Source organism: Pantoea sp. MHSD4, from assembly GCF_021043305.1.
Lineage (GTDB): Bacteria > Pseudomonadota > Gammaproteobacteria > Enterobacterales > Enterobacteriaceae > Pantoea > Pantoea eucalypti.
On sequence record NZ_JAJNDH010000004.1, the window covers coordinates 458,407 to 504,868 of the forward strand.

Below are 46,462 nucleotides of genomic sequence, written 5' to 3' on the forward strand. Positions count from 1 at the left end.
GAACATACCGCGATCGGGAATGGTGCCGCCGCTGGTTACGGCCAGATGCTGCGCGCCAGGTCGTGCCGTGAGCATTCCACTCAGGCGATCCCATACCAGTTGCGGGCGCAGCTGAGCAAAGGCATCTGAAGGAAATTTCCCCGCCAGCATATCGAGAGTGGCATCAAAGAGACGTCGTGACAGCGTGCGGAACGGATCAGCACGGCAGACCTGCGCATACCATTCGTCGGCCTGCAGGGGATCCATAGCGACGGCGGCCAGCGTCTGCTGCGCCAGGATATCGAGCGGGTTACGCGGCGGCGCCAGCGCATCAAGCTGACCCGCCCGCATCGACTCTATTATGACGGCGGAATCCAGCAGATCGCGTCGGGTGCGCGGAAACAGAATGCCGGTTGATACGCCGCCCACCTGATGTCCGGCGCGACCCACACGCTGCAGTGCACTGGCCACTGACAAAGGTGAGCCCACCTGGACTACCAGATCCACCGGCCCCATATCAATGCCAAGTTCCAGGCTAGACGTCGCCACCACGCAGCGCAGTCTGCCCTGTTTCAGCGCGGCTTCAATCTCGCCTCGCTGTTCTTTGGAGACAGAACCATGGTGCGAGCGGGCAATTAGATCGTCGTCAACTGTGCGCTCTGCATCCTGAACCTCAGCAGTTGCCTGCTGCGCCAGATAGCGCGCATTGAGCCGTGCAGTCAGTTTCTCTGCCAGCCCTCGCGAATTCACGAATACCAGCGTAGCGCGATGGGCCATGACCTGCTGCAGAATGCGCGCTTCAATGTGCGGCCAGATCGATCCGCTGGCAGAGGTGACGTCATCTGTCAGGTTATCAGCGCTGGCAATGTCAGTCATATCCTCAACCGGCACCTCAATCGTCAGATGCAGCGTGCGATTGGCCGCTGGGTTTACCACCTGCACTGGCTGACAGCCGCCCAGGAAGGCCGCGACCCGTTCCACCGGCCGCACGGTGGCGGACAGGCCAACGCGCTGGGCGGGCTTCGGCAACAGCGCATCCAGCCGTTCAAGGCTCAGTGCCAGCTGAGAACCGCGCTTTGATCCCGCGACTGCATGCACCTCATCGACTATTACCGTGGTCACGCCCTTCAGTGTCGTGCGCGCTTTTGACGTCAGCATCAGAAACAGCGATTCAGGTGTGGTGATCAGGATATCAGGCGGGCGACGCAATAATCTGGCGCGCTCAGCGCTGGGCGTATCGCCCGACCGCATGCCAATATTCAGTGTGATCTCGGGCTCATTCAGTGCCTGCCGCTCGGCGTAAACGCCTGCCAGCGGCAGATTCAGATTGCGCTGCACGTCGGCGGCCAGCGCTTTAACCGGAGAGATATAGAGTATGCGGGTAGTGGTTTCACGCGTGGGTGCTGGCTGGCTGGTTCTGACCTGAAACAGCGTGTCGATGGCGGTGAGGAAAGCCGCCAGTGTTTTTCCTGAGCCGGTAGGCGCGATGACCAGTGCATGTTCACCACGGGCAATCGCCTGCCAGGCCGCCTGCTGTACCGTTGTCGGCGCAGCAAACGCCCCTGAAAACCAGCGTCGGGTGGCGGGAGAAAACCTGGCTAAAACGGTATCTGATTGGGATTTCGACATCATACTCACGGTATTACGCAACCACTGCGCCTGAAATTTATCCGTTGAGTGTAAGTGAAAATCACGGTTTCAGGACGACAAGGCAGACATCTTACCGCCGCGGGCGTCAGGAACTGGCCGCGCCGGCCGGATCGCGACCTCTGACAGCCAGCAGCGACACCAGCGCCAGCACAATAATCGTCATGCCATAGCACCATGCGGTCTGATTCAAGCCGATATGGGGTGCAGCAATGCCTGCGGCAATAGCAGGCAGGGCAAAGGCAAGATAGCTTTTTATTAAAAAGGCGGCGAACAGCCCGGCACGCTCATGGCTTTCGGCTAACGGCATAATGATCTTCAGCACACTGGCGAAAATCGATCCAAAACCCTGACCCGCAATGGCGGTGCCCGCATAAAGCCAGACCACGCTATGCAGAGAAAGGCCCGTCAGGGTTACGCTGACACCCGCCATCAGCATCACTGTACCAATGACTAAAGCTCGTGCGGCGGGTAAAAGACGAAAAATGAACACCGCAGCCGACGCGCTCAGCATCAATGTCGCCACAATCGAGCCACCAATAAACGGCGATGTCAGGCCTGTTGCGTTCGCGACCATCGTGGGCATCAGTGACAGATAAAATCCGCCCAGCATCCAGGTCGCAATGTTAACCGGCGTCACTTTTAGCAACGGCCCCAGCGCGCGTCGCGGAATGCTGACCTGAGGGCGCAGTGCGGCCAGGACGCCAGGCTGGGGTGCAATCGTTTCAGGTATCAGCGGTAACAGTGCAATTGCGGCCAGCATCAGTAATAGCAGCAGCGCATAGAGCGTCACGGTAGGATAGGGCGCAAAAGTGACCAGGATTCCCCCTGCCAGCGTGCCCAGCGTCATTCCCAGAAAGGCGGTAATTGAGTTCAGAAGTGGACCGCGGGTTTTACTGGCGTCAATCAGGCTGGCTCCAAAGGTCGGCAAGGCGATACCGGTAGCAAAGCCCTGCACCAGCCGGGCAGCAATTAAGGTTGTGGCAGAGCTGGCAGTCATGAAGATCACTAGCGCAACCGCATTGATCCCCAGCGCCATCAGCATTAGCGGACGGCGGCCGGTAAAGTCTGACACTTTACCCACCGTCAGTAGCGCTGCCAGCAACGCGAAAGCATAAGCGCCAAATATCAGCGTCAGCATGGTCGGCGTGAGGTCAAACAGGCTGCGATAAAGCGGGTAAAGTGGCGTTGGCGCACTGCTGGTGGCTGAAATCAATGCCGCACCGGTAAAACTAAAAAGCGTGGTCCGGGTTGCGGCCTGAGGTGTCAATGCAGGATTCATGGAAATCACCTTAATGCAAAATATTAGCTTTTGCTAAGGTATACGACTACCCGCGTCTTAATGCAATATCTTTGCTTTAACGATTCCTGCGATCGTTACCAGGGTGTGCGTGTGTGCTTTTGAGGAAGAGGACGTGTTGAGAGCGCACATTGTATTGCCAGCAGCAATATAGAGTCGAAAAATCCAGTTTCATGACGCTCATCAATGAGTCATTTTTTGTTTTGCGAGTTGTTTTACAACAACATTTAGTCGAGTCTTTCTGCGAATAATAATCAGGGAGTCAGAGTAATGAAAATAGCTGAGATCGACCATATTCATCTTTACGTTGAAAATATTGAGCAGGCAGAGACGTGGTATAACAAGATCCTGGGCTTTTCCCGCGACAATGCACTTTATTTCTGGTTCGAACAGGGTGGACCGCTGGTTATAAGGAATAACCGGGCATCACTCTCTCTTTTTCTCAGAAGCACTCAGCTACCCGGTCACACCGTGGCCTTTGGCGTGGCAGCATCCTCATTTAGCGAACTCATCCCTGTTCTCAGAGACAATAAGATCCCATTCACCGTCAGTGACCACGCTGTGTCGATGTCCGTCTATTTTAGCGATCCCAGTGATAATAAAATTGAAATCACCTCATACGACTACGTTGATGCAAAGCAGATCCTTGAGGACCTGGTATGACGCCATCGCTGCCTGGCTTACTGACAGGATCTACTGATCCTGAACAGCATTCAATAAAGTGTGTTCTTCAGGCGTTCAGGCAGTGCTTTGTCGTAGGCATCGCCATCAATTTCTGCAATCTGTTTAAGAATTGAGCCGGTGCTGGGCAGTGACTGGCGGGATATTTGCGTTTCGGCATCCCACAATCCGGAGCGAATAATCGCCCGGCTACACTGAAAGAAAACACTCTCCACGCTAATGCGTAACACCGTTTTGGGGCGCTGGTTGTTGACGGCGAAGCGCTCAAGTAGCGCCGGATCGGTGCTGATCATCGCCGTGCCGTTAATACGTAATGTCTCACCAATACCAGGAATCAGAAAAAGCAACGCGACCCGATTGTCATACAGAATATTACGCAGGCTGTCGATGCGGTTGTTGCCGCGCCTGTCGGGTAACAGCAGGGTTTTTTCATCGTCGATTTCAATAAATCCTGCCGGATCGCCGCGGGGAGAAACATCCAGACCCTCCTGCCCGGACGTTGCCAGCGCGACAAAAGGCGAGGCAGCAATAAAAGGCCGATAGGCGGGGTGAATATGATCGGTCACCTTAGCAATTGAGGGCCTGGCAACCGACCCATAAAGATGCTCAAGTTCAGTCAGTTCAGTGATGATGTTGTGCTGCTCAGCCATTTTCATCGTCCTTTCATTGATAAATTTCCAGAATACTCACGACGATACGACACAGATCTTAAGCATGAAGCTAACGTCTGAAACGCGTCACAGAGTCCGGTTATCGCCGAGGAATAATAAACCGATACGTGCCGTAGTGTCAGCGACGAAATAATTTAATACCGGTCGTGTCTACATGTTTTCCCTTCTCTGCCGATACCAGGAATACATTACAACCTTATTACAACCGTTCATGAGACTCGCCAGTGAAAATTTCAACTCGACTGTATACCGGCTTTGGCCTGCTCATTTTGCTGTTTATTCTTTGCAGCGGAATCGCGTTACATGCCCTCAGCAGTGCCCGTAATGGCATGAATGATGTGGTCAATGTAAAGATGAAACGCTATCAGATGGTACTCGACATGCGCGGCAGCTTGCGTGACATGGGCATTGCGGTGCGCAACATGGCGCTACTGAACGATACCAAAGCAATGGAGCCGGAATGGAAACGGTTACTGGCCCAAAAGGCAATTTATATCACTAACCGTGAGAAGCTGGCCCGCATGATGGATGATGCGACTCCCGCTGCGCGCCAGGCTTTCGATAAAAGTCTCTCTGCCGAAAAAGCGACACTCGACTCACTTGAGCAAGCTGGCCGGTTGGGGCTGGAGAATAAGTCACAGGAAGCTACTGCCTATCTTCTGACGGTGACACGCCCCGCACAGCGTACTCTGCTTGATGCACTTAATACCCTTTCAACGATCCAGAGTGAGGAGGGGCAGAAAGCGGTGGTAATGAGCAGCGACTCCTCGGCGCGTACCGGCTTCACGCTGATGATTCTGGCGGGCATTTCCATCCTGCTGGCTCTGGCGACCTGTCTGTTCACTGTCCGCACGCTCATGCGTCAACTGGGCGGTGAACCCGCTCAGGCTCAGGTGCTTGCTGCCGCTATCGCCTCTGGCGATCTTACGACGACGGTGGCATTGCGTCGCGGTGATACCCAAAGCCTGCTGGCTTCACTGGATAGTATGCAGACCAATCTGCGTGAACTGGTCTCCCGCATCAAAGAATCTGCAGGCTCTGTTGCGCTGGCGGCGGATGAGATTTCCCGTGGCAACAGCGAGTTGTCTTCGCGCACTGAAGAGCAGGCGGCGGCATTGCAGGAAACGGCTGCCAGCATGGAGCAGCTTACCGCCACGGTGAAGAGTAATACGCTGGGTGCACAGCAGACAGCAGGCTCGGCCCGTGAAACCGCATCACTGGCACGCAGCGGTGAAAATGATGTTCATCAGATGTCCGAGACCATGAATGGTATCTCACTCAGTGCTGCAAAAATTCGCGATATCACCAGCGTAATCGAAGGTATCGCTTTCCAGACTAACATCCTGGCACTGAACGCGGCCGTTGAAGCCGCAAGGGCGGGAGAAGATGGACGTGGATTTGCGGTTGTGGCGGGTGAAGTCCGTTCCCTTGCGCAGCGAAGCGCGACCGCAGCACGGGATATCAAATCACTGATTGAGCAGACTGTTGGTCAGGTAGAGCAGGGCGTCTCGGTGGCAGCCGGAACCGGCCAGAGCATTCTGAAGATTGTCGGCATGGTAAGTGAACTGGCTGAAGCGATGGATAATATTTCCCTCTCCTCATCTGAGCAAATGCAGGGCATTTCTCAGGTCAGCATCGCCGTGAGTCAGATGGATGGCGTGACGCAAAATAACGCCGCGCTGGTGGAAGAGTCTTCGTCAGCGTCTCAATCGCTCTCTGAACAGGCCCATGCGCTGCGTGGCATGGTCGATTCGTTTCGTGTTCACAGTCCAGCTTAATTGTCAGGCGTAACAAATAAACGGACGCGAGCAACAGGCGCGTCCTTTTTTTATCGCAGATTAACGGCCTCGATCCAGCGTGCTCGCCTCAGTCGGGCCACAACTCAACGTTTTTATCGGGCACAGAAGCGTCGTAAAAGTTGGTGTCAGAAAGGGCTGCTGCTATAAAAGGGTATCTGATCAGTACCCAAAAGGAGCGCAGGATGGTCTGGGAATCAGAGCGATTGCTTTACAGATTTACCCTTCGTGAGGATCTTGACGACCTCTTCAGAATCTATGGTGACCCTGAAACGCATAAGTTTAATCCACGAGGTCCCTGGCCTGACAGGGAATATGCTGTGCAGGCTATGGAGCGCATACAGGAGAGTTATCGGGACCAGGGTTTTGGCGACTGGACGATATTCGAAAAAGCGCATCCGGAAAAAATCATTGGTTTTGGTGGGGTATTCCGAAGCCAGTTCGATGGCCGTCAGACCAATAATCTCGGATACCGGTTTGAGCCCGCGGCCTGGGGAAAAGGGTATGCCACAGAGCTTTCCCGCAGAGCTATTCGTTATGGCTTCGAGGAAGCCGGACTCAGCATTATCACCGGTGTAACGCGCGAAAACCACCTGGCTTCACAGCGGGTGTTGGAGAAAGCGGGCTTAACCTTTTTGAAAAGAGTCGAGGATGCAGAGGGCTTGCCTGCCAGCCTGATGTATACCCTCAGCCGATCCGACTGGATTGCGGCGGGCAACACTGTCGCCAAACCTGTCTGATTCTTCTTTATATCACCGGGCGTGGTCAAATCTGCGCCATCTTTTCATATCTGGCGTCTTTAAAGCACCGCTAATCCCGCGATTGACTCTCCGCAGCATGAATTATTTTATTCACCTTATTCCGGGGAGGATTTATGGATATTCGAACAATTTTTATTTCAGCGGTAATGGCAGTCGGTCTTTTATGGATAGGAGCATCGGATAATTCATCGTCCCATCTCAATACAGAACCGGTCAGTTCAGTCCTGAGTAAAATTCAGCCCTGATAAGACCTCGCCTGATAGCACACTTTAACGCCTGTTCAGCCTGAGATGCGGTACACTGCCAAATTCCGTTAACGCAATTTTGTTGCTTTAACTGTGACGTTATCACTGACAAAAGCGGGAGAAAGATGGCACGGGAAATGATTCGTCAGGGTGGGCGCAGCGCACGTATTCAGGCAGAGGTGCATAACACCGTCAATCGATTACTGGAAACCGTTGACCGTTCGGCTATTACCGTTCCGATGATCGCCGAACAGGCAGGCGTAACGCCCTCTACAATTTATCGACGCTGGGGTGATCTGGCCCAGTTGCTGGCAGATGTCGCAGTAGCGCGGATGCGGCCAATCGCCGAACCGGAAGATACAGGATCGATGATCAGCGACCTTACTTTGTTCCTCCAGCAATACGCTGAAGAGATGTCGTCTAAAGTCGGTCGTGAACTGCTAGCCGATGTGATCGGCAGTCATGCTGAAGAAGCCAGCCAGAAGTGCTGTGGATTCACCTATCAGCATCTGGAAACTTTGAACATCCGCGCACGTGAACGTGGCGAACCCGGCTTTGATGTTGATCGCATGGTTGATGTGGCCGTGGCTCCCGTTATGTTCCACATTCTGTTCGGTGATCGCGATATTTCATCAGCCTACTGTTCTTCGCTGATTCAGCAGGCATTTAGTCAGGCCTCTGGCGCTGAACAAAGGGCAGGGCAGCTTCCGTGATGAGATGCTCCAGCAGCATACGCGCCGGATCGTTGCCCTGATCTGAGCGGGCCAGCGCGATTCCCAGATAGCCGGGTTGTGGCAACCGGTCTGACTCCGTCACCAGCTTTTCTGGCATACCTGCGCGGGTGCGCAGGGTTATACCCAGCCCGGCCTGAACTGCCGCCCAGATCCCGCTAAGACTGTGACTGGTGAACACGATCCGCCAAGGAATGCCTGCCTTATCCAGTGCCTGGGTGGCGCGCGTTCGCATCACACAGGGCGCATCAAATGCCACCAGCGGCAGCGCTTCGCCGCGCCACAGAAACCCTGCCAGATCAAATGCCGGATGCTGAATCCAGGCTAACGGACATTGACCAATCAACTGTGTGCCAGTCTGCTGCTCCGCCTGCCAGAGCAGCGCCAAATCCAGCTCATGACGCGCCAGCGCCGTGTGTAGCGGCTGATTTCTGTCGACGCGAGCGGTCAGCCTCACTTCCGGATGCTGGCGATTAAATGCGCCGAGAATGGCAGGCATCAACGCCTCGCCAAAATCCTCCTGCATGCCAATACGTATTTCACCCTGTAACGCCTCGCCCTTCACCGCCCGCAATGCCTCATCGTTCAGTGACAGCAGCCGTCTGGCGTAACTCATAAGCTGTTCACCACTTCGTGTCAGTTGGAGATGCCGCCCTTTTTTCAGCACCAGTGCCGTGCCGCATTGCTGCTCCAGTTTCTTGAGTTGCGCACTGACAGCCGACGTTGATCGACAGAGATGCTGTGCTGCCAGCGCGAAGCTGCCAGCATCGATTCCAGCAACGAAACTGCGCAGCGCATCCATATCCAGTGACTCTGGTAGTTTATTCATTATCGTCCTGTAAATGCGGATGGTGAATGCTGATTAATTTGATTTTCAGGATTGAGACTATGAATAACACTCTCTCTGACCACTGAGGAGTGTGCAATGAAAATTCACTGGATCGGGAAACACTGGCGCAACGCGCGCCAAAACTGGCCGAACTGACACAGCAGCTGCTGTTTGGTGATATCTGGCAACGTCATCTGTTGTCACCACGTGAGCGCAGCCTGCTGACGCTGGCAACGTTAACCGCGATGGGGCGCGTTCAGCAGCTGCCGTGGCATATCGATTTTGCCCGTCAGAACGGGCTGACACAGGATGAGCTGGTGGAGAGCTTTACACATCTGGCGTTTTACGCTGGCTGGCCCGCCGCCGTCACCGCGCTGGGCTATCTGGAGGATAACTGCTGATGCCATTCACCCGAATCACGTTGCGTCAGGGCTACAGCGATGCGGCACTGAATACGATTTCAACATTACTCCAGAAAGCACTGGTGACGGAGTTTGACGTGCCTGAGCATGATTGCTTTCAGGTGATTGAGATGTTGCCAGCCTGTCAGCGGGTATTTGATATTCACTATCTCAGTGGCGGGCGCAGCGACAATTTCGTGCTGTTTCAGGTGACAGCAGGCCGACCGCGATCCCGGAATCAGAAGCAACGGTTTTATCATGCCCTTTGTGCGGCGCTGCAGGTGGAAATGGCGATCGATCCCGATGATGTCATGATCATTATTCAGTTCAACAGCACCGAAGAGTGGAGCTTCAGCGGTGGCCGGATGCTGGCACAGGAGGCGTTATGATTATCATGCACTACCGTTTTACCCTGCCTGCGGACTACGATATGGGCATCATTGAACAGCGCATCAGGCTAAACGGTGCCCGGCTGGATGGCTTTCCGGGGCTGGTGGCGAAGGCGTATCTCTGGGCCTGCCGTGATGATGGCGGACTGAATGAAAACCGTTATGCACCCATCTATTTCTGGCGGGAGGCGAATGGGATGCAGCGTTTCCTGCAAAGTCCTGGCTTCGCGACGCTGGTCAGAGATTTTGGCTGGCCGATCATCGAAAGCTGGCTGGCACTGGAAGGGCAGAACCACCTTCCGAATCTGGCCGACGCCCGGTTTATGACGCTGAATCGCTGGACGATCCCCCGGCATTCGGACCTGACTACAGTGCCACTGAGGGCAGGATTAAGTGCCTGGGATGTGACCCGCTGGCAGGGATTAAGCATTGACGCCTCACAGCAGCGTTCCGCAGACCAACAGGAGGTCTACCGCATCGGTTATCTGGCGCGGGGTTCCGCTGCTGCTGATCTACAGCTATAGCAGCTGAGAGATCGCGGTTTGCGACTTATAAAGCAAAAATGGCTTCAATCTCGATACGCAGATCTGTGGAGAAAAGGCCGCTGACCTGAACCAGCGAGCTGGCTGGCAGATACTCGCCATAATGGCGATAAAGCACTTCCCTCAGCGCGGTGATCTCAGTGAAAGAAGTGATAAATATTGTGACCTTGAGCAATGCGGCAAGCGAGGTATGCTCTGCGGCGGTAATATGCCTGAGCTGATCAAAAATAGCTTCTGCCTGTTCAGCCATATCGCCCTGCTGAGCGGGTGTGCCAGCCGCAGTCAGCCCTGAAACATAAAGCGTGTTGCCATGCTTAACGGCATGCACATAAGGTGCTTTTACTTCGCCCAGTTCTGCGTAATTTTTGCGTTCTGGCAGACTCATCTTTTTCCTCAATGATTCGATCATCACATAATTACACCCGCCGAAAATCAGCGTGTCAGCAGTTGCTGGCAGGCTGCATTATCCTGGGCGGCGCGCTGTTGATCATCCGTCGTCAGTTGGTGCCAGCGGCCAATCACACGGTCGCCCAGCGCTGACTTGTAAGTTATTTTTTGCAGCGCATAGTCAGAATTGCCGCCTTCTATCACGTTGCGCATCTGCGTATCAAGCGGCTGCGCACTGCGATGATCAATCGCGCAGAATACCGCGACGTAATACGCTTTATCCTCCTCACTGTCGTGCGGGATCAACCACCAGCCAGCCAGAGCCAGGATCAGCAGCAGCGGGAGAATATATTTTACTTTAGCCATTAGAGTCACCGGTTGTATGCAGTTCAGTCAGCCGGGTATGGCCAGACGCAGGGCGCGTATCCTGCCACAGATTCTGGCCAACGTTAACCCTGCATCACCGGTGTTGGGGCAATGTTCAGATGGCTGGCGCGTCGATCAGCGTTGCACTGATCTGTGCCCCTGGCATCATCTGCTCTAATCCCGAGATCAGATCGTCACTGGCCTGTTGCAGCGCAATGAGCGGCATAGCCGGAAGACTTTCCAGGATAAACCACATCTGGCGTGCACTGGCATCCAGTCTGGTCCGCACACCCTGACGCCAGTTCCAGCGGCGGCAGGTTACGCCCTGATCGTCTCGCCAGATCACTTCGCCGGGTTCTGGTGACTCATCAACCACCTCGCCCTCTTTGACGGTATCGAACCGTTCACTGCCGTCAGCAATCACCAGACGTGGCGCACCAATATAAGCCGCAATATTTTCGCCTCCAACTGGCAGGGCGTAGCGAATGCTGATGGCATTGTAGAGATCGACAACCGGATCGATAGCAGGCAATGCGCCATCCCGCAGCACGCGCTTGCGCAATGCTTCAGCAGAACAGGGTGTGCGTTTCGCTTTAGCACCAAAGGCTTTGAAAACCTCGGCCCAGGCTGCCAGATGCGCATCTGCCCAGGCCACATCATCCTGCAACACCTGCTGGCAGGCACTCTTCAATGCTTCGCTGGCGACCTCAGGTCGTGTTATCGGCGTAGCGTCTACCACAATGCTCATGGCACGAAAGCCGGGGGCGAGCGCGAGAACCGCAGGATCGATTGACGGATGAACAGATAACATCGGATACTCTCTCATTGACTAATTTATTCCATAGTAATGACCGATGACCAAAAAAGTCAATATAACGACCGATGCGGGCGCTGATGTTGCCAGTGTTAATCAGGCTGTCTCAGAGAGCATCAAAAGATGGCGTAAAAGCCAGAAACTCTCACTGGATGCGTTATCCCATCGTGCAGGGATCAGTAAAGGGATGCTGGTTGAAATTGAAAAAGGCGCCGCCAATCCCAGCATTGCCATCCTCTGCAAAGTGGCTGCCGCACTGGGTGTCTCGGTGGCGGATATCGTCAATGTCTCGCATGCACCTGACGCCTGGCTGATTGAGAACAGCGAAATGCCCGTGCTGTGGCAGGGTGAGCAGGGCGGAACTGCGCAGCTGCTGGCGGGGACACGCGGACCTGATATGATCGAGCTATGGCGCTGGAAAATGTTTGCGGGCGAGGTTTTCAGCTCCACGGGTCACTCGTCGGGCACGCTTGAACTGCTGCACGTTGAACAGGGCAAACTGGCATTAACCGTGGGTGAGCAGACAATGGTCGTGCAGCAGGGGTGTGCGGCGGTGGCGCGGACAGATATGCCGCATTCTTATGCCAGTGCCGATCAGCAGCCGGTTATTTTCACCATGACGGTGGCCGAACTGCAGCGCTAAAAACGCTCGTCTGTAGTGATAGCTTCGCCGGGAAACGCCAGCAGCAGCGTTTTCAGCAGCCTCTCCAGTTCGGCACGCTCTGATGCGTCCAGCGGCGCCAGCACCGCCGCCTGCGTGGCGGTGTGGACACGAAGTGCATCCTCAATCTGCTGCTGCCCGTGCGGGGTCAGCCCAACCAGCATGCTGCGCTTATCATCCGGTGCAGCCACACGTTCAATCAGATGCTGCTGTTCCAGCCGGTTCAGCCGATTTGTCATCGCGCCGGAGGTTACCAGCAGCGCCTGATAAAGTTGCGTGGGCGACAGGCGATAAGGCGAGCCCGCCCGCCGCAGCGTTGCCAGTACATCAAACTCCCCCTCCTGAAAACTAAACGGCTCCAGTGCCTGACTGCGCGCTTTCGCCAGATGTTTCATCAGACGCAACACTCTGCCGAAGATGCGCATGGAAGAAGCATCAAGATCAGGCATCGCGTTGTCCCATTGGCTGACAACGAAATCAATATGGTCATGCATAAATCACCTGTAAATGCTGGGGTTATGTTGTCGGGTTGTGCTGCACCTCTTAACAAGGCGGGATATTTATCTTAACGTTAAGATAAATGGTGGCAGCCCAATGCTGTCATCGTCAATCCTCTGTCAGAGTGTCAACGATGAAAAATAATCTCTTCCCCATTCTGTTTGCTGTGATCGTCTTTCTTATCGGGCTAAACCTGCGTCCGATGCTGGCTATTATCGGCCCGCTGTTTCCGGTGTTGCAACAGCAGGCTGGACTGTCAGCTACCTCGTTCAGTCTTCTGACCACGTTGCCGGTGGCGATGATGGGTCTGGCGGCACTTTCCGGGCCGTGGCTGATCGTCCGTATTGGGCCGGTGATGGGCATCGCCTCGGGTTTGCTTCTTCTGACGGCGGCCTGTCTGTGGCGCGGGGTTAACCTGACCTCTGCTCAGCTGATGCTCACTGCGCTGGCGGGTGGCGCAGGAATTGGTGTCATTCAGGCGCTGATGCCTGCCCTGATTCGGCAACGCTTTACAACGGCCGCGGCGACGCTGATGGCGCTGTTCAGCACAGGCATTATGGCGGGAGCGGCACTGACTGCGGCGAGTGCTGAGCCGCTTTTTACCCTGCTGGGCCTGCAACCCACGCTGGCACTCTCCGGAGGATTAGCGCTGGTGACGCTGCTAATCTGGCTGTCCTCGGTCAGGCGGTCGTCGCCGGTGAGTGTAGCGGTTGATGAAGCGATACTGCCTGTGCGGCGCACACTGCTACTGATGCTCTTTTTTGGCATTGGCACCGGGGCCTACACGCTGGTACTGGCCTGGCTGCCGCCATTCTATATACAGCTGGGCTGGAGTGCGCGTCATAGCGGATATCTGCTCGCCGCGCTGACCTTAACCGAAGTGGTGGCAGGATTTATTGTCTCAGCGACGTTACATCGCTTTTCCGACCGCCGTCCTTTGCTGCTTGGCGTGCTGACATTGTTACTGGCGGGGCTGCTGAGTCTGGTGTTCTACCCGAACACGATGCCGGTACTCTCTGTGTTGCTGCTGGGTACAGGAATCGGCGCACTCTTTCCGCTGTCACTGATTGTCACACTGGATCATGCGCGCAACGCCAGAGAGGCAGGCATTCTGCTGTCACGCGTTCAGGGTGGCGGATACCTGATTGCAGCACTGATGCCGCTGGTGGCCGGCTGGGTGCGCGACAGTGGTGCATCACTGACGCAGGCCTGGGTGATCATGAGTGCTGGCGTGGTGGTGTTAATGCTGATTGCCCGGCGATTCAGGCCGCAGAACAGCTCAGCCTGATTAAATCCGTTGCCGAACAATGGCAATCTGGCATGCTGAGAGTAAAACGTTGAATCAGGAGTGCAGCATGAAAGTTATTGGTTTGTTAGGCGGTATGTCATGGGAGTCAACTGCACTCTATTACCGCATACTCAATCAGCAGGTTAAACAGCGGCTGGGCGGTCTGCACTCGGCGGAGCTGGTACTTTATAGTGTTGATTTCCAGCATATCGAGCAACTTCAGGCTGCGGGCGAGTGGCAGCAGGCGGGCGAGATACTGGCTGATGCAGCACGTAATCTGGAAAGGGCGGGTGCGCAATTCATCGTACTCTGTACCAACACCATGCATAAAGTGGCCGCGCAAATCAGCGCCGCCACAGACATCCCGCTACTGCATATTGCTGACGCCACCGGACGGCGTATTCAGCAGGCTGGCGTGCATAAGGTCGGGTTACTGGCAACGCGATTCACCATGGAACAGGATTTCTATCGCGGGCGACTGCATGAGCAGTTCGGTCTTGAAGTGATCACGCCTGATGAAGCGGATCGCCTGTTTGTGCACGAGGTGATTTACCAGGAGCTTTGCCTGGGTGAAATCAATCCCGCCTCGCGTCGTCGTTACAGGGAGATCATGCAGCAGCTGGTGGCACAAGGGGCCGAGGCCATTATTCTGGGCTGCACCGAAATTACCTTGCTGGTTGACGCTACCGATGCCAGCGTGCCGCTATTTGATACCACGCTCATCCATGCTGAAGAGGCCGTTTTCCAGGCTCTCTCTTAACGCTCATCTTCAACGCAGTCTCAGGGACATCGCATGAAAATAGATAATTTGCCGTTTGGGCTGACGGAATGGGATCAGGTTGAAGAGACGGTTCATCCCGGCGACCAGGGAGAGGCGAGATGGCGAACTGTGACGTTTAACGATATCCGGGTTCGCATGGTCGATTATTCGCCGGGCTATGTGGCCGATCACTGGTGCACCAAGGGCCATATTTTACTCTGTATGGCGGGCGAGCTTCACACAGAACTGTCCGATGGACGCCGTTTCGTACTGACACCGGGCGTCAGTTATCAGGTAGCAGATGATGCTGAACCGCATCGTTCGTTTACCTCCACCGGCGCGAAGCTCTTTATCGTTGACTGAGTTTGCTATCTGCCTCTTTTGTGGTCATCAACTGGTGAATCATCGCGTCGTTGACACTTTTAAAAGTAAACTGAATCTGCTTTATAAAAATCAGCAAAATTAATGGCTTATTTCTTCAGAGTTATCTGGTTCTGACGGGAATAATTTTTATCAGGTTGTATGCTTGAAACCGTATTAGAACGTTTTTTGCATTCACCTGATGTGGGGAAGCCTGTGCTGATAAAAAAGAAGAAAGTTCGTTCGCATACCGAAGACCGCTTACTGGCGCTGGTGCTGGCCACCACTGCCGGTATCCTTAATGCCATGGCGCTGGGCGCCTTTGGATTTTTCCCGTCACATATGACTGGCAACACCTCGCAGATCTCCCAGGAGGTAACGACCAGCGACCTGCACACCATGCTATTTTTAATGGCACTGATTGTGGCCTTTGTGCTGGGCTGTACCGTCGCCCGGCTGGCAGTGGTGGTAGGTATCAGACATAAGTTACGCACCATTTTCTGTTTGATTATTCTGGCGGAAGGGGCAGCACTGACAGCGGCATCGTTCTTTGAGATCGTGTTCTACCGGCCAAGTTTTAACGGGGAAGTGCTGGTGATGCTGGGCTTTTTAATGGGGATTCATAATGCCACCTCGACGCAGCTTTCCAATGGCCGCGTCAGATCGACTCACATTACCGGCACGCTGACTGATGCCGGTATTGCACTGGGTTCCTGGATTTTTGCTCATACGTCACACGCGGTGCATCTCGAAACCGACGACCGTCGATTCTTCCAGAAGGTGCTGCATACCCATCTGACGACGGTGTTCTCCTTCCTGAGCGGTTGTATCGCCGGTCTGCTGCTGTTCAAAGCTTATGGCTTTAATGCAATGGTGGGTCTGGGGATCTTTCTGATGCTGGTGGCCTTAACGGCGATCGCCGTTACTGTCCAGCGTACCCGTCGAAGCCTTTACTGATAATACGGCCCGATGCACTCAGCGCATCGGGCCAATGGCTTAATGCTGGGTTCGGGTTGGCCGCACCACAATTTCATTCACATCTACCTCTTCAGGCTGCTCAATGGCATAGCGCACGGCGCGACCAATGGCGTCCGGCTGCAACGCGATAGCGCGATAGTGTCGCATCGCCTCAGCGGCTTCTGGATCGGTAATCGTTGATGCCAGCTCACTCTCGACCACGCCGGGATGAACACAGGTCACCCGCAGCTGGCTGTTCTCCTGCCGTAAACCATCGGAAATCGCCCGTACCGCAAACTTAGTGGCGCAGTAGACCGCCGCAGTGGGTGACACCGCCAGAGCACCAATTGAAGCAATATTGATGATGTGACCCCGCTGTTGGGTCAACATGGTCGGCAGCACCGCCGCGATGCCATACAGCACCCCTTTGATGTTCACATCGATCATCTGATCCCACTCTTCCACCTTCAGCGCCGCAATCGGTGAGAGAGGCATAATACCGGCGTTATTGATCATCACATCAATGCGGCCCCATTTCTCCAGTGCATAATCAACAAACTGCGTAACGTCTTCACGGCGTGTCACATCAAGCGCTTTGATCGCCACCTCAGCACCATTGAACCTTAGCTCTTCAGCCAGCGCGGCCAGACGGTTTTCACGTCGTGCACCCAGCAACAGAATCGCATTCGTTTTCGCCAGTTCTCGTGCGATGCCGGCACCGATACCGCTTGAAGCGCCGGTAATTAAAATCACTTTCTGAGTCATCGTATTTCTCCAGTAAGGTTGTCACTGGCGATCATACGGTGGCTGGATTATAAAGATAATCCACCAAACACTTCACACTCTGGTAACGTAATCTAACCTATGAATGCCGATAAAAATGCTCTCGAAGTCTTTGTGATTGTGGCGCAGACCCGAAATTTTCGACTCGCAGCAGAAAAGCTTGGCGTCACGCGTCCGGCAATCAGTCAGAGTCTGCGACGGCTGGAAGACAGGCTTAATATCACGCTGATGCAACGCACCACGCGTTCGGTTCAGCTGACCGAAGCTGGCCAACGGCTCTATGCCGAGGTGGCTCCGGCGATCAACCAGCTTAACCGTGCCGTCACTGATCTCACCGAACTGGCCACGGAGCCGCGCGGTCAGCTTCGGCTGGCGATCTCATCAATTGCGGAGCGGATGCTGGGAGGAGAGCTGCTAGCGAGCTTTATCACCGCTTACCCGCAGGTTGAGCTGGATATCACCGTTACTGATGAGGAGTTCGATATTGTCGGGCAGGGCTATGACGCGGGTGTACGACTGGGGGAGGTGATTGCTCAGGATATGATTGCCGTGCCTGTCTCCACCGCACAACGTCAGGTTGCGGTGGCATCACCCACTTATCTCGCGCGTGAAGGCACACCACAACACCCCGAGGAACTGGTCAATCATCGCTGCATAGGCTGGCGAAAAGGCCCAGGATTAGCCCCTTATCGTTGGGAGTTCGCTGAGCAGGGGCGTAATTTTGATGTTGCCGTCAATCCGCAGCTCACCACCAACGACATGGGGGTGATGATTCGCACCGCCTGCGCCGGAGGCGGCATCAGCTTTGGCATGGAAGAGACTTTCCAGCCTTACATCGCGCGTGGCGAACTCATTACTATCCTGGATGAATGGTTGCCCGGTTTTGCCGGGTTCTATCTTTATTTCCCCAGCCGCAAAAATCTGGCCCCCAAGATGAGGGCGCTAATCGATCACGTCAGGCTCTGAACAGGGTGAGCGGCTATGTTTAGTCGCGCTGGTATTGCTGGTCGCTGACCTGCTCCAGCCAGTCAACCGGCGAGCCATTCAGTGACTCGGCGATAGCAATATGCGTCATGGCATTGACCGGCGTTGCGCCATGCCAGTGCTTCACATTTTCCGGGATCCAGACGATATCCCCGGCGTTCATCACCTGAATATCTTCACCTTCACACTGAATCCAGCCTTGTCCATGCGTGATAATCAGGGTCTGCCCCAGTGGATGAGTATGCCATGCAGTGCGGGCGCCCGGCTCAAAGGTCACCGTCGCACCACCCACACGGGCCGGTTCGGTTGCCTGGAAAGGGGCATCAATACGAACGCTGCCGGTAAAATATTCTGCAGGTCCTTTCCGTGAAGGCTGCGATCCGTTGGCAATAATTTTCATAACTGACTCCTGCTATTAAGGGAAAGCTTAAGTGTAACCGCCTGGCCGGTGCCTGATTACCCTGTTCAGCACGTATGTGGCTATAAGCAGACGTTATTAATAGCCAGAGCAGATGTCAGGTCGTCATGTTATATCGGGTGATAATATTGATTTTTGAGTAGGGTGCAGGCGGTTCGGTTTCGGGTATAAAGCCATGAAATGCCAGCAGGGTTCGGAAGGCGTGCAGCGCATCGAGCTGTAAATTATGCTCAATCAGCGCATCAATTTTACCTGCCTGAAGCAGGTCGCAATTTTCCTGATCGAGATCGTGACCGATAAACGCATTTACAGGGCGCTTCTGTTCTTCAAACGCGCGCAGTATGCCGGGATTGCCGCCGCCCACGGTGTAAACGGCATCCGCGTCCGCATGGCTCCGCAAAAACGCCGTTACTGACTGATGCATCCTGTCATCAATACCATACCCGCCAGCCAGCACGCTCACCTGATGCTGAGGCGCAAACTGTTGCATCGCTCGCTGAAAACCCAGAATTCTTTCCTGTTCGCCAATGAAATCGTGACTGCCGGTCACTGCCACAATATGCGATCGAGTAACCCGCAACCATTTTGACATCAGAAAAGCTGCCACCTTGCCAGCATCAAAGTTGTCCATGCCGATGTAACGCAGACGCGCGCTGTCGGGTAAGTCACTCATCATGGTGACTACCGGAATACGCTGCTTCAGCATCAATTCAATAGTGGGATTAAGCTCGCCAGAGCAGGCCGCTTTCAGAATGACACCGTGGCTGTAAAGCGCTTTTTTATTCAGCAGCGCGTTAATCGCTTGTGCCGTAAGATTCGCACCAAAGTGGAAGCGCAGCTGAATTTTAAAGGCAGCAAAGCTGGCGATCTGACTGCTGAGCGCTTCTCGTATCAGTGGCTGAAAGCGATCAGGCGTATGCATGATCACGTCGAAAAAGAGTGTTCTGCCTTTTGCCAGCCCCGCCTTTTGCATCAACTCCAGGTCCGCTATTGCCTGTTGAATTCGGTGCAGCGTTCGGGCATGAACGTTACCGCGCTGATGGAGAGCACGGTCAAGGGTTGCGAGGCTAAGTCCCGACTGGGCAGCAATCTGTTTCAGGGTAAATTTAGCCATGTGCTACTCGGGATGCCGGCGAATGAAAGTAGTTTTATCACACTGCGGGCTGTTTTCGGATGGTGATTTGACAATCGCAGTTCAGGATATTCCAGACCCTCAAGCCTGCGGCGATTCGAGAGAACATTTTTTATAATCAGATTCTGCCGGGCTTCTGTTTTCGGGATAGGGCGCTTTGGTTAAGGTCAGTCACAGTGAAATTAGATTACGGCGATGATAACCCCATTTTAGCAATTTATAAGTTAAGGGTTACAGCGGGCAAATATAAAGCAAGATAATATCCCGTGAGTGTATAAATAGTAACCTCTTTGCCGCTTCGCTTATATTTTTACAAAAACCACTTTTTTGTTTTTTACCTCCTGCTAGTGATAGACTGTATATGCATACACTGTCGGGAGGTCGTGTGAAGTACGACAACGATAATGAAATCCGTGCGCTGGTTGGCGCGGTAGTTAGTGATTTGATCAAGGCGGGAGAGCCAGTTCATTTTCACGATATTACGGACGCTCTGTTCAGACTGAGCGAAGAAACCCGTGACAGCAGGCTTAAATCACTGTGTCAGGAAGCGATAGCCTTTTTCACCCGCAAGATGCATTGAGGTTGATGGCGCCGGTTTTTGGCGCCATCCCTGACGCCTGTCCTGTTCATTCACCGGCATCGATTCACTTCAGCGAGAATAAGGTGCCCGAAATCCGTTTTCTGATGATTTTGGCTGCCCCTGGTTTTGATCTTCAGGATCATATAAAACGCTTTCTCACCTTCTGAAAAATATAAATCAAAAAGGCTATTGAGATTGCTGGCCAGAGAAAATGGCAAGGGTTTAATTACTGAAGCGGTAATCTGCTCTGTTATCGTTATTATTTTCGGAATGCTTATTTTCGTCAGGAAATAGGTTTAACGGTAATCATTAATATGAAGTTCCTGCAACATCACTGGACGCACTCTTTTTACAGGTCGATTATGGGAAATAAAATCGTGAGAAGGGAGAAGGAGAATGACGCAGGGAAATGAATGAGAATTAGCGGTTCGACAAGCAGTTAACCTGACCTGCGTTACCGCAGGTCAGAGAATCAGAAGCCGGTATCGTCAGGTGTTCGGCCAACAACGATTTCCAGCGTTTTACGCAGCACATCCATTCTGACCACATCGGAGGTGCATTCAAGTTCAGCAATCAAATAAAGGATAATCGCTTTATTCGTTACGCGCCCCTGGTCGGCCACAATGTCACGAATGACACCGCCCAGCAGTTCTGTTTCGGGAGCAAGTAAATCGCCTTCGCTACGAAAATAATCAATGATGGTTGAATCTGATGAAGAGTGTTGCATGATTTTTCATTCTCTGAAGAAAATTAGTCAGAAGCAATGTGAATTGTCAAAACGAGTGTAGACGCTGTTTTCGTTTTGCCCAACCAGCCGTAAAACATTTCTTTTTCAGGCTGCCGCTTCGGTTAAACTAGCCGCGTAATTCAGGTATCTAACCCTTCAATCAGTGTTTTTTCGAACCATCGGGCGGGCCATCGCTGTTCATGCGATGTGACTTATTATCACGCTCGGCGCTGTCACCCTTAACGCGTTTGCGCGCAGCAACCATGCCATTACGGACTTCAGTGATGGCTTTGCGAATAACGGTTACTTTTTCATTGTCATCAGCATCCGCAGCCATGAGTTCAAGCTGTTCTATCAGGGCATTACTGGATACCGATTTGTCTGACTTGAGTAATGTCAGGACGGCTTCACCTATCATGACATCTGTCAGTTTCTCATCTTCACTTCTGTACATACTGGCTTCTCTGATTGCGAATCAATGGCCATGCTGCGGGTCCGTATCTCTCTGCAGGTGCGAAGAGATGCACCTGATACGGGAAAGCAGTACTGGGCTTTTTAACTAGGGTAAACCATCCTGGCGGCGTGACTAAATCGGGCATCCTGAAAAACTGTAATGACTATCACTGGCGACTATCAATCCGTGTTTGCATTAGCTTTCACGACGGAAAAGCAATGCAATGAGCTCGTGCAGATGACGCTCTTCTTCAGGTGTTGCGGCAAGTTCAAGGCGTCGCAACAGTTTACTGCAAATCGCTTTACGACTCAGGCTATGCCCTGCACGCAGAATTTCCACAACAACTGAGCCCAGTGTCTCCTGTTGCGAAGGGGAGTTAGCCTGATTGAAGTAATGGGCAATATCGCTAATTGCTTCAGGGGCTTGTCCGTTCTGGCGCATGTGGGTGTCCTCAGGTGGTTAAAATGTATCGCACACAGGTTGTGCAAGTTATACATCTTTAGAATTCTTGTACAGAATTTTGGGTTTTTGAGGTGAGTTTTTTTGTGCAAAAAGTGCTTATTGATTTAAATCAATTAGTTAAGAGAGTGTGTGGTGAGGGGAAAATTGTACCAAATACCTGTACGGTTTTCACTGCTAAAGTGCTCCGACCTGTACAGGCAGGTCGGTAAACAGGCGTGGGTAAGGTTAATGCTTCAGGAAAATGTCATCCGCGGAGAGCGGGTCAGCAGGTTCTTTACCAAATGTTGTTGATAACCAGTTCGCGGGGCTGGTGCTGCGGGAACCGATAGTTTTGAACCCCATCAGCCATTGACGCGCGTGCTGTATCTGCTCAAGACGATTATCATTAACTTCAGATCCAGCCATCACTTTTAGCTCATTAATCAAAAGTTCAACGTTCACTTCCTGACCGGCATTAAACAGGTTCATTGCAGCTTCGCCAATGATGACATTCGCTTTTTCGTCGCTGGAAAAATACAAAATATCCTCCTGTGTGATTGCGGTAAGTAACATTAACTGTAGCAAAAAAATTCACGAAACTTAATCAATTCTACCTATCAATAATATTATTTTAATCGTTGAGGGTTGCATGTGTCATGCCTGTGCAATTCGCTAATACACCTGCCTCTGTTAAATGCGCAGGGTGATTGCTTTTATCCTGACACGTTAATCGCTTCTGCATTTATTTTTGCTGGCGTGAAAAAGCAGAGAGTCGCCAGATAAATTCACTGTGCACGCGTTCATGAAATAAAAAAATTATTGTATATCAATAAAATAAAGCAACTTCTTACAGAAATTGACATTCAGGCTTCACAACTGAAGAAACTTCACATCCACGCGCTACATCAACGGTATAGCCTGTGCTATAAAGAATAGCCTATGCTAATTATGCTCTTTTCTTAATCAACTCTGGAGACCGCTCTGATGACGACAATAAAACCAATAGCCACCTTGTTACTGAGTGCTTTGCTGACTCTGGTGACGGCTGCCAGTTGTAATGCAGCAGAAAAATTTAAGGTTGTGACAACGTTTACGGTCATTGCTGACATGGCGAAAAACGTGGCGGGCGAGGCTGCTGAAGTCACTTCCATTACTAAACCGGGTGCTGAGATACATGAATATCAGCCTACGCCCGGCGATATTAAGCGTGCCCAGGGTGCGCAGCTCATCATGGCAAATGGGCTGAATCTCGAACGCTGGTTTCAGCGCTTCTACCAGCATCTGGATGGTGTTCCGGAAGTCGTGGTCTCTGCTGGTGTAAAACCAATGGGAATTAGCGAGGGGCCCTACAACGGAAAACCAAATCCTCACGCGTGGATGTCCCCGGACAATGCACTGATCTATGTCGATAACATTCGCGACGCACTGATGAAATATGACCCCGCTAATGGGGATATCTATCGTCAGAACGCAGCAGCCTATAAGCAAAAAATCACCGCAGCGCTGGATCCATTACGGCAACAGATTGCCGGGATTCCAGCGGATAAGCGCTGGATGGTCACCAGCGAAGGCGCTTTTTCCTATCTGGCACGTGATCTGGGTATGAAAGAACTCTATCTCTGGCCTGTTAATGCTGACCAGCAAGGCACGCCGCAACAGGTAAGAAACGTCATTGATCAGGTGAAAAAAAATGCAATTCCGGCGGTGTTCAGCGAAAGCACGGTATCGGATAAGCCCGCCCGACAGGTCGCCAGGGAAACCGGTGCGTATTACGGTGGCGTGCTCTACGTTGACTCACTGAGCACCGCTCAGGGACCGGTGCCGACTTATCTTGATCTGCTTAGCGTCACCACAGAGACACTGGTCAAGGGCATTAAAGCGGGGGAGAGAGCAAAATGACCGATACCATCGTGGTTTCTGATGTCACCGTGACCTATCGTAACGGTCACACCGCATTGCATGGCGCCAGTTTCCGCGTACCCGGCGGATCGATTGCGGCATTGGTAGGCGTGAATGGCTCAGGTAAGTCAACGTTGTTTAAAGCGCTGATGGGTTTTGTCCGGCTTGCCAGCGGCAGCATCTCGGTGCTGGGTATGCCGACGCGCCAGGCACTGCGCAAAAGTCTTGTAGCCTATGTGCCACAGTCGGAAGACGTGGATTGGTCTTTTCCGGTGCTGGTTGAGGATGTCGTCATGATGGGGCGCTACGGTCATATGGGCCTGCTACGCCGGCCTAAACCGCACGACCAGCAGATTGTCAGCGAGGCGCTGGCGCGGGTCGATATGCTTGACTACCGCCATCGTCAGATCGGTGAGCTTTCTGGCGGGCAAAAGAAAAGGGTATTCCTGGCACGCGCCATTGCCCAGCAGGGCAGCGTTATCCTGCTGGATGAGCCGTTTACCGGCGTGGACGTTCAGACAGAGGCCAGAATCATCAGTCTGCTGGGTGAGTTGCGCGATGAAGGCAAGACCATGCTGGTTTCCACACATAATCTGGGGTCCGTTACCGAGTTCTGCGATTACACCGTCATGGTTAAAGGCACTGTTCTGGCCAGCGGCCCGACCCGGACCACCTTTACTGCCGCAAACCTTGAGCGCGCATTCAGCGGCGTACTGCGTCATGTCATGGTGAAAGGGCTGGACGATCAGATCATCACTGATGACGAACGGCCTTTTATTGCGCCTCGCACGACACGTGAAGATGGGAACTGACCATGGAACTGCTACTGGAGCCTTTTGGCTATCACTACATGCTCAACGCGATGTGGGTCTCCGCTATGGTTGGCGGACTCTGCGCATTTCTCTCCTGCTACCTCATGCTGAAAGGCTGGTCGCTGATTGGTGATGCCCTTTCTCACTCTATCGTGCCGGGTGTTGCAGGCGCTTACATGCTGGGGCTGCCGTTTGCGCTGGGGGCATTTCTCTCAGGTGGTCTGGCGGCGGGCAGCATGCTGCTGCTTAATCAGCGCACCCGATTAAAAGAAGATGCGATCATCGGTCTCATCTTCTCTTCATTCTTTGGTCTCGGGCTGTTTATGGTGTCGCTCAATCCGACTGCCGTGAACATTCAGACAATTGTGCTGGGCAATATTCTGGCGATTGCGCCCGCGGATATCCTTCAGCTGGCGCTGATTGGCGGACTGTCGATCATCATACTGCTGTTTAAGTGGAAAGACCTGATGGTCACCTTTTTTGATGAAAATCACGCACGCGCCATCGGATTACGGCCTGAACGCCTGAAAGTTCTGTTTTTTACGCTGCTGGCAGTCTCAACCGTGGCGGCGCTGCAAACGGTCGGCGCGTTCCTGGTGATCTGTCTGGTGGTAACACCGGGCGCAACGGCGTGGCTGCTCACCGATCGCTTTCCGCGTCTGCTGATGATTGCCGTCGCGATTGGCAGCATCACCAGTTTCCTCGGTGCCTGGGTGAGTTACTACTTAGATGGCGCAACGGGCGGCATCATTGTGGTGGCGCAGACGTTGCTGTTCCTGCTGGCGTTTGTGTTTGCGCCGAAACATGGCTTGCTGGCTAACCGGCGTCGCAGCTGCCAGCAACCTGATGAGGAGCCTGGCTGATGTGGATTTTAGAACCTTTCCAGTTCGCTTTTATGAACAGTGCGTTACTCATCGCGCTGGTGGTAGCCATCCCCTGTTCGTTGCTGTCAGTATTTCTGGTGCTGAAAGGCTGGGCGTTGATGGGCGATGCCATGAGCCATGCGGTGTTTCCCGGCATTGTGCTCGCCTGGATGGTGGGGCTGCCGCTGGGGGTGGGCGCGTTCGTCGCGGGTCTCTTCTGCGCTGTCGCCAGCGGTTTTTTGCAGGACAACAGCCGTATCAAACAGGATACGGTGCTGGGCATCGTCTTCTCTGGCATGTTCGCTGTGGGGCTAATCCTGTATATCGCCGTGAAACCTGAAGTGCATCTCGATCACATTCTGTTTGGGGACATGCTGGGCATTACTGGCGCGGATATTTTTCAGACATTTGTTATCGCAGCGGTCATCGTAATGGTGATTGCGGTGAAGTGGCGTGACTTCATGTTGTTCAGCTTCGATCCGCAGCAGGCTCAGGTCTCTGGCTTACCGGCGCGCTGGCTGCATTACGGGCTGCTCTGCATGGTTTCATTGACCATTGTGGCGACGCTGAAAGCGGTGGGGATTATCCTGTCAATTTCTCTGCTGATAGCACCTGGCGCTATTGCGGTGCTTCTCACCCGTCGTTTTTCGCATGCGTTACTGGTGGCGGTCGTGGTTTCGGTGTTGGTGTCGCTGAGTGGGGTTTACCTCTCGTTCTTTATCGACAGCGCCCCAGCGCCAACCATCGTTGTGTTGTTTGCGCTGGTGTTTGTTGTGGCGATGGTGGTAGCGGGGCGAAAATCCCGGCAGCTGGCACGTCTTACACTTCGCGAAGGCGGCCGGGCTGGGTAAGATGCTGACCACGAAGAAAGGAGTAAGGCACTGATTTGAGTGCAGGCTTCCCGTTCTCATCAGGCTAAAATCTATCTGAAGTGACTTTATGTGAATAAGGTCACTTTTTATTTTGGAGAAACTTTTGGGGGCGACCTACCCTGTGCCAGAAGCGGACATTGGTGATATTGAACGGTCTTAAACATGGGTGTGCTCCTCAGGCATATCTGCTTATTCATCGGAATAGAAGATGCGGTATGTACTCCCATCCCTGTGAACACGGGCAAATCCTGCCTGATTTAAATGCATGCCTGCAATGAGCAGTTTCTCGCTGACCGCTTGTTCCATTATTTTTTTACGTGTCTCCCCGGCCTGAGCAGGATCGACGTCGAATAAAATTGAAACAGCCGGTTGTGCTGACTGAATATGCGGGTAGTGGACAATATCGCCCCATATTAATAATCTCTCATTCCCGGAATCGATGCGAAAACCGGTATGCCCAGGCGTGTGGCCTGGTAAAAATACTGGAAGAATCTCTTCAGCTATTTTCCCACCGTTGAAAAAGCGGATGTTTGGGGCATAAACATTTAAGGTTTGCCGTACCAGCAAAAAATTACGCTGCCCGCGCTCATTCGCCATTTCGCGTTTTTTATCATCCCGCCAGTACTGCGCTTCGAGAGGGTGCAGAATAATTTCAGCGCATTTAAAAACCGGCTCTTTTTCAGCATCGAGCAGGCCTCCAATATGATCCGGATGGCAGTGCGTTAATAAAACGGTATCCACGTCATCAGGGCGGACGCCCAATGCAGCAAGATTTGCCATAAGGTGTCCCGGCGCGCCGGGGCCAGCATCAACCAGCATCACCCGTCCACGGCCGCGAATAAGGTAACAGTTAATATGGATATCACCGGGTTTATCGATTCCGGCACGGTACTGAATAGCGCCCGCATCAGCGTTTTCAATACCTGATAGCAGCTCCAGACTGGCATTTATCGTGCCGTCACTTAGCGCGGTTATCTGAAAATCGCCAACCTGGCGGAACGGAAAAGGATTGATCATCACGACCTCGGGGTCAGTTGCGGGCGAAAAGGTGTTCTGCTTGTGAGCCAAAGCAGCGTATTCGGGCCGTCAGACCAGAGGTGTGTTGGGTGACAATATCCAGTTCTCGCATAAAATTCTCCATCACTTCAGGGGTTCTCAATGTTGTCAGCCGATAAAAGAGCTCGGCGTACACCGGCTGCCCACAGCCCGGTTTTACAACAATAAAAATGATATGCACATTTTCGCGGTCTGCCCCGAGGATGTCACAGCAGAGGGCGCTGCATGCGTCGGTAAAATCGCAGAGATTTTTGAACCGGTCAGCGTGGTTTTCAGAAAAATAAAAAGTCAGATTAGGCATGATGTTATCGCATCCCTTTTTCAGTGCTCTGCAATTGCGGAATAAGGGACTCGTAGAGGTACACTCCGGGCATATCCATGAAGGGCGAAGCAATTTCATAAGGCAGGGCATAGATAACGCGATGTAAAGGTGATTTATCCAGCGCCACCGCATCCATTTCAAGTCCGTGATAGCCCAGCTCGGTCTCCAGGACGTCAATTGTCTTAGTGCTGATAAGCAGAATCTCATCGGCAGAGAGCCCTGGGATCAGGCCTTCGCCGGCATACAGGTTACGATGCCAGTCAGTAATGAAGGCCTGCCAGCGGGAGAAATTACCGCCTCCTTTTAAACGGTACTCCGCACTGCTGAGCACCTCCGCATCATTGACGGTGTGAATAGCAAGATAAGCAGGGCAGCCAGATTTGAGAGCACGAAAACGTTGAGAGGTAGTAAAGCCAGTAACAGAGATTAATGCGGGTAACTTTTGTTGGCTGTAAAACGCATTCCAGTCAGCCTCGCTTTCAGCATCGTTATATGAACACTCTACGGTATAGAACATCAGCCCATCTCCACATGAGTTATCAACGCAAGCAAACAGGTTTGCTCAATGATTTTTCATCATGCTACAAGCTGGTTTAATCGCTTAAAATCGATAATATGTCATGTGTCAGTGATATTTAGTCACTAAAGGCAAGAGCAAAGAGCTTTTATATGCGCAGAAAAATACCCAGTAGTGCGTCGCTTCAGGCTTTTGATGCTGCAGCGCGACACGGAAACTTTGCCCGGGCGTCAGAAGAGTTATCCTTAACAGAAGGGGCGATTAGCCGTCAGATTGCGCGCCTGGAAGCGTTGCTGAACTGTAAACTGTTTGACCGTGTGGGAAGCCGGGTAAAACTTAATCCGGTCGGCGCGCGCTACGCGCATCACGTGCGTGAAATCCTTGAGCGCCTTGAAAGAGATACGCAATACATATTGGGCCTGCCACAAGGCAGTCAAAGCCTTGATATCGCCGTCCTGCCGACCTTTGCCAGCCGCTGGCTTATTCCCCGTTTGAACAGCTTCAACGCATTGTTTCCGGCAATAACGTTAAATATTGCCGCCAGAACGGATCCTTTTATTTTGCCTGGCAGTGGTTATGATGCGGTGATTCATTTTGAGCATTCCGCGTGGGCAGGTATGCGTGTGCAATTTCTGTTTCAGGAAAATCTGCTGCCTGTCTGCCATCCTGCTTTGTTAACTGATGATGACGTCAATCAGCAATTAAATAAACTTCCGCGCATTCATCGGCGGCAGAATCCTGATGCATGGCATCGCTATGCGCAGGAGAGTGGAATAGAGCTTGATAACCCGGCGCAGGGGGCGCGGTACGATCTGCATGAAATGGCCATCGCGGCCGTAATGGCGGGGCAGGGAGTCGCATTAGTTCCTCGTAAGTATATTGAGAATGAATTAAGTTGCGGCACACTTGTTTCACCGTGGCCTGCATCAGATAGCCTGAGCAAAAGATTCTGTTTAATAAAACCCACGGACACGCATATAAGTGAGCCAGCTCTAAACAGTTTTGAGCGCTGGTTGCTGGCTGAAATGAATACGCACACAAGTAACACAAAAATTTGGTGATGTCCGCTTCCCGCTCAGTTTGGACCTCCGGTCTCAGCGAAGACGTTATGTGAGTACCAGATCAACGATCTAATAATCAACATTTGCTGTGGAACGGCGATTCGCACAGGCAGTGTGGGTATAAAGTCTGTGCTGTTGAACAGATTGTATGCTGGCAATTCCGCCATAATGTTGAGAAAACTCTAAGCATTGTTTCTAACGTCTTTACCCAAAAATTATTGTTATTAAGGCTGGCTTCCTGCCAAAGCGGCCATCGAAATCACCAGATCGTTAAAGAGCTGAAGAAAATATCTGTCAGTGATTATGATCTCTCAGGAAAACTGTCAGCACATCTTTTGGCGGAGTACCCTTGCACTCAGAAATTAACCAGCCCACCGCCCCGCGATGGTAAGAACCATGAAAGAGCATGTGATTTATCATATCTGCAGCAGTCATTTCTCCTTCACTACCATCGACAAAGCTGAACTTAATTGTTTCTTTTAAATCGGCAGGAGACATCGAACTTACGCGCTGGATATACCAGTTTATACAGTCGTTCATTTTAACTTCAAGTTCATCTGCTGAGGGTGTTTCAGGGGTGTTGAGGGCAGTGTAGCCATGCTTATGCCCCGAAATATTTGCTCTAAAGATCATATCAACCACATAAATATGGTTCATCAGTCTAAGCATCAGATGACGCTTTTCTGCATAGGCAGATTCACTGATGCCTTTAATCACCTTTAGCGTTTCAGCATCAATCCAGCGTTTAAATTTTAAGAGTGTAACCAGCGAAGTGTTGTCCATGAGTTTTTCCGTGATTTTCCTGTTCCGATAGCATATCGATTATGCACGTAATGTAGCCGAGCCTCTGATTCTAAGGCATACGTATAAACAATGCTCGCTCCTCGCAGACGTCAGCCTGACGTCAGTCCGCAGAAATGCTCCATGAGGCTCAGTAGGGGAGCGTCAAAGAACGCTTATGATAAAAGCTTTCCCTCACATACAGTACAATGTGCATGCTTGATGTTAGAACTTCACAGGCAGTGAATCTTGTTAATAAGGAATTCAAACGTGATTGATTTCACCCGTTTTATCGAGCGCTTTGAACAGCTCAATGCTCAGTTACTTCCTCCTGCTAAAGTCATCGAAAGACAACTCAATGGGTTGTATATAAGGAGATATGAGCCAAAAACGATCGTGGATGAGGTTCTCATCGTATATCACGGTGGTGGTGTTAACTCTGATGCTGGTTACGACATTCTTGCAAGACAGTTGAGCTCCGCTCTACCCGTCTGTGTTTATCTCATTGATATCCGTGGGCACGGTCGCTCAACGGGAATCCGAGGGGATGCTTCAAGCCCTGAGCAAATCTGGCAGGATGTTGATGAAGTCATCGATTATGCTCGCGCTTCTTTTAATGATGCCAGGGTTCATTTGCTTGGTCATTCCAGTGGCGGTGGCATGCTGATCAACTACTTTACGCAATATTCTCTATCGCGGAAAGTTGAAAGCCTGATTTTGCTAGCCCCAGCGTTAGGCCCTTTTTCACCCCCGAATCTGAACCGGGATTCTTCCATTCCCTTTGCATCGATAAACCGCTGGAGCTTCATAATCAATGCAATGAGTGGGGGTTTTCTTTGTGGTCATTCTACGGGAGTAAGGCTTAAATTTCCCTGTGAGGTGCTCAATTCGAGGCCGGACTTCGTTCAGACTTATAGCGTTAATATGGCTAATGCCCTTACCCCTCGTAATCCAGCAAGGCAACTCAAAGCGATTTCGATTCCACTAACAATCATGCTTGCTGAGCATGACGAACTGTTTGATGTAAGCAGAATGGATGAGTTTTTCAGGAGATGCGGCAATCCGCATTTAACCAGGCGAATTGTTGAGGGCAGCACACATCTCGAGTGTATTTTTGAGTTAACAGATATCCTGAGAGAACACTTCAGACGGCTGTCTTCAATGACGGATTACAAACATGAGTAGTTATCTTTTAAAGGGCAGAATTGCCTGATCGTCATGAGGCTAACTCATGTTTTTCCTCGTCTCGGATAACTATAATCGTCTCTCCTGACTCCTTGAAAGTTTTACATGACAAGCTCCTGACGTGCTTCTCATTCTCATCTGACCAGCACCTATCCAGGGTGACTTTATGTACATAGGGGCATTTTTTTACAAACCTCATTATGTATCAGCAGTTATGTGCCAGAAATGGACGCTTCACACATCCAGTTTCAAAGATGATCAATATCTGCCTGCCTGAAAAATTAATTTAAGAAATCATTCATAAAGACGAAACTTTATTTATTCAATATTAGTTGTTTGGCGTTCTCGATTCATTTTAAACGGAGTCTTAATGCGTCTTTTTCATTTCAGTGATAATTCTGATATTACTCTATTTAAACCTCGCCAGTTAAGGGTTCATGTTGATCGACCTGCCGGGCAGGAGTGGTTAAACGGCTCACTGATATGGGCTACGGATGAAGCGCATGAATTACTTTATCTTTTCCCTCGTGAGTGTCCACGTATCATTTACTGGCCACGACCTGACACAAGCAGAGTGGACATTGAAAAATGGATGGGCAGTGACTCTCAGGCTACGGCGATTGCCTGTATTGAACATGCATGGCTATCACGTTTTCAAAGCGGGAAAATTTACAGATATGAATTGCCAGTAGATGGCTTTGAACCAACAGGAGAGGTCGGTATGTGGGTATCTCAAAATAATGTTATCCCAACTGACTTGAAAGCGTTTTCCAACCTTGATACTGAACTTGCATTGCGCAATATAACGCTTCGGGTAATGGAAAGGCTAACGCCACTCAAAAGCGTATGGCTGACATCACTTCACGCCAGTGGGATAAGATTGAGAAACGCACAAGACTGGGGCAAGCCTGGCTGGACGCATTCCAGGCCGGGTCGCCAGATTTTTGTATAAACGTGTTACCGACAGGTAAGGCCCTTACATCGGTGATGCCTGATCATCGTTAATAGCAGACCTTAGCCTGACGTCAGTCCGCTTGATACCGTAAGCGGACCGGTAAAATGCTTTGTATCTGAGCCACGCCTTAAGGGCTGGTTGGTGGCTGCGTATTAATTTAAATGACTGAGACCGGAACACTCGTGCTGGTTCAGAACGTTACGAAGTCAGAAAAGCGATTCTTTAATGCTGATTTCATCCACGCGAAGGATTGAAGACATATCAAAGCCGTCCATGTCAGACATGAACTCCTTGCTGGTCATATATTTCTGATTTAAGGCTTCTATTTCGGCCCCTTCCTGATACGTCACTGTTGCAATGACCTGACATTCTTTCCCCAGATAAACATGATTGACATATATACCAAAGGCCGGAAGAGAGACCATGTGTCGGGGCCAGTGTCTGTGAAAATAAATTTCTGCTGACTGTCTGTCTTTGAGTGTATAGATTCTGACCTGCTTCATGATATCCGTCCCGCTGTGAGAGTTTCATTTAGAGGAAAGCCAAAGCATACCAACTCTGTTACTGAGTAATTAGCAAAAGACTGCATTTAGCCCTTAACCGACATTGTTCCCGCACGTGATGCAAACGCCATTCTTCGTTACATATCGAATGTCACTACTTACTTTCTAACAGACCCAGGCCATAAGACCCGAAACGCCGCTTCTGGCGGTTCGGCGAAGTTAAGCTGTCTGCCAGTTAGCGTAATCAGGCCAACGTCCCGGTATGCCGGAGAGCTTAAGGTGGCGGGAGATCTATTCTGACCGCCGCGGTGTGCCGGAAGAGGCCACCGGTGGCTTAAGCTGCAGGGATATTGTCTGGAGCAAACCAGCCGCCGCTGCCAGACAACTTTATCCGGAAATACTTAGCTGATTTCATCTTTTGCAAAACCAGCCTGTAGTCTTTTCAGTATGACACTCATGCCCCTGCTGACAATCCGATCCTCTCGCATTACTGTCCCCAGAGTTCGATGAAGCGAGGGCGTCACAGAGTAAAGACTCAGACCCTGCCTTTCATCAATATTTGCAACAGACATACGGGGAACGATGCTGTAGCCCAGGCCGCAACGTACCATCTTTTTAATGGCTTCAATACTGCCAAGCTCCATCATGGGGCTGACAGTTAGCCCGGCATTATGAAACCATTCGTCGATCAAGGCGCGTGTCCCGCTCCCAGGTTCAAAAACAATCAGCGGCAGTGACAAAAGGGCATCGGGAGACAGCGGTTTCACGCTCTGATCTGGTGCATCCTTTTCCATGATCACAACAAACTCATCAGTGCCCAGCGGACTTACTCTCAGGCATTTGCCGTTAGCTGGAAGTGTTACAAGCCCAATATCTATACGATTCTCCTCCACGCTCCGGACAATATCGGAAGTATTGCCCGTGCGGACGTCTACTTTTAGCAGAGGATGTGCCTGTCGCAGCTGCTGCAGTACGGGAGGCAGAAGATGAATACAGGCCGTTGCCCCCATGCCGACAGTAACGGTGCCGGTTATGTCGTCTGAGTGCAGAGACACTGACTCAATGGCTGTATTGATTACTGAATCAATTTTTATACAGTGCTCAGAAAAAGTCAGCCCCGCTGGAGTGGGTCTTATTCCCCGGCTGGTTCGCTCAATCAGGCGGACCTGGAGTGTCTGCTCCAGCTGTCTTATCTGCAGGCTGACAGCAGGTTGTGAGAGTCCGAGAGCGTCTGCTGCGCCAGAGAAACTGCCCCGGCTGATGACCATCCTGAAAGTCGTAAGGTGATCCAGGTTCAGGTTTGCCATGTCAAAGTTTTCCTTATACCGCTGATAAGTCCCGCAGTCTGACTGAAATTATTTACCCGGGTTAGTCTTTGTTTCTCAGAAGAAAAAGAGCCTTACCGATGGAAATAACAGAAGCAGATAAAAAACATATTCCTGCTATCCAGCAGATTTATGCTTACCACGTATTACAGGGCACCGCTACTTTTGAAACCGAACCGCCGGATGCAGCTGAAATAGCAGCCCGACTGGAAAAGGTGCGTTCAGCAGGACTGCCCTGGTTTGTGGCGGTTGAGGACGGACAGGTCCGGGGGTATTGCTACCTCTCCTTTTACAGGGAACGTCGCGCCTACCGTTTTACCCTGGAAGATTCCGTCTATATGGATGTCAATTATCAGGGACGAGGCACCGGCAAAATGTTGTTATCCCATGCGATAGCCTGGGCAGAAGCCCGTGGCTTTCGCCAGCTCGTAGCCGTGGTGGGAAATAGCGAAAACAGGGGCTCTCTTGCTCTGCATAGTGCTGCAGGCTTCAGCATCACCGGCACACTCCGGTCGGTAGGATTTAAGCATGGGCGCTGGCTCGATACGGTCATTCTGCAGCGCGCGCTCGGACAGGGCGACGCAACGCTTGCGGAGAGCAATTGATGACAGACGGACATCTGACCGGGCGCAATATTTTCTGCGTTGGTATGGCACAGCTTATCAACTGGGGAATTACGCTCTACATGCCCGGCGTTTTCGGAACCGCCATCATGGCAGAGACGGGCTGGTCTCCGGTGGTGACTTTCTCTGGCCTTACCGTTGCCATGCTGGTTATGGGGCTGGTTTCGCCGCTGACAGGTTATGTCATGGCTCGGACCGGCGGACGATTAATGATGATGGCAGGGACCGTTGCTGAAAGTTTCTGATGCAGCCTGCGGAAATTGATGTTCTGGAGGTATCTGCATCAATTAAAGTCTGACTTGCGAGGGCTGCAACTGCAGCCTTATTTCAGGAGCGGACATTACTTATGTATAAAATCCAACATAACAGAGCATTTTTATGTTACAGGGACATATCAGCGATATTTTCCAAAGACTAATCGATAACTGGATAAAAGAAACAGGAGTGCTTTTTACAAGGAAATCTTTCACACAGTAATGATGAGATAAGAACATCTGATTGCATCATGTTATTAGCCGTCTAAAGCCGGAATGATTGATGAAGCGCTTTTGAAAGCAGATCTACAGCTTCGTCCCCATATGATTGGGCGCTTCGTATGAACACGATATTATGGTCAGGAATAGTAGGCATATTCTCAAGAATAACCATATGGCCTGATACCTTTCCCCGATCCATTAAACTTACGGCCAGTCCTGCTTCGACACATGCCTGGACCGCCTTACTTGAATGGCTCTCCAGCACGATGCGCGAACGTCGACCTGAAGCTTTGAGCGAGGCGGTAATAGCCTTACGATAAATACATGGCGCTGCGTAGACAGCCAGAGGCAAGGGGGTTTCAAGCGCCACAGTATTGTTCAGAGGACCTACCCAGACGGGCGTGGTTGACATTAACAACTGCGCATCGGGACTGGTTTTTTCTTTAGGCTGGACGACCACTGCCGCATCCAGTTTTCCTCGATCTATCCACTCTTCAAGCTCGTTACTGGGCCCCATTTTCAACTCCATTACAACGTTCGGCCACGCCGCACTAAATGGAGGAAGTATCTCCCGGATAACCTGAGCAGCATACTCATCAGGCATGCCAAGGATGATTCGCCCGGTGAGATTCGCCCCATGAAGGTCAGCCAGTATCTGATCGTGCGAGCGCAGGAGCTCTGCTGTTGAGCGCAGAAGCTTTTTCCCTAGTGCAGTCAGCATTACGGACTGATTATCGCGTTGCAGTAACTGCCCACCTGCAACGACCTCCAGACGCTGAATGTGAATGCTCACTGCCGCAGGACTCTTATGGAGGAGTTTAGCTGCAGCGCTGAATTTTCCTGTTCGTACGACAGCATGAAAAGTGCGAAGTAGCTCGATAGAAAGCGTTGTGGTCAATGTTTACCTTCTTTAAACCAGTTGTACATATCATTTTGATTTACCAGATTACACCCATCTATTACCTTTTTGGAATGAGCAAAATAAATCAATTTCAAAGAAAAAAGTCGTTAAGCCTTAACTGGCTTTATACCATTCCTTTGCCCCTGCTTGAGGTTGCCTTACTGTTTTCCTGGAGTTCAGGTTTTATCGGCGCACGCTTTTCAATTAATTATGCCCCGGCATTACTGGTCGTGTTCTGGCGCTGTGTTTTGTTAACGCTGCTCCTCTTACCCTTCGTGTACCGACCCCTGTTAAAAACACCTCCCAGAGTGCTAATGATAAATGCCGGAATTGGCCTGCTGGCCATGGTCGGATATATGATCGGTGTGACCCAGGGGATTGCATTGGGTGTCCCGGCGGGACTCGCAGCCCTGTGTGCTGATCTGCTTCCGTTGGGAATGGCGCTGGTGGCGACAGCATTTTTGGGGGAACGGTTAGCCACCCAGGTCTGGCTTGGGCTGCTCATAGGACTGCTCGGCGTGATATGGGTGACCCATAATGTGCTCAATTTTGGCAACGCCCCACTCTGGGCTTATGGTTTGCCGGTGGCGGGTATGCTGTCGCTTGCAGTGGCAACGCTTTGGCAGAAACGCAGTAATGATTCACAGTCAATGGATCTCTTGCCCAATCTCTGGCTCCAGTGTTTCGTCGCGGTAATTGCCTTTGCTGTAATTGGAGGCATTAACGGTGGCCTGGCGCCTATCCCCACATTGGGATTCACGCTCAGCGTCTTATGGACGGCGACTCTGCCAACTTTTGGTGGCTACGGTCTCTACTGGATTTGTCTACGCCGGAGCTCAGCAACCCGTGTTACCACCGTGCTTTACCTCAGTCCACCTGTCACTATGATTTGGGCATGGGCTATGTTCAATGAGCCCCTTTCCTGGCAGATGGCTTTCGGTATGGCGGTTTCTTCTGTCGGGATCTGGATGGTCATACGTGGTGAGGCAGCAGATAAAAACCCTCCCTCATAAGCACCCATTTTAATACAATTTGCTAATTATCCGGGAGTAACGCTTTGTGGGGTCATGAGAACATGGATCTGTGACCTGCTTTCCAAAGATTTATACATCGCGATATCTGCAATGTCCGATTCTCGCTCATAGCGGACCTCAGCTCAGTTAGCTTGTCCGCTTTGTGCCAGATGCGTATATCTATCAACGGGGAGCAGGTCAATCTTGCTGTTAAAATCAGCAATCACCTCATCCCTATCGATTGCCATTCTCTCCATTGAATATTATCTGGTTTCAGACACGCACCCTATGCCTGTCAGGCATCCCTTTACTGCTGTTCTTCAGCCTGGTGGCGAAAGCGGTTAGCGTTTCCCCATTCGCAAAGAGGTTGTAACGCCTGCGCCAGCGAACGACCAAACTCAGTGATGCTGTATTCAACCTTAGGCGGCACCTCCTGGAAATCATGTCTTACCAGAATGCCGTCCTCTGTTAAATTTTTGAGTTGCTGGATCAGCACTTTTTCACTGATACCTTCAACGAGTCGTTTGAGTTCTCCAAAACGACGCGGACCAAACTGAAGATGGAATAACATAACGGGTTTCCATTTACCGCCAATATAACGAAAGGCCACATCAAGGCCGCAGATCGGCTCCATAACTTTTTCCTTATACATACCTTTAGGTAGGTACTGTTACATAAGAAGGTATAGCGTTACTATCTTTTTTTACTTCGCAATTGGGACAAAAACATGGGCAAACTGACAGGAAAAGTTGTGGTTATTACTGGCGCTAACAGTGGCATCGGACTGGCATCGGCGAAGCGTTTTGCCGCGGAGGGCGCGCAGCTCTTTATGACGGGACGTCGTGCAGCCGAACTCGAACAAGCTGTTCTGGAAGTGGGCCATAATGCGGTGGGGATACCCAGCGACATCTCTAAAATGCAGGATCTTGAGGCATTTTTTCAGGAAGTTCAGCGGCAGGCCGGGCATATCGACGTACTTTTCGCCAACGCTGGTGGCGGAGATTTCGCCGCTTTAGCAGATATTACTGAAGCGCATTATTACCGAATTTTTGATACCAATGTTAAGGGCACTCTTTTTACCGTACAGAAAGCGCTGCCTCTACTGAAAGAAGGAGCTTCAGTCATACTGACCGGTTCTACCAGTGCCACGACCGGCGTGCCAGCATTTAGCGTTTACAGCGCCAGCAAAGCTGCCGTGCGCAATTTTGCACGGGCATGGATCCTTGAGCTGGCACCGAAAAAGATTCGGGTTAATATTCTGGTGCCAGGCGCAACCTCGACTCCAGGCTGGCATGGTCTTTCACCTGACGAGACATTCAACAGTGAAATGATCCGTGCGGTTGAATCCACCACGCCGCTGGGCCGGCTGGCTGACCCCGCAGAAGTGGCCGCTGCGGCACTGTTCCTGGCATCGGATGACAGCAGTTTCGTTAACGGAAGCGAACTGTTTGTTGACGGTGGCTCAGCGCAAATCTAGTGATTATCTACGCTTAATAAGGCTTTACAGAGGTTCGGTTTCTCCGGGCTTCTGTATCTAAAAGAATATCAGACCCTCTGTGGTGCTCAGCTTCTGATACACCTTCTTTTAGCAAGGTCCGTTCTTCGCTCTTAGCAGACGTTCATCTGACTCAGTCCGCTTTGTGCCAGAAGCGGTCGTACAAGCATCAATCCAGTCGTTCCCATGGTTGCGTGATGAAACAGATGACGAATAGTGTTTTTTTTACGTAAGGTAAATGCTGATTCTGCAGCCAGGTAACGGAAGTAAACATGGGAAGACTTCAGGGTAAACGTATACTGATCACGGGCGGCACCAGTGGCATGGGGCTGGCAGGCGCTCAGCGTATTGTTACTGAAGGTGGCCACGTAGCCATTACGGGGCTTAATGACGAAAGGCTGGAATGTGCACGCATCTTGCTTCCTGTGACATCGCTTATTCTGAAAAGCGATGCTGCAAGCGAAACTGACATCAACGGACTGGGGGAAGCTATCAGCGGCTGGGGTTCACTTGATGGATTATGGCTTAATGCCGGCTATGCAGAGGTAGGCTCTCCGGAATCTGTAACGGCAGATTCTTTCAATCGTATGATGAACGCTAATGTGCGCGGTCCGATGCTACAGCTGGCAGCTCTCTCCAAATCACTTAATTCAGGTGCATCCGTTCTGGTGACATCATTCTCATCTGTATATTAAGGAGCGGCGATGACAAGCCTGTATGCAGCGACGAAAGCCGCAATTATCGCTATGTTCAAAAGCTGGGCATCTGCGTTTGCTGAACGCGGTATCCGCGTCAACACGTTGGTGCCGGGTCCGATTGAAACCAACTTCAGGCACTTCATGCCGGAACAGTCACGTCAGCAGTTTGAAGATTTTGTGGTAAGCCATGTTCCTTTAGGCCGTGCAGGAACAGCAGAAGAGGCCGCTGCAGTTGCACTTTTCCTCCTGTCCGATGACGCATCCTATGTTACCGGCAGCCAGTATGCTGTAGATGGCGGACTGGTTCATTACTGAAGTTTTTTAAGGAGAGTAAATTCATATGCGCATTCCGGATTACCCTTCACAAGATTCTGATAAATGGGCTCAGGTAGATGCCTGGTTTTCTGAAAAGCTAGCCCCTGAAGATTCAGATTTAAAATACACTCTCGCTAATAACTCAGATCAAGGTTTGCCTACGCATGACGTATCCTCTTTGCAGGGAAAAATGCTGGCTATTTTCATGCAAATGTCACGTGCTGTTCGGGTTCTTGAAATAGGAACGCTTGGGGGGTATAGCACCATATGGATGGCCAAAGCTCTCCCACCACATGGAAGCATCACGACAATTGAATTCAACGAGCATCATGCAGAAGTGGCCAGCCAGAACATTAATAAAGCGGGGCTGGCTGAGCGCGTCACGTTGCACAGGGGAGCTGCGCTTGAGGTCTTACCCACGCTTGATGCTCCTTTTGACCTGATTTTTATCGATGCCGATAAAGTGAATAACCCCCACTACCTTGAATGGGCTATCAGACTGTCGAAACCAGGCACTGTTATCGTAGGAGATAACACAGTGCGCGGTGGCAATGTCATTGACTCCACGAGTGAGGATCCTAACGTTTTGGGCCTGCGAAAATTTGTCGGGATGATTTCTGAGGATGAACGCCTTGAAGCGACGGCAGTTCAGACTGTTGGTGAAAAAGGATGGGATGGTTTCGTTATAGCTATCGTTAAAACCCTATGATGGTATTCAGGAAAACGCACTGACCTCAAATGTTCATTCACTGTTTCTGAACGATAAATAAAAACTGTACTGTTTATGGTGTCTAAAAGTTATATACAAAACGTTCGCTTTTCTCTCATAACGAACATTGTTTGTTGCACATGTCCGCTTTGTGCCAAAAGCGGACCGTGCTTACATCCTGCTAATTAAATTTGCTGGGGGCAGGTCAGTTCGGGTTGGTATAATGATATTTTTGGCGAGGTTTACTGTATGTCGTTAACTACCCTAATGGGTTTTGCCCTGATTATGTCTGCTGGTATCGTGACTCCGGGCCCGACCGTTCTGCTGGCTCTCAATAATGCGGCCCGGTTTGGTATCAGACGGGCAACATGGGGCATTGGCGGGGCTGCAGCAGCGGATGTCCTTCTGGTTGCATTAGTCGGGCTGGGACTTGGTGTTATTTTAGCGGCTTCGGAAACGCTATTTGTCACCCTGAAGTGGGTCGGTGCTGCATGGCTTGCTTATATCGGCCTGCGGATGTTGCTTTCTTCGGAAACTGCCTTGCAAGACGATACGGAAGCAACGGCTCCGACGCGAACAATGCTTTTTTTTAAAAGCTTTTTTGTTGCCATGAGCAATCCAAAATATTACATCTTCATGACCGCACTGCTTCCTCAGTTCGTCAGTACGGCGCAGCCAGCGTTGCCGCAGTATGCCAGCCTGGCGGCAGTGATCGTCTCAATTGATGTAGCGGTTATGCTGGGCTATGCCGTACTGGGTAAAAAATCCCTCCACCTTCTGAAAGCCAGTGGCATCAGATGGATGAACCGCATCAGCGGATCCTTTTTATTAATCCTCGCAGGATCGGTTGCTTTGTACCGTAAAAGCAGCACCTGACCATCCAGATGACAGCCGCCGTAAGGCGGCTTTTTCCCCTTTGCCTGCCTCTCGCTCATAGCGCACATCCGCCCCTTTCAACAGGCAGCTTTGTGCCAGAAGCGGACTCAGAGTAAAGCTATTCATCAAATCGTTATTCGATTCGTTCCACATTTGGATGACGCTCGGTTGAGGCTTCATGAAAAATATCACTTAGCCAGCCAGCAATCTCACCTTCTGTCATATCATCTGGAATAGCGACGTCATAAAGCCAGGAAAACTTCCTTTCCTTCAGGTCAGCACGAAACACCAGCCACCGATCATTCTAACGTTGAACGCCAAGATGTCGCCCAAAAACGTTATATACCAACATATGCAACCTCCGAGCATGCTGATGAATCTCTGAATTAATGGTATATACGTCTGGGCAGGTCAACGAGAAAAACGAAGATATATAAATGGCCTGCGTCCGATTTTCACTCAAAGCGAACATCAATAGAGTTGCATATCATGGAAATAAAGATTCCGGTAGAAGCTCTCATCCTTTCCCAAAGGAGATGCATACTCTCATTCAGCCGTAATCTTTCATAAGAAATAAAGTTTCTGATAAGCGAACCGATAAAAGCTATGCCTGTCGGTATGATTGCCTCTGTCACTAACAGCGTTTGTCCTTTTAGAAGTGGTTCCCGGCTTTGCCTCCCCTGAGCCGGGATTTTTTATTTCTGTCACCAGATCTGCCGGAGAAACGCTGGTTTTAATCAAAAAAAATTATCAAACTATGAACAGGTAAGTGCATCGATATGCATTCCCTGTAGTCCGACATTTTACACAAGCCGCATACAGCAATGGCCCACAACTGCCTATGAATGACCCTACAAAAAAAATAAAAAATTAGCGTTAACCCACATGTAAAGCTCTATTAAATAAACGTTATTTCAGCCAGGAACACTATGAACAACATCAGAATCGGCACGCGGCTTGGCGCTGCGTTTGCCTTCATCCTTCTCCTTTTGGTCATCGTTGCTTTTACCGGATTTACCCGCATTCAATCCCTCGGAGAGACGGCGGATACGCTTGCAGGCAGCCGCTACCAGAAGGCCTCAACTGCAACCAATCTGCGTTACTATTCAACTGACCTTAGCCGGCTGGTCCGTAACGTTGTCCTGGCGGATGCACCTGACCGTAAAGCCGTCTTTAAAAAAGATTATGACAGGGTACATGATAAAATTACCGCTACGGTTGATCAGGTTGACGCTCTGCTGAAGGCACCAAAAAGCCGGGAACTCATTGCGCAAATCAGGAGCACCGGCAGTCAGTATCTTGCTTTTTCTGATGATGTTGTCGCGCTGGGAATGGCAGGTAAGCGGGAAGAGGCCGCGCAACTTCTTCTTGGTCCGCGCTACCAGACCCAGGTTGACTACCTGAAAACTATTGCAGACCTGGTATCTTTTCAGGAACAACAGATGCAAACGGCGCGTATTGCTGCTGAAGATGAACAACATGCGGCCACCATTCTGCTGACCTCACTGAGTGCTATCGCCGTTCTGCTTGCAGCGGCCGCTGCCTGGCTGATCACCCGCAGTATTACCCGTCCGCTGAGCATCACGCTTGCTGCCGCACAACGTATCGCACGCGGAGACCTGAGTCAGGCCGTCCCTGTCAGCGGACGGGATGAAACCGGCATGCTGCTCACCGCAGTTGCTGAGATGCAGGACTCGCTGGCGCAGACGGTCAGCGCAGTACGCCGGAACGCCGAAAGCGTTGCCGCAGCCAGCCTGCAGATTGCGCATGGGAACAAAGACCTGTCTCAGCGCACCGAGGAGCAGGCCAGTGCACTGGAGCAGACCGCTGCTACCATGAGCGAGCTCAGCGTCACTGTCAAAAACAATGCCGACAATGCCCGTCAGGCAGCACAGCTTGCCGTTAACGTGAGGGAGGTCGCCCGCCAGGGCAGTGAGGTGACTTCCGACATTTCCGGAACAATGAAATCTATTGGCGAAAGCTCAGGCCGAATTGCCGATATCACGTCAGTGATTGACAGTATTGCTTTCCAGACCAACATACTGGCCCTTAATGCGGCGGTAGAGGCGGCGCGTGCAGGCGAACAGGGACGTGGCTTTGCCGTCGTCGCCGGTGAGGTGCGCACGCTGGCCAGCCGCAGCGCCACGGCCGCCGGTGAAATCCGTCAGCTGATTGAGGCAAACTCGGCAAGCGTAAGTGCAGGCAGTACCCTGGCGAGCCGGTCTGTGACTACGATGGCGGATATAGTGTCATCAGTCGGTCAGTTAAGTGACACCGTTGAGGAAATTACCGCTGCAAGTGCCGAACAGGCCCGCGGTATAGAGCAGGTAGGCATTGCCGTAACCGGGATGGATAGTATGACGCAGCAGAACGCGTCGCTGGTCGAAGAATCGGCGTCAGCCTCACAGAGTCTGCGCGAACAGGCATCACTGCTGCTGCAGTCGGTGTCAGTGTTCACGCTTGCTGCAGTCTCACATCCTGCAGCCACCCGGCATGTAATCGCATCTGTACCAGCCACAGTGAAGAAAGAAGCGCCTGCTGATACAGACGGAAACTGGACTACCTTCTGATATCTGGCTGCGTCCTGCAAAGCGCAGCCTCACTCCTTTTCCGTATTGACTCTTAAGAACGTCCGCTTTGTGCCAGAAGCGGACATTAGTGATCATTGGTCGGCCACTTGCTGAGCAGCAACATGACATGCCCTATATGTCTGTTAGTATCCGCATATTACTAATGTTTCTGGGTAAGACTGACATGTCTCAAATAACCATCCATATTCTGAATGCTCAGGAAAAACTCACTGTTCACAGTAAATGGCTGAGAACTAACCTGACCGATACCTACGTCCAGGTCACAAGGTTGATGCCGACTCCTTCAGTAGACGTCATAGTTAAGTCCGGGAAGTTTGTTATCCCTGAGAAAGGGCATGTCGGTTTTTGTCCTGAAGCTGGAGTTATTTATATAACAGTCGATCCGGAAAATCCTGCATTCTGCAAAAACGTTGAGAACTCCCTTGAACGTATGTTTGCTCATGAACTTCACCATGCTGCGAGGTGGGCAGGACCGGGATACGGCTCAACGCTGGGCGAAGTACTAGTCTCTGAAGGACTTGCCGGGCATTTTTCTCTTGAGCTTTTTGGTGGTAAATCTGAGCCCTGGGAAAGCCTCATGACTGATACTGTTAAGCCCTACTATCCACTCATGCTTGAAAACTGGCATCGTACTGATTATGACCATAATGCCTGGTTTTTCGGAACTGGAGATTTACCAAGGTGGCTGGGTTATACGGCAGGTTTCAACCTGATATCCAGGTATCTCGCATCATCCCCAAACTTGAAAGCATCAATGCTGGCGAACATAAATGCTGAGGAGTTAAAGGCTTTTATATGAAGTACATACTTTTATTTCTCTTAAGCTTTTATTCAACTTATAAGCGAAAATCTCATGGTCCGCTTATCGCTCATAGCGGACGTTCATCTGACTCCATCCGCTTTGTGCCAACAGCGGACGTTAAAATTACATTAGCATGCTAATGCCAAGGGAACGGGTCCCCACTGCAAATTCCCGGCTCAAAGTATATTTCATAGTCATTACTGAACAGCGTACTGATCAAAGGGTACTAAGTTTTGTATGTTCAATAAGATTAAGAAGATGCTTTGCAAACTGCCTCGCTGCCTCTTCATTCGATATCATGTACTCCTCATGAAGCACGTTCCTGAAACGAATCGACAAGATTCCGTAGATGGCCCAAGGGATCGGATGATTATCATTAAAGCGCCTGTCTGGCCCACCATTTTTGTTCGCGTACCGCCACGTGTTACCTTCAACTTTGCTATCTGACGGAACGCTTTCGGTTTCAGCAAACCGTGTTCGCGCAAAGTCTAACTCCACGTCGGAAATTGAAACTACTGCGAACCGGGATTCGTTTTCGATTAGCAGAAAACCAGGGAAAATATAAACATCCCCCCCATTGCGGTTTTCCAGATGCGGAACCATTTTGAACTCGTCATTTTGGGAAGCTGGAAGACAGTTTGGTCGCCCCATACTGAACCGTACATCTTCACGTGAAACCTCTTTATCCGCCTGAGTGCGCTGCCTGACCTTGTCTGTTTCACGATATGACAGTATGTCCCAGATCTTCTTGCTTCGAGATACAGTCCCGAATGACTGAGTGAGCGCGCGATAATGCGCAAGAATTTTCTCGTCTCCTCCCCAGTTAAATATTAAGCCCGTGCTTTCTAGGGCAGCCTGCCCGCTCTCAATATACTCGGCAGTGGAGTGTACCTGGTCTCGAAGCTTACCAAGCTTTTTGCTAAATAGGCTTCGCAGGATAATCATGCTGTAGAAACTGGCCTTATTGTCGAGCTTTTGCTTCTTATTCTTTAATTCTCTGAGTTGTTTAGAAATTTCCTGACGTGTTGTTTCTGCCTGATTGATCATATCCGCGAGATCTGACATTCCCATTTCACCAATGGTATCAATGTCGGCGCTCACCACAGGAGTCACTGAAAGGTCAATATGTTCAAAAAAGGGAGGAGGAGAATGTTCGGATTCAAAAAAAACAGTTGGAGAGATCGAGTCATCCTGAGAGCTTGGTTTTTTTCCACCGATTTTATGGCTATATGAAATGCCAGAACCTGGAATACCAACAGTGGCTCTTGCTCCTCTCTTTCCCCCAAAATTGAGTGTTGCACCCGGTACACCTACTGACCAGCTAGTGCCGCCCGAGGACACGTTTAGATACAGGCCTGGCGCAATTTTTAGGCGCTTCCTAAAACTTAATCCCATAAACCCTCCTATGTATTAGGAATAATCCTAACATGTGGGTGTGTTAAAGGAAGTGATCACCAATATAAAAAATAAGGCATTTGCAGGAGATTAATGTCCGCTCTTCGCTCATAGCGGACCTTAGCCTGCCGCATTTCACTTTGCTGCCAGAAGCGGACGCTGAAGCCGTAATACCATCTTTGCATGATGTAACAGATGACGGTATGTGCATATTTTTCGTAAGGTAAACAAAATCTGATCAGGAATTTATTAACCAGTAAGGATGATTGCCTATGCTAACCCCCACACTTACAACAGATCAGTTGCTTTTAAAACCATTAGTCGCCGAAGATGCTAAGCAGATCCAGACGCTTTATCCCCGCTGGGAAATAGTCCGCTATATGGTGGCATCGGTCCCCTGGCCTTATCCAGAGAATGGTGCAGAGAATTACGTCAATAACGTTGCTCTGCCTGACATGGCGAAAGGAATTGCATGGTTCTGGACTATCAGAAATCGTGAGATACCAGATAAAGTCATGGGCTTGATCTGTCTTTACGACGAAGAAGACAACAATCGCGGATTCTGGCTCGCACCGGAATATCAGGGTCAGGGTTATATGCGTGAGGCTAGTATTGCGGCTACAGATTACTGGTTCAATGTGTTGAATAAGCCGGTGTTACGCGCACCTAAAGCAGCCCTTAACAGCCGCTCTCAGCGTATTTCGGTCACTAGCGGAATGCGGCTTATCAAAACTGTTAAGAAGGAGTATGTCAGCGGCCTTCTGGATTCTGAGCTTTGGGAAATCACCCGCGATGAGTGGAATGCTCTAAGAGTTCAATGATACCAGTAATACAAA

55 protein-coding genes and 1 pseudogene (1 of these 56 cut by a window edge) are annotated in these 46,462 nt (G+C 51.2%); 31 read left to right on the top strand and 25 right to left on the bottom strand.

Translation table 11 applies throughout. The features are described 5' to 3' along the window. Positions 1-1,608, bottom strand: the beginning of a protein-coding gene (locus LQK91_RS15185) for an ATP-dependent helicase (protein ID WP_425590762.1). 2,922 nt of this gene lie to the left of the window's left edge; 1,608 of the gene's 4,530 nt are visible here — the first part of the coding sequence; the start codon lies at positions 1,606-1,608; its stop codon lies beyond the left edge, outside the window. A 106-nt stretch (positions 1,609-1,714) separates the two neighbouring features. Further along, positions 1,715-2,908, bottom strand: a complete 1,194-nt coding sequence (locus LQK91_RS15190; protein ID WP_105099613.1) for an MFS transporter — start codon at positions 2,906-2,908, stop codon at positions 1,715-1,717. Positions 2,909-3,196: 288 nt separating this feature from the next. Here LQK91_RS15190 and LQK91_RS15195 point away from each other — a divergent pair, with 288 nt between their 5' ends. Beyond that, positions 3,197-3,589, top strand: coding sequence for a VOC family protein (locus LQK91_RS15195; protein ID WP_003848232.1), 393 nt, complete (start codon positions 3,197-3,199; stop codon positions 3,587-3,589). Between the two features lie 50 nt (positions 3,590-3,639). Here the strand turns inward: LQK91_RS15195 and LQK91_RS15200 are convergent, their stop codons facing one another. Further along, the gene (locus tag LQK91_RS15200) at positions 3,640-4,257 is read right to left on the bottom strand and encodes a pyridoxamine 5'-phosphate oxidase family protein (RefSeq protein WP_105099823.1); all 618 of its coding nucleotides are present in this window, start codon (positions 4,255-4,257) and stop codon (positions 3,640-3,642) included. A 245-nt stretch (positions 4,258-4,502) separates the two neighbouring features. On the opposite strand from LQK91_RS15200, the gene LQK91_RS15205 reads away from it, so the two are divergent. The 3 genes from LQK91_RS15205 (at position 4,503) to LQK91_RS15215 (ending at position 7,793) form a co-directional block, all read left to right on the top strand. Then, positions 4,503-6,056, top strand: a complete 1,554-nt coding sequence (locus LQK91_RS15205; RefSeq protein ID WP_105099612.1) for a methyl-accepting chemotaxis protein — start codon at positions 4,503-4,505, stop codon at positions 6,054-6,056. Between the two features lie 203 nt (positions 6,057-6,259). Then, complete coding sequence (locus LQK91_RS15210) at positions 6,260-6,814, top strand: GNAT family N-acetyltransferase (protein ID WP_105099611.1); 555 nt, start codon at positions 6,260-6,262, stop codon at positions 6,812-6,814. A 391-nt stretch (positions 6,815-7,205) separates the two neighbouring features. Then, entirely contained in the window at positions 7,206-7,793 is a 588-nt protein-coding gene (locus tag LQK91_RS15215) for a TetR/AcrR family transcriptional regulator (RefSeq protein ID WP_008924471.1), read from the top strand. Here LQK91_RS15215 and LQK91_RS15220 read toward each other — a convergent pair. Next, a complete protein-coding gene (locus tag LQK91_RS15220; RefSeq protein ID WP_105099610.1) occupies positions 7,747-8,640 on the bottom strand; it encodes a LysR substrate-binding domain-containing protein in 894 nt (297 codons plus the stop codon). The two genes, LQK91_RS15215 and LQK91_RS15220, sit on opposite strands and share 47 nt — an antisense overlap. Before the next feature lie 89 nt (positions 8,641-8,729). Here LQK91_RS15220 and LQK91_RS15225 point away from each other — a divergent pair, with 89 nt between their 5' ends. Genes LQK91_RS15225 through LQK91_RS15235 form a run of 3 tightly spaced genes read left to right on the top strand, consistent with a single transcriptional unit; the run spans position 8,730 to position 9,954 of the window. After that, positions 8,730-9,041 carry a carboxymuconolactone decarboxylase family protein gene (locus LQK91_RS15225; protein ID WP_105099609.1) on the top strand — a complete coding sequence of 104 codons (312 nt, stop codon included), beginning with the start codon at positions 8,730-8,732 and terminating at the stop codon, positions 9,039-9,041. After that, positions 9,041-9,430: a tautomerase family protein gene (locus tag LQK91_RS15230; RefSeq protein ID WP_039661737.1), complete on the top strand. Its 390-nt coding sequence runs from the start codon at positions 9,041-9,043 to the stop codon at positions 9,428-9,430. The genes LQK91_RS15225 and LQK91_RS15230 overlap by 1 nt, the downstream gene beginning before the upstream one ends. After that, positions 9,427-9,954, top strand: a complete 528-nt coding sequence (locus tag LQK91_RS15235; protein WP_105099608.1) for a DUF4865 family protein — start codon at positions 9,427-9,429, stop codon at positions 9,952-9,954. The genes LQK91_RS15230 and LQK91_RS15235 overlap by 4 nt, the downstream gene beginning before the upstream one ends. Positions 9,955-9,979: 25 nt before the next feature. Here LQK91_RS15235 and LQK91_RS15240 read toward each other — a convergent pair whose 3' ends face one another. The 3 genes from LQK91_RS15240 to LQK91_RS15250 form a co-directional block, all read right to left on the bottom strand. Continuing rightward, on the bottom strand, positions 9,980-10,357 hold the full coding sequence (locus LQK91_RS15240) for a RidA family protein (RefSeq protein WP_105099607.1): 378 nt from the start codon (positions 10,355-10,357) through the stop codon (positions 9,980-9,982). A gap of 47 nt (positions 10,358-10,404) precedes the next feature. Beyond that, positions 10,405-10,725 carry a hypothetical protein gene (locus LQK91_RS15245; RefSeq protein ID WP_105099606.1) on the bottom strand — a complete coding sequence of 107 codons (321 nt, stop codon included), beginning with the start codon at positions 10,723-10,725 and terminating at the stop codon, positions 10,405-10,407. 115 nt (positions 10,726-10,840) lie between these two features. Further along, complete coding sequence (locus tag LQK91_RS15250; RefSeq protein WP_105099605.1) at positions 10,841-11,536, bottom strand: B3/B4 domain-containing protein; 696 nt, start codon at positions 11,534-11,536, stop codon at positions 10,841-10,843. A gap of 43 nt (positions 11,537-11,579) precedes the next feature. Here LQK91_RS15250 and LQK91_RS15255 point away from each other — a divergent pair, with 43 nt between their 5' ends. Next, the gene (locus tag LQK91_RS15255; RefSeq protein ID WP_033761318.1) at positions 11,580-12,182 is read left to right on the top strand and encodes an XRE family transcriptional regulator; all 603 of its coding nucleotides are present in this window, start codon (positions 11,580-11,582) and stop codon (positions 12,180-12,182) included. Here the strand turns inward: LQK91_RS15255 and LQK91_RS15260 are convergent. Next, complete coding sequence (locus LQK91_RS15260) at positions 12,179-12,694, bottom strand: MarR family winged helix-turn-helix transcriptional regulator (protein ID WP_033761321.1); 516 nt, start codon at positions 12,692-12,694, stop codon at positions 12,179-12,181. The genes LQK91_RS15255 and LQK91_RS15260 overlap by 4 nt on opposite strands. A 137-nt stretch (positions 12,695-12,831) precedes the next feature. On the opposite strand from LQK91_RS15260, the gene LQK91_RS15265 reads away from it, so the two are divergent. The 4 genes from LQK91_RS15265 (at position 12,832) to LQK91_RS15280 (ending at position 16,063) form a co-directional block, all read left to right on the top strand. After that, positions 12,832-13,986: an MFS transporter gene (locus tag LQK91_RS15265; protein WP_105099604.1), complete on the top strand. Its 1,155-nt coding sequence runs from the start codon at positions 12,832-12,834 to the stop codon at positions 13,984-13,986. 67 nt (positions 13,987-14,053) lie between these two features. Then, the gene (locus tag LQK91_RS15270; RefSeq protein ID WP_105099603.1) at positions 14,054-14,746 is read left to right on the top strand and encodes an aspartate/glutamate racemase family protein; all 693 of its coding nucleotides are present in this window, start codon (positions 14,054-14,056) and stop codon (positions 14,744-14,746) included. Between the two features lie 33 nt (positions 14,747-14,779). Then, positions 14,780-15,109: a DHCW motif cupin fold protein gene (locus LQK91_RS15275; RefSeq protein WP_105099602.1), complete on the top strand. Its 330-nt coding sequence runs from the start codon at positions 14,780-14,782 to the stop codon at positions 15,107-15,109. 159 nt (positions 15,110-15,268) lie between these two features. Next, entirely contained in the window at positions 15,269-16,063 is a 795-nt protein-coding gene (locus LQK91_RS15280) for a YoaK family protein (RefSeq protein WP_008924487.1), read from the top strand. 39 nt (positions 16,064-16,102) lie between these two features. On the opposite strand, the gene LQK91_RS15285 is transcribed toward LQK91_RS15280, so the two are convergent. Continuing rightward, positions 16,103-16,828: an SDR family oxidoreductase gene (locus LQK91_RS15285; protein WP_039661722.1), complete on the bottom strand. Its 726-nt coding sequence runs from the start codon at positions 16,826-16,828 to the stop codon at positions 16,103-16,105. A 99-nt stretch (positions 16,829-16,927) separates the two neighbouring features. Here LQK91_RS15285 and LQK91_RS15290 point away from each other — a divergent pair, with 99 nt between their 5' ends. Next, the gene (locus LQK91_RS15290) at positions 16,928-17,812 is read left to right on the top strand and encodes a LysR family transcriptional regulator (RefSeq protein WP_033761324.1); all 885 of its coding nucleotides are present in this window, start codon (positions 16,928-16,930) and stop codon (positions 17,810-17,812) included. A gap of 19 nt (positions 17,813-17,831) precedes the next feature. Here LQK91_RS15290 and LQK91_RS15295 read toward each other — a convergent pair whose 3' ends face one another. Both LQK91_RS15295 and LQK91_RS15300 read right to left on the bottom strand, forming a co-directional pair. Then, positions 17,832-18,230 (bottom strand): (R)-mandelonitrile lyase, encoded by a 399-nt coding sequence (locus tag LQK91_RS15295; protein WP_008924490.1) that lies wholly within the window; start codon positions 18,228-18,230, stop codon positions 17,832-17,834. A gap of 115 nt (positions 18,231-18,345) precedes the next feature. Then, positions 18,346-19,362 (bottom strand): LacI family DNA-binding transcriptional regulator, encoded by a 1,017-nt coding sequence (locus LQK91_RS15300; RefSeq protein ID WP_105099601.1) that lies wholly within the window; start codon positions 19,360-19,362, stop codon positions 18,346-18,348. Positions 19,363-19,917: 555 nt separating this feature from the next. Here LQK91_RS15300 and LQK91_RS15305 point away from each other — a divergent pair. Further along, positions 19,918-20,127 carry a hypothetical protein gene (locus tag LQK91_RS15305; protein WP_231001641.1) on the top strand — a complete coding sequence of 70 codons (210 nt, stop codon included), beginning with the start codon at positions 19,918-19,920 and terminating at the stop codon, positions 20,125-20,127. A 305-nt stretch (positions 20,128-20,432) separates the two neighbouring features. On the opposite strand, the gene LQK91_RS15310 is transcribed toward LQK91_RS15305, so the two are convergent. From LQK91_RS15310 to LQK91_RS15325, 4 genes are all read right to left on the bottom strand, one after another. Beyond that, positions 20,433-20,687 (bottom strand): biofilm/acid-resistance regulator YmgB/AriR, encoded by a 255-nt coding sequence (locus tag LQK91_RS15310; RefSeq protein WP_003848273.1) that lies wholly within the window; start codon positions 20,685-20,687, stop codon positions 20,433-20,435. 160 nt (positions 20,688-20,847) lie between these two features. Then, the gene (locus tag LQK91_RS15315; protein ID WP_003848275.1) at positions 20,848-21,141 is read right to left on the bottom strand and encodes a hypothetical protein; all 294 of its coding nucleotides are present in this window, start codon (positions 21,139-21,141) and stop codon (positions 20,848-20,850) included. Positions 21,142-21,336: 195 nt separating this feature from the next. Further along, positions 21,337-21,582: a regulatory protein YcgZ gene (gene ycgZ, locus LQK91_RS15320; RefSeq protein ID WP_003848277.1), complete on the bottom strand. Its 246-nt coding sequence runs from the start codon at positions 21,580-21,582 to the stop codon at positions 21,337-21,339. Between the two features lie 246 nt (positions 21,583-21,828). After that, entirely contained in the window at positions 21,829-22,167 is a 339-nt protein-coding gene (locus LQK91_RS15325; RefSeq protein WP_231001642.1) for a hypothetical protein, read from the bottom strand. 399 nt (positions 22,168-22,566) lie between these two features. Here LQK91_RS15325 and LQK91_RS15330 point away from each other — a divergent pair, with 399 nt between their 5' ends. Genes LQK91_RS15330 through LQK91_RS15345 form a run of 4 tightly spaced genes read left to right on the top strand, consistent with a single transcriptional unit; the run spans position 22,567 to position 26,007 of the window. Continuing rightward, on the top strand, positions 22,567-23,481 hold the full coding sequence (locus LQK91_RS15330; protein ID WP_008924493.1) for a metal ABC transporter substrate-binding protein: 915 nt from the start codon (positions 22,567-22,569) through the stop codon (positions 23,479-23,481). Then, positions 23,478-24,293 carry a manganese/iron ABC transporter ATP-binding protein gene (locus tag LQK91_RS15335; RefSeq protein WP_008924494.1) on the top strand — a complete coding sequence of 272 codons (816 nt, stop codon included), beginning with the start codon at positions 23,478-23,480 and terminating at the stop codon, positions 24,291-24,293. Before LQK91_RS15330 ends, LQK91_RS15335 begins: the two co-directional genes overlap by 4 nt. 2 nt (positions 24,294-24,295) lie before the next feature. Continuing rightward, on the top strand, positions 24,296-25,156 hold the full coding sequence (gene sitC / locus LQK91_RS15340) for an iron/manganese ABC transporter permease subunit SitC (protein ID WP_008924495.1): 861 nt from the start codon (positions 24,296-24,298) through the stop codon (positions 25,154-25,156). After that, a complete protein-coding gene (locus tag LQK91_RS15345; RefSeq protein WP_003854336.1) occupies positions 25,156-26,007 on the top strand; it encodes a metal ABC transporter permease in 852 nt (283 codons plus the stop codon). The genes sitC and LQK91_RS15345 overlap by 1 nt, the downstream gene beginning before the upstream one ends. A 210-nt stretch (positions 26,008-26,217) precedes the next feature. Here LQK91_RS15345 and LQK91_RS15350 read toward each other — a convergent pair whose 3' ends face one another. The 3 genes from LQK91_RS15350 to LQK91_RS15360 are packed head-to-tail and all read right to left on the bottom strand — an operon-like array spanning position 26,218 to position 27,923. Beyond that, positions 26,218-27,045: an MBL fold metallo-hydrolase gene (locus LQK91_RS15350; protein WP_105099600.1), complete on the bottom strand. Its 828-nt coding sequence runs from the start codon at positions 27,043-27,045 to the stop codon at positions 26,218-26,220. 13 nt (positions 27,046-27,058) lie between these two features. Next, positions 27,059-27,385, bottom strand: a complete 327-nt coding sequence (locus LQK91_RS15355) for a hypothetical protein (RefSeq protein WP_105099599.1) — start codon at positions 27,383-27,385, stop codon at positions 27,059-27,061. Between the two features lie 4 nt (positions 27,386-27,389). Then, positions 27,390-27,923, bottom strand: a complete 534-nt coding sequence (locus LQK91_RS15360) for a sugar ABC transporter (protein ID WP_105099598.1) — start codon at positions 27,921-27,923, stop codon at positions 27,390-27,392. A 152-nt stretch (positions 27,924-28,075) separates the two neighbouring features. On the opposite strand from LQK91_RS15360, the gene LQK91_RS15365 reads away from it, so the two are divergent. After that, positions 28,076-28,984 (top strand): LysR substrate-binding domain-containing protein, encoded by a 909-nt coding sequence (locus LQK91_RS15365; RefSeq protein WP_105099597.1) that lies wholly within the window; start codon positions 28,076-28,078, stop codon positions 28,982-28,984. A 294-nt stretch (positions 28,985-29,278) separates the two neighbouring features. On the opposite strand, the gene LQK91_RS15370 is transcribed toward LQK91_RS15365, so the two are convergent. Next, complete coding sequence (locus LQK91_RS15370; RefSeq protein ID WP_003854327.1) at positions 29,279-29,767, bottom strand: DinB family protein; 489 nt, start codon at positions 29,765-29,767, stop codon at positions 29,279-29,281. 267 nt (positions 29,768-30,034) lie between these two features. Between LQK91_RS15370 and LQK91_RS15375 the strand changes: the two genes are divergently transcribed. After that, positions 30,035-30,949, top strand: a complete 915-nt coding sequence (locus tag LQK91_RS15375) for an alpha/beta hydrolase (protein ID WP_105099596.1) — start codon at positions 30,035-30,037, stop codon at positions 30,947-30,949. A gap of 370 nt (positions 30,950-31,319) precedes the next feature. Continuing rightward, positions 31,320-31,901 carry a DUF6886 family protein gene (locus LQK91_RS15380; protein WP_105099595.1) on the top strand — a complete coding sequence of 194 codons (582 nt, stop codon included), beginning with the start codon at positions 31,320-31,322 and terminating at the stop codon, positions 31,899-31,901. Positions 31,902-32,110: 209 nt separating this feature from the next. Here LQK91_RS15380 and LQK91_RS15385 read toward each other — a convergent pair whose 3' ends face one another. Continuing rightward, the gene (locus LQK91_RS15385) at positions 32,111-32,407 is read right to left on the bottom strand and encodes a hypothetical protein (protein WP_008924502.1); all 297 of its coding nucleotides are present in this window, start codon (positions 32,405-32,407) and stop codon (positions 32,111-32,113) included. 401 nt (positions 32,408-32,808) lie between these two features. Further along, entirely contained in the window at positions 32,809-33,714 is a 906-nt protein-coding gene (locus LQK91_RS15390; RefSeq protein WP_105099594.1) for a LysR family transcriptional regulator, read from the bottom strand. 98 nt (positions 33,715-33,812) lie between these two features. Here LQK91_RS15390 and LQK91_RS15395 point away from each other — a divergent pair, with 98 nt between their 5' ends. Continuing rightward, positions 33,813-34,337, top strand: a complete 525-nt coding sequence (locus LQK91_RS15395; protein WP_003854316.1) for a GNAT family N-acetyltransferase — start codon at positions 33,813-33,815, stop codon at positions 34,335-34,337. After that, entirely contained in the window at positions 34,337-34,600 is a 264-nt protein-coding gene (locus LQK91_RS15400; RefSeq protein ID WP_105099593.1) for a hypothetical protein, read from the top strand. Before LQK91_RS15395 ends, LQK91_RS15400 begins: the two co-directional genes overlap by 1 nt. Positions 34,601-34,874: 274 nt before the next feature. On the opposite strand, the gene LQK91_RS15405 is transcribed toward LQK91_RS15400, so the two are convergent. Continuing rightward, complete coding sequence (locus tag LQK91_RS15405) at positions 34,875-35,729, bottom strand: LysR family transcriptional regulator (RefSeq protein ID WP_105099592.1); 855 nt, start codon at positions 35,727-35,729, stop codon at positions 34,875-34,877. On the opposite strand from LQK91_RS15405, the gene LQK91_RS15410 reads away from it, so the two are divergent. Continuing rightward, positions 35,729-36,745: a DMT family transporter gene (locus LQK91_RS15410; RefSeq protein ID WP_105099591.1), complete on the top strand. Its 1,017-nt coding sequence runs from the start codon at positions 35,729-35,731 to the stop codon at positions 36,743-36,745. The two genes, LQK91_RS15405 and LQK91_RS15410, sit on opposite strands and share 1 nt — an antisense overlap. Before the next feature lie 307 nt (positions 36,746-37,052). Here LQK91_RS15410 and LQK91_RS15415 read toward each other — a convergent pair whose 3' ends face one another. Further along, entirely contained in the window at positions 37,053-37,379 is a 327-nt protein-coding gene (locus tag LQK91_RS15415) for a winged helix-turn-helix transcriptional regulator (protein WP_003854309.1), read from the bottom strand. A 93-nt stretch (positions 37,380-37,472) separates the two neighbouring features. Between LQK91_RS15415 and LQK91_RS15420 the strand changes: the two genes are divergently transcribed. The 4 genes and pseudogenes from LQK91_RS15420 to LQK91_RS15435 all read left to right on the top strand — a co-directional run bounded on the left by LQK91_RS15420 (position 37,473) and on the right by LQK91_RS15435 (position 40,838). Next, entirely contained in the window at positions 37,473-38,222 is a 750-nt protein-coding gene (locus LQK91_RS15420) for an SDR family NAD(P)-dependent oxidoreductase (RefSeq protein ID WP_105099590.1), read from the top strand. A gap of 290 nt (positions 38,223-38,512) precedes the next feature. Next, positions 38,513-39,253, top strand: a pseudogene (locus LQK91_RS15425) (SDR family oxidoreductase). Between the two features lie 25 nt (positions 39,254-39,278). Beyond that, positions 39,279-39,962, top strand: coding sequence for an O-methyltransferase (locus LQK91_RS15430; protein ID WP_008924511.1), 684 nt, complete (start codon positions 39,279-39,281; stop codon positions 39,960-39,962). Between the two features lie 249 nt (positions 39,963-40,211). Continuing rightward, positions 40,212-40,838: a LysE family translocator gene (locus LQK91_RS15435; RefSeq protein WP_033763134.1), complete on the top strand. Its 627-nt coding sequence runs from the start codon at positions 40,212-40,214 to the stop codon at positions 40,836-40,838. Positions 40,839-40,971: 133 nt separating this feature from the next. Here LQK91_RS15435 and LQK91_RS22160 read toward each other — a convergent pair whose 3' ends face one another. Next, positions 40,972-41,130 carry a DUF7661 family protein gene (locus LQK91_RS22160; RefSeq protein ID WP_425590763.1) on the bottom strand — a complete coding sequence of 53 codons (159 nt, stop codon included), beginning with the start codon at positions 41,128-41,130 and terminating at the stop codon, positions 40,972-40,974. A 637-nt stretch (positions 41,131-41,767) separates the two neighbouring features. Between LQK91_RS22160 and LQK91_RS15440 the strand changes: the two genes are divergently transcribed. Both LQK91_RS15440 and LQK91_RS15445 read left to right on the top strand, forming a co-directional pair. Then, entirely contained in the window at positions 41,768-43,408 is a 1,641-nt protein-coding gene (locus LQK91_RS15440) for a methyl-accepting chemotaxis protein (RefSeq protein WP_105099589.1), read from the top strand. A 184-nt stretch (positions 43,409-43,592) separates the two neighbouring features. After that, entirely contained in the window at positions 43,593-44,228 is a 636-nt protein-coding gene (locus LQK91_RS15445; protein WP_033742887.1) for a DUF2268 domain-containing protein, read from the top strand. A gap of 219 nt (positions 44,229-44,447) precedes the next feature. On the opposite strand, the gene LQK91_RS15450 is transcribed toward LQK91_RS15445, so the two are convergent. Next, complete coding sequence (locus LQK91_RS15450) at positions 44,448-45,626, bottom strand: DUF4236 domain-containing protein (protein ID WP_008924514.1); 1,179 nt, start codon at positions 45,624-45,626, stop codon at positions 44,448-44,450. Positions 45,627-45,898: 272 nt separating this feature from the next. Here LQK91_RS15450 and LQK91_RS15455 point away from each other — a divergent pair, with 272 nt between their 5' ends. Further along, complete coding sequence (locus tag LQK91_RS15455) at positions 45,899-46,447, top strand: GNAT family N-acetyltransferase (protein WP_008924515.1); 549 nt, start codon at positions 45,899-45,901, stop codon at positions 46,445-46,447. Positions 46,448-46,462 lie beyond the last annotated feature (15 nt).

Excerpts from the sequence above, each read along its gene's own strand:
- LQK91_RS15190 (WP_105099613.1), bottom strand. The coding sequence starts at position 2,908 with ATGAATCCTGCATTGACACCTCAGGCCGCAACCCGGACCACGCTTTTT.
- LQK91_RS15195 (WP_003848232.1), top strand. The coding sequence starts at position 3,197 with ATGAAAATAGCTGAGATCGACCATATTCATCTTTACGTTGAAAATATT.
- LQK91_RS15200 (WP_105099823.1), bottom strand. The coding sequence starts at position 4,257 with ATGGCTGAGCAGCACAACATCATCACTGAACTGACTGAACTTGAGCAT.
- LQK91_RS15210 (WP_105099611.1), top strand. The coding sequence starts at position 6,260 with ATGGTCTGGGAATCAGAGCGATTGCTTTACAGATTTACCCTTCGTGAG.
- LQK91_RS15215 (WP_008924471.1), top strand. The coding sequence starts at position 7,206 with ATGGCACGGGAAATGATTCGTCAGGGTGGGCGCAGCGCACGTATTCAG.
- LQK91_RS15220 (WP_105099610.1), bottom strand. The coding sequence starts at position 8,640 with ATGAATAAACTACCAGAGTCACTGGATATGGATGCGCTGCGCAGTTTC.
- LQK91_RS15230 (WP_039661737.1), top strand. The coding sequence starts at position 9,041 with ATGCCATTCACCCGAATCACGTTGCGTCAGGGCTACAGCGATGCGGCA.
- LQK91_RS15235 (WP_105099608.1), top strand. The coding sequence starts at position 9,427 with ATGATTATCATGCACTACCGTTTTACCCTGCCTGCGGACTACGATATG.
- LQK91_RS15240 (WP_105099607.1), bottom strand. The coding sequence starts at position 10,357 with ATGAGTCTGCCAGAACGCAAAAATTACGCAGAACTGGGCGAAGTAAAA.
- LQK91_RS15245 (WP_105099606.1), bottom strand. The coding sequence starts at position 10,725 with ATGGCTAAAGTAAAATATATTCTCCCGCTGCTGCTGATCCTGGCTCTG.
- LQK91_RS15250 (WP_105099605.1), bottom strand. The coding sequence starts at position 11,536 with ATGTTATCTGTTCATCCGTCAATCGATCCTGCGGTTCTCGCGCTCGCC.
- LQK91_RS15255 (WP_033761318.1), top strand. The coding sequence starts at position 11,580 with ATGACCAAAAAAGTCAATATAACGACCGATGCGGGCGCTGATGTTGCC.
- LQK91_RS15260 (WP_033761321.1), bottom strand. The coding sequence starts at position 12,694 with ATGCATGACCATATTGATTTCGTTGTCAGCCAATGGGACAACGCGATG.
- LQK91_RS15265 (WP_105099604.1), top strand. The coding sequence starts at position 12,832 with ATGAAAAATAATCTCTTCCCCATTCTGTTTGCTGTGATCGTCTTTCTT.
- LQK91_RS15270 (WP_105099603.1), top strand. The coding sequence starts at position 14,054 with ATGAAAGTTATTGGTTTGTTAGGCGGTATGTCATGGGAGTCAACTGCA.
- LQK91_RS15275 (WP_105099602.1), top strand. The coding sequence starts at position 14,780 with ATGAAAATAGATAATTTGCCGTTTGGGCTGACGGAATGGGATCAGGTT.
- LQK91_RS15280 (WP_008924487.1), top strand. The coding sequence starts at position 15,269 with ATGCTTGAAACCGTATTAGAACGTTTTTTGCATTCACCTGATGTGGGG.
- LQK91_RS15285 (WP_039661722.1), bottom strand. The coding sequence starts at position 16,828 with ATGACTCAGAAAGTGATTTTAATTACCGGCGCTTCAAGCGGTATCGGT.
- LQK91_RS15290 (WP_033761324.1), top strand. The coding sequence starts at position 16,928 with ATGAATGCCGATAAAAATGCTCTCGAAGTCTTTGTGATTGTGGCGCAG.
- LQK91_RS15295 (WP_008924490.1), bottom strand. The coding sequence starts at position 18,230 with ATGAAAATTATTGCCAACGGATCGCAGCCTTCACGGAAAGGACCTGCA.
- LQK91_RS15300 (WP_105099601.1), bottom strand. The coding sequence starts at position 19,362 with ATGGCTAAATTTACCCTGAAACAGATTGCTGCCCAGTCGGGACTTAGC.
- LQK91_RS15310 (WP_003848273.1), bottom strand. The coding sequence starts at position 20,687 with ATGCAACACTCTTCATCAGATTCAACCATCATTGATTATTTTCGTAGC.
- LQK91_RS15315 (WP_003848275.1), bottom strand. The coding sequence starts at position 21,141 with ATGTACAGAAGTGAAGATGAGAAACTGACAGATGTCATGATAGGTGAA.
- ycgZ (WP_003848277.1), bottom strand. The coding sequence starts at position 21,582 with ATGCGCCAGAACGGACAAGCCCCTGAAGCAATTAGCGATATTGCCCAT.
- LQK91_RS15330 (WP_008924493.1), top strand. The coding sequence starts at position 22,567 with ATGACGACAATAAAACCAATAGCCACCTTGTTACTGAGTGCTTTGCTG.
- LQK91_RS15335 (WP_008924494.1), top strand. The coding sequence starts at position 23,478 with ATGACCGATACCATCGTGGTTTCTGATGTCACCGTGACCTATCGTAAC.
- sitC (WP_008924495.1), top strand. The coding sequence starts at position 24,296 with ATGGAACTGCTACTGGAGCCTTTTGGCTATCACTACATGCTCAACGCG.
- LQK91_RS15345 (WP_003854336.1), top strand. The coding sequence starts at position 25,156 with ATGTGGATTTTAGAACCTTTCCAGTTCGCTTTTATGAACAGTGCGTTA.
- LQK91_RS15350 (WP_105099600.1), bottom strand. The coding sequence starts at position 27,045 with ATGATCAATCCTTTTCCGTTCCGCCAGGTTGGCGATTTTCAGATAACC.
- LQK91_RS15355 (WP_105099599.1), bottom strand. The coding sequence starts at position 27,385 with ATGCCTAATCTGACTTTTTATTTTTCTGAAAACCACGCTGACCGGTTC.
- LQK91_RS15360 (WP_105099598.1), bottom strand. The coding sequence starts at position 27,923 with ATGTTCTATACCGTAGAGTGTTCATATAACGATGCTGAAAGCGAGGCT.
- LQK91_RS15365 (WP_105099597.1), top strand. The coding sequence starts at position 28,076 with ATGCGCAGAAAAATACCCAGTAGTGCGTCGCTTCAGGCTTTTGATGCT.
- LQK91_RS15370 (WP_003854327.1), bottom strand. The coding sequence starts at position 29,767 with ATGGACAACACTTCGCTGGTTACACTCTTAAAATTTAAACGCTGGATT.
- LQK91_RS15380 (WP_105099595.1), top strand. The coding sequence starts at position 31,320 with ATGCGTCTTTTTCATTTCAGTGATAATTCTGATATTACTCTATTTAAA.
- LQK91_RS15385 (WP_008924502.1), bottom strand. The coding sequence starts at position 32,407 with ATGAAGCAGGTCAGAATCTATACACTCAAAGACAGACAGTCAGCAGAA.
- LQK91_RS15390 (WP_105099594.1), bottom strand. The coding sequence starts at position 33,714 with ATGGCAAACCTGAACCTGGATCACCTTACGACTTTCAGGATGGTCATC.
- LQK91_RS15395 (WP_003854316.1), top strand. The coding sequence starts at position 33,813 with ATGGAAATAACAGAAGCAGATAAAAAACATATTCCTGCTATCCAGCAG.
- LQK91_RS15400 (WP_105099593.1), top strand. The coding sequence starts at position 34,337 with ATGACAGACGGACATCTGACCGGGCGCAATATTTTCTGCGTTGGTATG.
- LQK91_RS15410 (WP_105099591.1), top strand. The coding sequence starts at position 35,729 with ATGTTTACCTTCTTTAAACCAGTTGTACATATCATTTTGATTTACCAG.
- LQK91_RS15415 (WP_003854309.1), bottom strand. The coding sequence starts at position 37,379 with ATGGAGCCGATCTGCGGCCTTGATGTGGCCTTTCGTTATATTGGCGGT.
- LQK91_RS15420 (WP_105099590.1), top strand. The coding sequence starts at position 37,473 with ATGGGCAAACTGACAGGAAAAGTTGTGGTTATTACTGGCGCTAACAGT.
- LQK91_RS15430 (WP_008924511.1), top strand. The coding sequence starts at position 39,279 with ATGCGCATTCCGGATTACCCTTCACAAGATTCTGATAAATGGGCTCAG.
- LQK91_RS15435 (WP_033763134.1), top strand. The coding sequence starts at position 40,212 with ATGTCGTTAACTACCCTAATGGGTTTTGCCCTGATTATGTCTGCTGGT.
- LQK91_RS15440 (WP_105099589.1), top strand. The coding sequence starts at position 41,768 with ATGAACAACATCAGAATCGGCACGCGGCTTGGCGCTGCGTTTGCCTTC.
- LQK91_RS15445 (WP_033742887.1), top strand. The coding sequence starts at position 43,593 with ATGTCTCAAATAACCATCCATATTCTGAATGCTCAGGAAAAACTCACT.
- LQK91_RS15450 (WP_008924514.1), bottom strand. The coding sequence starts at position 45,626 with ATGGGATTAAGTTTTAGGAAGCGCCTAAAAATTGCGCCAGGCCTGTAT.
- LQK91_RS15455 (WP_008924515.1), top strand. The coding sequence starts at position 45,899 with ATGCTAACCCCCACACTTACAACAGATCAGTTGCTTTTAAAACCATTA.